Below are 57,671 nucleotides of genomic sequence, written 5' to 3'. Positions count from 1 at the left end.
CTCCGTTCCGGGAGGGCATCTCCCATTAAGGAGGAAAAATGTTTAAAAAAACGGTTTTCGCGTTATTGTCCGCAGCATTCGCCTTGTCCGCGCACGCCCAGGAAGACGAGCTTTCTCTGCAGCTGAACGGCTTTGTGGACTCGTATCATGCGTTGCAGGTGGAACATCCGCACAAGATTATGTCTTCGCGGACGCGCCTCCGTCTTGAAATGCGTGCGAATTACGGCGAGGCTTCGCTTTTCTCGAGTGTCAATCTCGCGTACAACAGCCTCATCAAAGACCAGTCGGGTGCGTTCCTTCGCGAAGCGTATTTCGACTACGCCGGCAAATACCTTGAAGTCAAGGCGGGCCGTCAAATTATCACGTGGGGCGTTGCCGATGGGCTCCGCATTACGGACTTGATTTCGCCCATGGACTACACGGAATTCATGGCGAACGATTACGACGACATTCGCGTGCCTGTGAATGCTATCAACCTCAAGTATCCTGGCGAAAGCTTCTCCGCCGAACTCGTCTTTGTGCCGGTTCCGGAGTATTTTGTGATGCCCTCGGGCGAGGATAATCCGTGGACGATGCCGTTGCCTGCGAATACGAGCATGGACTTGAGCGGTACTCCTGAAAAGCGTCTCAAGAACAGCGAAGTGGGTGGACGTCTGCGTTTCTTCCTGGAGAATCTCGATTTCTCGCTTACGGCGCTGCGCACTTTCAACAAGTCGCCTGTCACGATTGCGAGCTTCAATCCGGAAACGAAATCTGCCGTGATTAAGGGTGTGTACGAGCCGATGAATGTTGTCGGTGGTGATGTCTCTATCCCGGCGGGTGAACTTGTGATTCGTGGCGAGGTGGCGGCGTACTTTGGCGAACCTATTGCCTTGAGCAATTTACGTGATTACTGGTTGCGAAAAACTTTCAATGCTTTGCTAGGTGTTGATTGGTACGCTGGCGATAACTGGACTTTCATGTTCCAGTATATGCACAAGGTAATTATGGATTATCAAAGCATTCTTGGTACAGACCAAAATACGTCCATGATTACAGCGCGTATCTCCAAAGAGGTCTTGAACAATACACTCAAACTTTCTGTTTACGGGATGTTCGATGTCGACAATGTCGGTTTCTATGTGCGCCCGGCGGCAGATTACCTCCTGAATGACCAAATAACGATTTCGTTAGGAGGCGATTGGCTTGGCGGAAGGCGCGGTACGTTTAAAACTTACAAGAAAAATACGCAAATATGGGTAAAAGGTAAGTATTTCTTCTAGAAAAGTCACTTGCCGTTTTAAATAAAATTGCCTAAATTTAGACTGGACTAAGTTAGATTAACCTAATAAAATTGGTTTTGACTAAAATACTTGGTTCGGTCTAATTTTTGAGAGAGTGAGATTATGTTAAAGCCCGTACCCGATAAGAATCTGATTCAAATCCAGAATACAGATTTCTTTTCCCATTATATGTTACAAAATAAAACCGGGACGGGACACCTTCTAACATATAACGTATTGCCTGGGCTGCAAGTCTTCTACTGCAATTTCCATCTCAAGGAATTTACCTTCAATTTTGAGAATCAAGGCAAGAACTTGATTGTGCTCCATTGCCATAACGGCAGCGCAGAATGGCTGAATTCGGAATCCATGCCGAAATCCATGGAAGAGAATGGCCTCGTTTTGCTCGACAAGATGCCGGCAAGCAAGACGTTTAAATTCCCGGTGCATTGCTATCACGGGATTTCTGTTGTGTTTTCTATGGAACGCTGCCAGTGCGATCTCATAAACATGTTCAGGGCGGTTGGTGTCGATTTCGCTGCACTTGTCCAAAAAATCCAGCCGCTGACGCTCCCGTTAAAGCTTCCGTCTAGCGAGCACGTGAGCCACATTTTCTCGGAACTCTACAGGCTCCCGAAAAACATCCGCTTGCCGTATTTCAAAATCAAAGTGCTCGAACTCATCCTCTTCTTGAGCCGCCTTGATTCCGAAGCCAAGTACGAAACGGCGGCGCAAATCCCGAGCGCGTACAAGAGCAAGATGGAACTCCTGCGCGAAATCCTCCGCGAAAATGTCGAAGAGCATTTGACGCTCGAACAGCTCTCCAAGCAAATTGAAATGAGCCCGACGCAAATGAAAAAGTATTTCAAGCTGGCGTACGGCGATGCCATTTATTCGTACCTCAAAACGTACCGCATGAAAAAAGCCACCCAGCTTTTGCTAGATGGCAAATTCAATGTCGCCGAAGTCGCAAGCCGTGTGGGCTATACAAACTCCAGCAAGTTTGCACAAGCGTTCAAGGAATACACCGGCTGCTCGCCCAAGGAATACAAAAACAAGACCTAGTCTGCGACGCTTCTTGCGCATATTTTGCGGCGCATCCCGCGACATCTCGCAACACTCGCGGCGTTTTGTTGGCGCATCTCGTTATGCGTTTTCGTCAGTTGTTCCCGGTTCCTGGGCTTCGTTTGCGGCGTGTTTCTCTTCGTGCATTTCTTCATCGCGGCTAAGCGGTCTGTGTTCTGCGATTTTGATTTCGCGCTTGTTGATGTACATGTTCTTGTCTGCCTTGTTGAACGTGTCTGCGATTGTCGTTGCCTTGGCGTAAGATGCAATTGCAAGACCACATGCAATCGAAATTTGCTTCCACGGGAATGAGGCATTCTTGGTCAAGTCCATGCTTTCTTTAAGCTGGCTCATAAGCTCGTGGTGGTTGTCTAAATCCCTGCCGGTAAGGACGACTAGGAATTCGTCACCGCCAATTCTAAAGACGGGGCTGTGTGTGAAAATTTGGCAAATCAGCTTGCAAGAATTTATAAGGTAGGCATTCCCGTTTTCGTGACCGTACGTATCGTTGATTTCCTTGAGGTTGTTCGTGTCAAGGATGGCGATACCGTACGACTTTATCTCGCCGCTTTCAATGCGACTTTTGAGCTCGGCAATGTAATTGTCGTAAGCCATCTTGTTGCGTACGCCTGTGAGCGAATCCTGGAAGGCTAGCCCCTGCATCTGCTTCATGTGCTGGATGATGTGGAATTTCGCCGCTGCAAAACTCTTGGCGAGCTCTCCGATTTCATCGTTCTGGCGAATGTTGAATTCTGCGTTCATGTCGCCTGTAATCATCTTCTTTGCTTCTGTCGTAAGCTCCTTGAGCGGCTTGGTAATGCTCCTTGAGAAGAATATGGTAATGGCAGTTGTAAAGCCAAGGAGTAATAAAATGAAAATGATACTTTGTCTGATGTGCTTATCGCGTTGGGCGTTGATTTCAAGAATCGGTGCCACCGTAATCAGGTTCATCCCGTTGTAAAGAGAATTTGACAACTCGATCTGGTCTTCCTCCGGCTTGAACGTGAGCCCGTTAGGGAGTGTCGGGTGGTAAACGACTGCGCCTTCCGCGTCTTCTAGGAATGCAAAACCGCTTTGCATGAAGTGTACTTGCGAAAGCTGTTTGGTCAGCTGGTCAAAATCGATATCGATGCCGGCGACGCCAATTTCCTTATTATCTAAGAACATCGGGATGACGTAAGAAATAATGTATGCGTTGATGTTCTTGTTGTAATAAGGCGGAAGCCAGACGGGGCTTCCAGTCATGATCGGTTTGTAATACCATCCCACATGTTCTACATCGGAGGGGCTGTATTGCTTGATGTTTGTCGTCGCATGATTTTCGAACATTCCGTCGGGAGCATTGCGAACGAGGTAAACGCCTTCGTTAGAATGGGTAATGTCGGGATTAAATCTGACAAATACACTTTTGGTGCTTGAAAGATTATAAATGGTGGATTTGAGACGTTCCCTAATGCCGTCTATGTTTCTGGAAAGATTCTTGGGGTCTGTCAAAAATGTCGAATCGTCCTTGATTTGCGAATAAATGCCCGCTGCGGTCGCCATCGTGTATTTTTCGTGGGATTCGAATAGATTGTTCAGCTTGGCAGCTTCGCTGTTCGCCTGGTCTTTCAAGTACTGCATGGAATTGCGCTGGGTCGTTCGGCTGATGAACAATGTGCTGAGAACGCCAAGCGAAAGCGTTCCGATGAGCGTACTTGATAACGAAAGAATCAAAATTTTAGATTGGATCGAAAGTCTCATAATAATTTACTCAATATCGTTTCGGTATTTCAACATGTTTTTCTCAGCAATGGCGAGCTGTTCCGACAAAGAAGACGACTGCGAGTCTTCGCAAATTGCGGTGCCAATAGAAATCTTGACGCAATCCCACGGATTTTCTGCCGAGGCTGTTTTCTTTACGCCTTCTTCCAGTTTTGCTTGCAGACGTTCGCAGTCCTTCAAGTCGTTGTTCATGAGGATGACTATAAATTCGTCTTCGTTGACTCTGAATACGGGGCTGTGATCGAACGTTGTGCAGATAATCTTGCTTGATGCCTGCAGCAAAGAGATTGCCCTCGAATTCCCAAATTTATTTTTGATTTTGAATAAATTGTCTACGCTTGCGACGAGGATTCCGTAAGTTTTTATTTCGCCTGCAGACGCCTTGATACTGAATTCGTTGATGTAGTGGTCGAATGAGTTGCGGTTGCGGACGCTGGTGATCGGGTCCCTGAATGCAAGTCCCTTGATGTGTCCCATGGTCTCTGCAAGTCGAACTTTTGCGTTGACAAAGCTCTTGGCGAGGTCGCCGATTTCGTCGTTCCTGGTAATGTTTAGCGTGGCGCTCATTGTTCCGTCGATGAGCCTGTTGGCGTAGTCCGTGAGTTGCTTGAGCGACTTCGTAATTGAATTTGCAAAAATGAGCGATGCAAAAATGAAGGCTACTAAAATAAGCATCGTGATGAGAATCAGGTTCTTGATAAGGTTGTCCCTGTTTGCCGTAATCGAAGATTTCGGTATGACGAATGTCAAGTCCATGCCGTTCTCAAGCTTGTTGTGTATGAGGAGGCTGTTCTCGGGTAATGTGAACTTGTGTCCATTCGGGATGCTAGGATGAAAAAGAATGTTGCCGCTCTTGTCGGCGAGGTATGCGTAGTCGTTGTCGAAGAGTTTGATGGCGGCTATTTCGCGGGTGAGGTAATCGAAGTCAATGTCGACGCCGATAACGCCAATTTCCGTGTTGAATTTAAACAAAGGAATGACGTACGAAATCATGTAGATGCCGATGTTCTTGTTGAGGTAGGGCATCATCCATGTAGGCTGCTTTGTCCTGATGGGAACGTAATACCAGCCGACATGCTCGATATCATCTGGATTGTATTTTGAAAAATCGGTCGGCTCGAGGAATTTGAGCTCGTGGTCCCGCGATGTCTTTGCCATGAAAATGCCCGAAGTCGGGGGCGTGAACTTGGGGTTGAATCGCAAATAGGCGGCAACGGCTTTATCTGTATTGCCGATGGTCAGGCGGATGAGCTCGCGGCTCTTTTCGGTAAATTCTTCGAGGTGTGTAGAGTCAGTCAGTTGTTCGAGACTGTCGAGCATGCCCATCACAGCGATGTTCAACGTATTGACGTACTGCTCGACGTTTTTTAGCCTGTTGTTGATTTTAATGGTTTCAATGCTCGTCAGATTGTGTAGGTGCTTCTCGGTACTTTCGTGGACGACTTTGTCTGTGGTATGCAGGCAGAGCTTTCCGAATGCAAATGCACAGAGGACAAGTCCCGAAAGTGCAAGTATCAATACTCTTGTCTGTATTGTAGCCCTAAATCGACGTTTCATCTATTTCCCCATTATTTCGATGACCTTTTTGTTGTTTGTCGATCCCATGACAACCGAAACATCTCGTTTGTGGACGTGGAAGTAATCGGCTATCAGCTCGCAAATTGCCTCGTTCGCGGCTCCGTCGACTGGTGGCGCCTTGACCTCAACCTTGTAGCTCCCGTCGGGCTGAGGTGTGACGCTCTCTCGCTTGCTGCGCGCGTGTACCTTGATGTTGATTCTCATGGTGCACTAGGTAAGGGCGATGCCGTCGTTCTGTATCGTAGCTGGCGCCTCGAATTCTCTCTGCTGGTCGTTTTCCATCGCGGAGAGGAGTTCGTCCTGGCTATGGATGAGCGCACGGCAGCGGATGAAGTAATTGGTGCGGAGCTGGCGGAGCTGCTCGATTTCGGTGCGGAGGTTTTCGCTTTCGCGCTTGATGCTTTCGACTTCGCGCATGGCACGTGCCTTTGCTTCGGCGATGATGATTTCCGCCTCCTTCTCTGCGGATGCCTTCACCTCGTTAATCGTACGCTGCATCGTCACAACGGCGTCCTGAATCGTCTTTTCGATTTGGCGGTAGTAGTTCACGCGTTCTTCGGCGACTTTCAGGCGTTCGGTCAGGTTCGTGCGGTCGCGGAACATGTTTTCAAACGCGGTCGCCGTTGTCTCCAGAAAAGCCTTCACCTCTTCCGGATCGTACCCCTTAAAAGATTTCTTATGAAATGTCTGGTTTCTAATATCAAGCGGAGTGAGTTCCATAAAATCCTGCTTTTACGCTATATTCTATTATATAAGTAAAAGATATAAAAGGAATTGTTGGTTGTTGGCTGTTAGTCATTAGTTGTTGGTCAATAGTTGCTGGTTGTTGGTTATTCTGCTAATGGCTAATGGCTATTGACCACTGACCACCCTAAAAAATATCTGTTTATATATTGTTAATACATTGTGCTCTTGCTGAATGCTTTTTGTTTGAGTCCCGTTAAGGGTGAAAAATTACCCTTTAGGTCGGTTGTAACCCCTTGATAAATACCGACATTTTACTAAATTTGAGTCTCAAAAAAATTCTGTTTTCATAGAAAGGTTTTTATCATGAAAAGAACATTCCAGCCTCACAATCGTAAGCGCGTTAACAAGCACGGTTTTATGGCCCGTATGGAAGACCGTTGGGGTCGTGCTGTCTTGAGCCGTCGCCGTGCTAAGGGCCGTAAGGTCCTCACCGTCAGCGACGAAATCTATAAGAAGTAAGTCGGGGCTGGCTTATAGCCACTCTGCGTTCTTATCGGCTGCCCAATCAGCCCGCTTACCGGCAAGTAGCCGTCCAAGGGAAGTTCCTCCGCGCACCTGCTTTTAGCATGCGATGGATTGAAGCTCCGGACGGTTTTTGTCGTTTCTGCTTCTTAGCCAAGAAGAAGAACGGAAATGCCGTGTATCGCAATAAGTGCCGTAGGATCCTACGTCCACTGTTTTATGGTATTGTCCCGAATATCAAAAAGCCCGTCTGGGCAATGATTATCGTGAGCGACAATTCCAAGGAAATGTCCTCTGAACGTTTCCGCGAGTCCGCCCAGAAAATTTTCCACAAGATGGAATGGGACAAGCAACCGGATGTGGCAGAAGCTTAAAAATGCTCTGGTGGCGGCTTTGATTGCCCCCATCCGTCTATACCAACTGGTACACCCCTATTTTTTTCATGGGGTCTGTAGATTCCAGCCTACGTGTTCAAACTACGCAATTGAAGCTTTACGCCTCCACGGGCCCATCAAAGGTTTCTATCTTGCGGTTTTTAGAGTCTTAAGATGCAACCCCTTCTGCAAGGGCGGATATGATCCCGTTCCGCTCCCTAAGGATAAAAAATGAACAAGAATACACTCATTGGTTCCATCCTTATCGCGGTCATCGTGATTTGGTGGATGGCTGTCAATAATGCAAATGCCGAGGCGCAGGCTGCAGCCCGTGCCGCACAGGCTAAGGCTAAAACCGAAAAGCAGGTCGCTGCAGATTCTGCAAAGTCGCTCGTGATTCCGAGCAAGACTCCAGAAATCAAGGCTGCACCGGTCTTGGGCGGTACAGAAAACGCTGCCGCTACGGCTGTGGCAAACGATAGCGCAGCTCCGGTTGCTCCGAAGGCTGAAATTGCAGAACGCTCCGTGACGGTCGAAACCGACAAGTTCATCATGACCCTCACCAACAAGGGTGCTAAGGTCAAGAGTGTTATCGTGAAGGCTCTTCCGGATTCTACCGGCAAGTTCCCGGAACTCATCCAGGATACGACGCTTGGCGCCTTTGACTTGAAGCTCGACAACGCTGACTTGAGCGAAGCGATGTTTGAACTCGGTAACACGCCTGCAAAGATTGTCGTGAACGACAGTGCAAAGGTACAGTTCGCATTCCAGGACGCAAACGGCAACCAGGTCATCCGTTCTTATGGCTTCACCAAGGAAGGTCCGGCAGTCCGTCAAGAAAACAAGTTTATCGGCTTCCAGCCGAATGCCTACGAACTCGCATGGAAGGGCGGTCTCAAGGAAACTGAAGATATTCCGAAGTCCAAAGGCTTCATGGGCATCGGCGGTGGTGGCACCTACTACTTCAGCGAAGTCGTTTTCAATGACCGCTATTCTGTGGAACGCGAAATGCCGCGCGAACAGACTTCTTTCAATGCTACTGAAGGCAAGGTTATTTGGGCCGGTCTTCGCCGCAAGTACGTGGCTATGACGGTCCAGTTCGACGAAGCTGTTCCGGCTGTGCTCAAGACAAAGCCGATGAAGGTTGAAGATAGCGAAGTCGATCCGGGTACGTACAAGCTTACGATTGCCGACGATTTCCGCGGTGCTCAGTCCCTCAGCTACGACTTGATGATTCTCCCGCTCAAGTGGGATGAACTCTCCGCTCTCAACAAGGACTACGAAAAGATTATCGTGAGTGGCTGGAGCTGGTGCGGTGCAGACGTCTGGTTCGTCTGGATTTGCAAGATGCTCCTCAAGCTCTTGAACCTCTTCTACAGCATTATTCCGAACTACGGTATTGCTATTATCCTCGTGACGCTCATCGTTCGCGGTATCACGACTCCGTTCACCGTGAAGCAGATCAAGTCTACGCGTGGCATGGCCGCTCTCAAGCCGCAGCTCGATGAAATCAACGTGAAGTACCGTACCGACCCGCAGAAGAAGCAGGCCGCTATGATGGAACTCTACAGCAAGAACAACATCAACCCGCTCGCAAGCTGCACGGGTGGCTGCCTCCCGATGCTCATCCAGATGCCGATTTTCATGGGCCTCTTCTTTGTGCTTGGCCGTGCAATCGAACTCCGTGGCGCTCCGGCATTCCTCTGGATCTCTGACCTCAGCCGCAGTGACGTTGTCTGGAACGGTATCAGCATTCCTATCATCATGCCGTCTGGCCTTGCCATCCTCCCGTGGCTCATGGTGGCAACGACCTATTTCCAGACCAAGGTGACGATGAGCTCCAACGCCGGCATGGATCCTGCACAGCAGAAGATGATGGTGTGGATGATGCCTGCCATGATGCTCTTGTTCAGCGCCGTGATGCCGTCTGGTCTCGTGCTCTACTGGATTATCGGTAACATCTGGAGCATTGCTCAGTACAAGTACATTTACAGCAAGTTCCCTCCGGTTAACGGCAACAAGCCCGCCGCTTCTTCCAAGCTCAAGGGCAAGAACGTCAAGGACGCTGAAATCGTGAAGTAATTGAAATGCGCGGGCTTTCCCGCCGTGCGATGTCATCCCGGACTTGTTTTCTTTGACCACTTAGCGCTTCAGCGCTTACGTGGTCATGATCCGCGTATGGGGACGGGATCGCCATTTAAAAAAGAAGCCGCACCCGCAGCTTCTTTTTGTATTTCATAGCGTTTTATTCATCATCTGGGTTCGAGTCAGATTCTTCGAAGTCGTAAGGATCGTCTTCAATTTCCTGCTGTTCGAATTCGATGAGCTTTTTACACGTGGCTTTGTCATTGCCTTTGACGATTAAAGCTTTTCGGTCTTCGTCGAGCGTGTAATAGATGTAGGTGAATTTTTCCTTTGCATTTTCGTCATCGCAAGTGTAGAGGACGTTCTTTGTACTACACCCGTCCCCGTATTCAGCCTTGTCTTTTGCTCCATCGATAATGTCTGCGTTTATATCGTCGCACATTTGTTTGATGCTTTTTTCGAATGAAGAGCCTTTTTCGACTTCGACGCAGGATTCGTCGATTTCGTCATTTTCTTCATCGACAACATTGTAGACGTAACAGGATACTAAATCTGTTTTAGTATCAGGGGCATTGCTTGAAGATTCGCTCGAAGAATCGTCTCCGCAAGCATAGAAAACGGACATTGACGCGAATATCAATGCAGTGTATTTGTTTTTGAAATTCATAATCAACTCCTTGTTAGTTTTTTTGTTTTAGTTTTAAAATTCGCTTGACGCTTTCGTCGATGCGCGATTCCTTGATTTCGCCTTTTTCGACCGCCTTGACAACGGCGTCGAAAACCTGCGTAAATTCCCTGGAACATAGCACCACATCGACGCCCGCCTGGATGGACTTGACAGCCGCTTCGGTATTGCTGAATTGCTTGGTGATGGCGCCCATGTCCATGGCGTCAGTCACGATAACGCCATCGAAACCGAGCTCGCCGCGGAGCTTATCCTGCAAAATAACCGATGATAACGTTGCCGGTAAATCGTCGCCAGAAACGTTTGGGGCGGCAATGTGGGCGGTCATAATCATTTGGGCGCCTGCCTTGATGCCCGCCTTGAACGGGATCATTTCGCATTTGAGCATTTCATCCCAGGTCTTGTCCGTTGAAGCGTAGCCGTAATGCGTGTCCGTGCTTACATCGCCATGCCCAGGGAAATGCTTGAGCGTGCCGATGACGCCTGCCGATTCAAGACCATTCAAATAGCTTACCACAAATTTGGCGGCTGTCTCCGGGTCATCCGAGAATGCTCGCGGACCGATAACGATGTTGTCTGGATTCGTGTTCACGTCCGCAACAGGAGCGTAGTCAATATCGAAACCGTATTTCTTGACGTAACTCCCGATAGTGAATGCGGCTTTGTAAGCCTCTTCCGGGTCATCGCTTTCTGCGATGGCGGCCATGCTTTCGTATTTAGGCACATCGAAATTTTCGTTGTTGGCAATGCGCGCCACGCGACCGCCTTCTTCGTCAATCGCAAGGAGCGGCGAGCCTTTCAGTTCTCTAATTTCATCAATGAATTTTTTGAGCTGGATTTCATCGACAATGTTGTGTGCATAAAGAATCATACCGCCGATAGGATAATCTTTATTAACCGCTAACATGGTCTTGTTGACCTGTTCAAGCTTGTAATCGGGGAGCTCAGCGTATTCGTTCCAATGGATGCTTGTGTCCAATGCTTCGGGGCGCACAAAGAACATCTGTCCGACCTTTTCGCGGATGGACATTTTTTGGATGGCGGAATCTTCAGACGATGGCCCGCTCGAAGAATCGTCGCCGCAAGCGGCAAAGAAAAAAGCTGTCGCCGTACATCCAAGCAAGTTTGCAATGACATGCTTTTTGCAAAACATAAAAATACCTCAAAACTTATTCTTCAACATCAAATGACTTGCCCGCCATCATTTTCAGCAATGCTTTGGGGAGCGATTGTGGTGTTGTAAGCTTGTCTGTGTCGACTGTCTTCTTTTCGCCCTTGATGTCAAAGGAAACTGTAGCCCCATCGCTAGTCACTTCCATTTTCACTTTGGAACCCATGATGATTGGAACGTTGATATCGTCGTGCCCGGCAGGGAATCCGCAAATCACGGGGATGTCGTATTCCTTCAAATACTTGGAGAGCATCGCTTCGGTGCTTTCGTAATCGAGGTCTGTTCCGGAGCTTACAAATTCACCAAGGATAACGCCTCTAACGTTCTCCATCACGCCGTGAAGTTCAATGGAATGGAACATGCGGTCGATGTTGCGCAAGTTCTCGCCGATTTCTTCCATAAAGAGGATGATGCCGTCATTCTGGAAAACGTCGATGTCGCTAGCGCCGATGAGTGGCACAAATGTTGCCATGTTGCCGCCTACGAGAATACCCTCGGCTTTGCCTTTCTGGTTGTATTTGTGCTTAGGAACTTTGTACGTCGGGACTTCGCCTTTGAGCAAGTCGCGCAGGAGCGTGCTATTTTCATCCTTGCCCTCGGTCTTTGCAATGCTCGAACTCATGGTACCGTGGATGCTCATGACGCCCGCCTTGGTCTGCATGGCGTGTAACGTGGTCACGTCGCTATAGCCGATAACCCATTTCGGGTTCTTTTTCACAAGTTGCGGGTCAATCAAATCGACAAGCTGGATAGTGCCGTAGCCACCGCGATTGCAAAGGATCGCCTTGATGCTTGTGTCCTTGAGTGCGTTTTCAAAATCTTCGGCGCGTTCTTCGGCGGTGCCTGCTAACTTGCCTGCTTCAACCTTGCCGACGCTCTTACCGATGACGGGCTTGAATCCCCAGTCCTCGAGGACGTCTGCGGTCTTTTGGATTGTGGAATCGGGTGTTGTGTAGGAGGGCGAAAGGAGCGCAATCTTGTCGCCTTTTTTCAAGAATGCGGGCACCGTGCCTTCTGCAATCGGTGCGTTTTTCAAGTTCACAGAAGCGCTAGAAGAATTGTCGTCACCGCAACCACCAAGTATCATAGATAAACATAATACAGCTGTTAATCCTATCGTTTTTTTCGACAGGCTAGAACCCCTGACGTTGCAGGACGACATATTTCCAATATCCATAAAGCTCCCCTCTGGATAATGCTTAAAGACCTTCTGTACGGTTTAATATATATATGTTTTGATGTAAAAGTAAACTTTTTGTATCATTTTAGGAAGGAATGATGTAATTTAAATGGGGAAATAGATAAATATCACATTTTTTAAGGGGAAAAAGGGTATTTTGATGATTTCGATTCGTCATTTGAAAAAGGTGTACCCGAATGCGACTCCGCTTTTGGATGTCAATGCCGAGATTAATTGTGGCGATATTGTGTCGATTATAGGCCCATCGGGAACGGGTAAGTCGACGTTATTGCGTTGTATAAATCTTTTGGAACGTCCGACCTCGGGGGAGGTCTTGATTGACGGAAAGTCGATTACGGCACATGGGGCGAATGTACCTGCGATTCGCCGCAAGATGGGGATGGTTTTCCAGTCGTTTAACCTATTCAACCACCTGACGATTATCGAAAATATCATGGTCGCGCAGATGGATATTTTGCACCGTTCCAAGCAGGATGCCTGCGCAAAGGGAATAGAACTTTTGCGTCGTGTGGGGCTTGCGGACAAGGCCGATAACTTGCCCGAGGAACTTTCGGGCGGCCAAAAACAGCGTGTCGCTATTGCGCGTACGCTAGCGATGGACCCTGAAATTATATTGTTAGATGAACCGACGAGCGCTTTAGACCCGACAATGATTGGGGAGGTCCTTGCGGTGATCAAGGGACTTTCGAATCAGGGGCTCACGATGATGATTGTCACGCACGAGATGAAGTTTGCTCGAGATATCTCGACGCGCGTGTTCTACATGGACGAGGGGGTGATTTACGAAGAGGGGACTCCGAAGCAGATTTTTGAAAATCCGCAGCGCGAAAAGACGAGGTTGTTTATCAAGCATTTGAAAGTGTTTGACGAACATCTTGTCGTTGGAAATATTGATTTTATGGGCGTTATGAACCGATTCCTGTTTTTCGCCGAAAAGAACCAGATGGAGAATCGGACCATTCGAAACGTGAGCTATGTTCTCGACGAAATGGTGATGCTTGGGCTTGTTCCCAAACTGCCGCAAGGTACGGATATCCGTTTAATGGCGGAGTATTCTGAAGACAACAGCCGTGCTGAAATCAGGATTGAATTTGCAGGGCCGAATATAAATCCGTTGGATTTTTGCGACGAAATTTCTAGACAACTGATTGATGTGGCTACAGAACATTATAAACAAAATGTTGTCAATGGCCTGACCGTCATTCATTTCCATGTCAAGTAGGAGGGCGTTATGAAAAAGATTCTCGAATATTTGGCAGCTCTCATTGCTTTGACGGTTTTGTTGACGGGCTGCGATGAAAAAGTACGTAAAATTGAAAGTGCTGCCCAGCTGAATGACCCGCAATATTCGATTGGCTACGAAGAAGGGCGTGATTCTGCATTGAAGGATGTTCCGCCACGATTTAGAAAATTGCACCTCAAGTACAATTCCATTGCGGACATGAACAAAAACGAGAATCTTGTACTTGGAATGCAAACGGGTTTTGTCTTTGTCGATAAAGAAACGCGTCGAATGCTCCCCAAGGCCGAAATCAAGTATTACAAGTCTACTCCGGACATGGCTTACATGGTGGCGAACGGCAAGCTGGATGGCTTTATCAATGACGAACCTGTGATCCGCTATGCCGCACTCGAAAATCCAAACCTTGCCTATATCCATGCCGATTTCGAGCCGATGGATATTGTGATTGTTTTCCCGAAGAATGAAAAGGCTAAAGCTCTCCGAGACGAGATGGATGAGTTTATCGACAAGATGCATCTGTCTGGAATGCTGGATTCGATTGATAACATTTGGCTCGGTGAAGATGAAGAGAAAAAGGTCGTGGAATTCCCGATGGCAAAACCGGGAATGCCCACGTTCAAGATGGCGACGAGTGCTGTGAATCCGCCTTTTGAATACATCAAGAATGGCAAAATTGTCGGTTACGAAATGGATTTGATGGCGCGTTTCTGCAAGGAAAAAGGTTGCGGTCTCGAAGTTCACGACGTGGCTTTCGAATCGGTGATTCTTGGTATCGAAACGGGAATGTATGATTTTGCGGCGGCAACGCTTAGCGCCACTCCCATATTCAAGGAGAAAAATTATCTATCGCATCCTATTTACGTTTCTGAATGCGTGATGGCGGTGCAGATTCTTGATGGTAAAGCTAAGCAACAGGTAGCGAAAAATCCTGAAGACATGATTAAAAGCTTGAATCGCGATGGCGCTAAGATTGGCCTTATGACAGGAGGAGTCTTCGATAAAGTATTGAATGAATTTTTCCCGACAGCGAAGTCCTTGTTTTTCAATACTTATGCTGATATGGTCAAATCGATTGATGCTGGAAAATTGGATGCCATGCTAGTTGATGAGCCTACCGCAAGGCTTTTGGTAGAAGGTCGTAAAGAAGTTGAAATTGTAAATAAGATTTTAGAAAAGGCTAACTATGCCTTTGCTTTCTCAAAAAGTGAAAAAGGTGAAAAGTTGTGTGCACAAATGACAGAATTTATTCAAAATTCTATCAAACAAGGTTTGCAAACTGTTTTGGAATCAGTCTGGTTTGGATCCGATGAATCGCTCAAGAAAATTGATTTGTCAAAGTTGAAAGCGACCAATGGAACACTTCACTTGGCCACGAATGTGGAGGTAGCCCCGTTTGTTTACATTAAGGACAATGCTGTTGTTGGTTATGATATTGATTGGGTTGTCCGTTTTTGTGAGGCTTATGGTTATGGACTTGAAATTGTGAATATGAATTTTGAATCCATATTGCCATCGATCGTGTCTGGCGCAAGTGATTTGGCCGTGGGGGAGATTACCGTTACCGCAGAACGAAAGCGAAGCGTTAATTTTTCTACTCCTGTTTATGATGGTGGAGTCGTTGCCATTGTAAAACGGACTGCAGAAGAAGAGGCTGTTGCCCCTTATGAAGAAACCTTTTGGGGTTCTTTAAAGAAAAGCTTCGAGAGAACATTTATTCGTGAAGACCGCTGGAAGCTTGTGGCGCAGGGTGTCGGCGTGACTATCTTTATCTCTATCCTTTCGGGAATTTTGGGCTCGTTGATTGGCTTTGGCTTTTGCATGTTGCGCCTCTCGAGTCGTCCATACGCGAATGTTTTTGCGCTAGGCTACATTCGCCTTTTGCAAGGGATTCCGTCGGTCGTGCTTTTGATGGTGCTGTTCTACATCGTGTTTGCACGTACGGGGCTTGATGGCGTGTGGGTTGCCATCATTGGCTTTGGCATGAACTTTGGCGCCTATGCGGCAGAAATTATGCGCACGGGAATCTTGGCTGTTGATAAAGGGCAAATGGAAGCGGCGCTTGCGCTTGGCTATACGAAACCTCGCGCGTTCTTCAAGATTGTCTTCCCACAGGCGGCGCACCACTTTTTGCCGGTGTTCCAGGGCGAATTTATCAGCATGGTGAAGATGACATCGGTGGTGGGCTATATCGCTATCTTGGATTTGACAAAGGCGTCGGACATTATCCGCAGCCGCACTTACGAGGCTTTCTTCCCGCTGATTATGACGGCAATTATTTACCTGATTATCATCTGGATTTTGACTCGTGTGCTCACGATGTTACAGCGTAGGCTCGATCCGAAAATCCGTGCGAAGCGCAAGTAATTACATCGTTCCCGATTCAAGTCCCTTGACGGGGACGTAACGGACGGAACCGTCAGCGGAGATAATCATTGCAACGCCCGAGAGGTAATTGACCCAGCGCCATTTTTCGTAATAGCGCACGTTCGCGTGACCGTTGGTGGTGTAGGCGAGGAGCGGCACGACCAGGTAATCGTGCGTGCACATGACGTTTACGCGTTTCATGGCTGGGAGGTTTGCGAGAATGTTGTTTTTCAAGAGTTCTTCGCTGCGAGTCTCTAAATCATAGAATGCGTCTGGGTAGGCGCCTGTAAAACCGTACTTGGAAAATACAACCCAGCCGCCTTCGGCATTGATATAGTTGTTGGCGGTGGCTTCGTCCTTGATATACCACGCTCCGTCCATGTAGGGGAAGATGTTGAGCGTGTAACCGACTTGACCTTTGCCGATGGCGATTTCTTCGCAAGTTTCTTGCGTGCGTGTGTAGCCCGAATAACCGTAGTAAAAATCTTCTTTGGCGATCGTCGCGAGGCGGGTGCCTAAATTGCGGGCATACGTTTTTCCGTTGCTAGTCAAGTGGCCGTTCGGGCCCGTGTCATCGGTGCGTTCGCTGTGGCGGATGATGAAGACTGCTTTTTCGTCGGACTTGAGATTTGCATAAACTTCAACGAGGTCTGTAAATCCGTCGGCTTCCTGCGGGGTGGCGACGCGCCATGCGTTTGTGGCGGTCTCGAAGATGTAATAGTTGTCGTGATTCACGCGGCCTTCGCGGACTTCCTTGTCGTATTCGCCGGGACCAAATCCTGCCGTATCTTTTTCGATGGGCTGTGCAATGCGCCATTCCTTGGAACTCACGTCGCAAATGAATCGGACTCTGGAATGGTCGGCGTGCTCGTAGTCGTTTGCGAATAGTGCGCTTTGACCTTGATTGACGTACGTGACTTGCCCTGCGTTGGCGTCGGTGCAAGGCTCGAATCCGTAAGCGATAGGGATGAACGCGCGCATGTATCGCTCAAAATTCGGAATGTTCATTCCCCACGATGAAACGTTGTTGCGGATATCGTTGTATTTCCAGAGCGTGTCAAGACCTACAACCCAGTCGGCAATTTGAATTTTCCAGTTCTGGTCGTTCCAAGTGCCATCGCCCTTGAGGTCTTCGGCGAGATTGTTCGCGAGATTCATCATGTCGTTCTCGCTACGCTCGCCTTGAATCATGGCGGAGATGGCAAACAGTGCGGCACTGTATTCGCTATTCCCGAACATGTCAAGATCTTCGGCAACGGGCTTGTCTGTGCGTCCGTCGGTGAAGTACGGCTGCGAATAAAGCATGACCGTGTCAATCCCGAATGCGGCAAATGCTTCGCGCTCCGCCTGCGCCTTAGCTTCGGCAAAGTCGATGTGGTTCATCGTGAGCTGTTCAATGCGCGGGATGGTAATGTGCGTGAGAATGTTCACGTTCGCATGTTCGGGCGAGCAAGTCTTTGCAGCAAGCGTAATGGGGTTGTTTGAAACTCTGCCTGTCACTTCGTTGCGGTAAAAACCGGTCGCCCTGATTTTCACGCAGTTGGAATTTGAGTGGACTTCGTTAAAGGTATAGCGTCCGTCATTCGTGAGGATGCAACCTTCTGCTTTTTGGTAAGTCTCGGTGTTGAATTCCTTGTTCGCTTCGGTGACGGTAATGCTTGTGCCAAAGACGAACGGTCCCTTTTGCGCAATGCCAGAAATCGGCGAAATGAAACCTTCGACAAAGACCGTGTCTGCGCTACCGACGATTGTTCCGGTTGGCGAAATTTTGTCAACAGCATGCAAAAATCCGTCGCTGCAGGTGATGCTAAAGTCTGTGGAGTCCGCTGCACTTCGCCAAGAGCCTTTTACGCAAAGTCGCGGCAAGTTCTCGTTCTGCACAAAGAATGCGCGACCTTCACGGCTTGCATCGCAGGCGGGCAAGTTGGCTGCACTCGGAACGGTCAAAGTATCGAGAAGAGAAATAGGCTGGTTCGGGTCGATGTCGCCACCGTTAGAGGGGTTTCCGTCGGAGCCGCAGCCCGCCATCCATAACGATGCCCCAAAAGCAGCAAAACCAATCGCTGTTAAACCAAATTTCTTCATTCCATACCTGCTTTACTGATGTGCTTCTTTTTTGTGGAAAGGGGCTAGATGCAAAAATATATTCAAAATGTCATTATATGTCAGTACGATTTTATAAATTATACCTGTTATTTTGAATAAAAAGAGAGGTATATATGCCACAACAGTCCGAAAACAATACAAATCTGTTCGTTTTACGCGTTTTTCGCTATATGATTAGCAAAAAAGAGAGCTTTAGTATTGATAAGGATGAGCTCGCATTTTACCCCTCTGTTTGCCCTTGTTTCCATTTGATGGAAGGTGAGGTCGGGTACTATCAATCTTTGGCGGATGCCGAAAAGAGTATTCGTAAAATCGTCAAGAAAAAATCAAATGACGCCTATGGCTTTTTTGTGACGGAATTGCCGATAGGTTCTATGATGCATTCTACCGACTATGTTTCGTGCTGGCGTTACCTCGAAGATGGCTCTTTGTGGCTGAAAAGTGAGGGGCCGAGTAATCTCCCGAGACAGTTGAGGGTCTGCAATAAAGAGCCTTATAAAGGTCGTGATCCCAAGACGATTCGTTTTAAGCAAGGCGACATTGTAGAGATTCCGCGGAATGATTACGCTCAGCTTGCTATTGTGTGGAATACTCCATCAACTGCAGAGCAAATCGAAAAAGTCCGTGAGCAACTTCGTAATTCTAAGGATGGAGCGAGCTCGCTTTTAAACGAATTGAGCATGGGTGATTCCTATAAAGTCGTCACTTACTCTGTGTCGGAAAATGGAGCCGTAAATTATTGTGTTTCTGATGAACTTTCCGTGAACGTACTTCCGCCTTCGAGGCCTGTTCCGCGCAAGTTCGCGACTGAACTGCGTAATCAGCTAAAACGCGCCCAAGAGGAAGAATTCGACTTGCCGTTTTAAGGCGAAAAAGTATGTTGTTAAAGTGAAGAGTGGTTGTTTCCATTTTGGAAACAACTGCTTTTTTATTTCTTGATTTTATCGAGTAGGCGTTTAGCGGGGAAGCCGACGAGCTGGAAACCTTTTTCCCAGATAAAATCCTTGATGCGTTCTGCGCGGGTCTCGTTGCATTTCGGGAGCCAACTCTCGTCAAAATCTGCGTCTAGCCCGGCTTCTAGAATGAGGGCGGTGTAGTCCTTGTTGAGCGCATCGTAGGCGTGGTGGCGTACGAAGTGTTTCTTTTCTTCGTAGTTGAAACGGCGTTCCAGAAGCTTGCGCTTCACGAAACCAGCGCCTTGTTGGATGAGCTCGTCGTATGCGAAGAACACGGGACGTTTCGTGTGGTAGAGCGATTCCATGATGACTTCGGCTTCGGTGAATTTTTCGCTCAAGCCGACTTCGAGCTTGCGGGTGACATCGTAGAATTCGGTCTGCTCGGGAGTCTCGAAAATGTGCAAGAAGAACACGCCGAGTGCGGCGGGTTTCATGTACAAGAAGAACGATTGCAGATGCGGCGCAATTTCGTCATTGCTTGTGAGCGAGACAACATCGGCATTGCTTTGTTCGGCGCGTTCAAAGAATTCCTTGAACTTGTTTTGGTAATAGACGATGGAATCGTTGATGAGCAGCAAGCGTTCCACATCACGCGTGATGACGCCGGGAACGTAGTTGCCGGCTGCGTCTGTTCGGTTCGCCTGCAGTTGCAAATAACGCCGCCACATGCCAAAGTCAAATCCGCGATTTTCGGTGACGAAAAGCTCGATGTGGTTTTCCTTTAAAAAATCGTAGGTGTCGCTAGAAAGCGTTCGGCGATTCGTGAGGAGGACGACCTTGAAGTCGGTCTCGGCAAGATGCTTGAGCGCAAAACGGACATAGCCGGGGAGGTCTTCCCCGGTTTGGTAACTGGCATAGAGGGCGACTTTATTGCATGCGTCCATCAACTATCTTCCTCTGCGGCCTCCGCGGCTGCTGCGTCCGCGACCTTTTTCGCTAGATCTGCGGCCACGTCTTGCTTCACGCGGTTCGCTGGCTACATGGAATCCTTCGCCGAAATCGCGGGTTCCGCGCTTTTCAGAACCGTGTTTCCCACGTTTGTCGGAACGGCGACCTTCATCGAATTCGTCACGGCCCTTGCGGAAACCGCCACGTTCACGAGAATCGCGACCGGTGCGTTCAAAGATCGGACCGTCGAAATCACGACGACCACGGCGACCGCGAGAAACGTATTCCGGTTCGTAATCGTCGTCTTCGTCCGGCTGGCTCACATAGCCGAGTGCTTCGGCGGCCGCAGCGCGGTCAGCTCTTTCATTGAAATTGCGAATGTCGCGTTCGGTATCTTCACGGGTACGGCGCTTCTTCGGTTCAGGGCTCAGCTTTTCGGTGATGCTGAAGTCTGCCTGACCGCGCAATGGGTCAACTCTGAGGAGTTGAACCATCACCTTGTCGCCACGGCGGAAGGTGCGGCCACTGCGCTTGCCAAATGCAAGACCCTGGTCCGGATTGAACACGTAAAAGTCATCGCCCGTGATATCGCGGTAGCGCACAAGACCTTCGGCAATCGGATCGTCGATGGAAACGTAGATGCCCCATTCTTCGATGCCCGTAACGCTTGCTTCGAAGCTGTCGCCAATGCGGCTCTTCAAAATCCAGCAACTGCACACCTTGATGGCGATGCGTTCCACCTTCATGTTCTTGATTTCATTTGCCGAAATCAAGTCGCAGACTTCAATCACGCTGTTCACGCGTTCTGCATCGATTTCCTTACCCTTGCGGGCGAGTTCGCGATGGCACCAGAGGTCCGCGTAACGGCGGATCGGCGAAGTGAAGTGGCTATAATCCTGCCAGTTCAAGGCGAAATGCCCGAAGCTGTTGGAATCGTAATGCGCCTTCTGCATACTGCGCAAAATGCGATTTGTGAGCGTCTCGTCACCGGCGGCGCGCTTGACCAAGTGCTCGTAAAGCTTGAAGGCTACCGGGTTTAAGTTCGTGTCGCCACTGCGCGGCTTACCCAAGTCACGCAACATCACCGGAGCGTCCTTGAACAGATCTGGGTACATGTAATAGAGTTCCATGATGTCCTTCGTGTCCGGAGCTTCATGGATACGGTAAATGCCTTGCAGCTTGCGCTGCTTGAGTTCCTTCGCGCAGCAGTTGTTCGCGATTAGCATGCACTCTTCAACCCAAGAATTGGAATCGTCGTGTTCGCGCGGGAAAATCTTGACCGGTTCACCGTTTTCGTCAAACTTGCAGCCGTATTCAGTTGTCTGGAATTCGAGCAAGCCATCCTTGGTGCGGTTTCTCTTGAGGAGCGCTGTCACTTCGGCGAGAGCCTTGATGGAATCGTCGCCTTCTTCCATCATCTTCACTGCCTGCTGGTACGTGATGCCCTTCGTGATGTTCACGACACTGCGGTGGAAATCCCAACCGAGAACGTTTGCTTCCTTGTCCAAGTCGATCATGCAGGTGAATGCGCAACGGTCTACGCCTTCGTGCAAGCTGCAAACGCCGCTCGAAAGCTTTTCCGGGAGCATCGGCACTGCGGTCCACGGCAAGTATTGCGTGTAGCTTCTTTCAAGAGCTTCTTCGTCAAGGTCAGAACCTTCGGGCACGTAGTAGCTCACGTCGGCGATGTGTACGCCGAGCTTGTAACCGCCATTCGGCTTGCGTTCCACGCTGATCGCATCGTCGTGGTCCATGGCGCCTTCGGGGTCAATGCAGAGAATGTCGAGCTTGCGGTAATCCACGCGGCCCTTGAAATCCTTTTCGGTCGGGTCCGTAATGGAGGCCACGTACTTTTCAATAGCGGGGCTAAAGCCTTTCGGAAGATTGCTCTCTTCCATGAACTTTTTCTTGACTTCGTCCCAAGTCACGTTCATGATTTCTGCGGAGCGGTCGACCTTCGCCAAGTAGCTGTGCTTGAGCTTCGGGTGCGGATAAAGCGTGAAGCTGATGGTCTCGCCTTCCTTGCCCGGCGCCTGCCTGCGGTGGCACATCTCGTACACCTTGCCGGTATCGATTTCGGTCACCTGCCAGTCTTCGTCACCGGTCTGGTGCAGAATGCCGCGCTTCACGCGTGTGCCGGAATCCTTTTCGGTCTGACGACGGCTGCGTGCGCCTGGACGGCGATTGTCTTCGACACCCTGCTCTGCAAGCTTCTTGCGGCGCTTCTCGCGCTTATCTTCGAGCGGCTCGCCATCGCCCAATTGATATTCCTTGTGGGCAGAACGCTTGAGAACGCCTCGCTCGATCATGTCGGCGAGGAGCTGCTTAAAAGCCATCTTCTGTTTTTTTGGGAGGCCGAGAGCGCTGCGGAGCTGGCTCCCTACCATAGGTTCGTCACGAAGGATTGCAATAATTTGTTCTTCGCTCGGTAATTCCTTAGCCATAATTAAGCCTCCTTGTTTTCTGCGACCGCTTCTTTTGCTGCGGCAAGTTCCGCCTGCTTGTACGGCATTGCGGATTCAATAAGATCATGAGTTTCGTCGCGGAGGTCGGCCATCGGCTTCTCGGCGTAATCTTCATAGCGGATCAGCGGGTGAACGACCATCTCGACGGTGCCGGAATAGACCGCCCATTTGACCTTTGGGAGAATCTTTCCGGTATTGATAAATGTAACTGGCAAAATGTCAAAGTGCTGTTCTTTTGCCAAACGGAAAATTCCATTTTGGAACTTGAACATGTGCCCGTCTTCGCTGCGGTGGCCTTCGGGGAACACGACAATGTTGTAATTGCTTTCGAGGCGTTTCTTGAGGATTTTGCCGAGGCCTGCGTTTTTGCGCGGGTTCGTGTGGATAGGAATGTTGCCGGAGCGGTTCAGAACCCAGCCGAATACGGGCGCTTTCCAGAGGCTTGCCTTAGCCATGAACGAAGCTCTCGTGATGGAGTGCCAGACGACGTTGATGTCCAAAAAGCTCTGGTGGTTGGCGACGATGACGTAGTTGATGCCTTGCGGGATGTTTTCGGCGCCCTTGACGGAAACCTTGATGCCGAAAAGCTTGAAAATGATTTTTTGGAAGGAGAATGAGCAAATCTTGGTGCAGTCTTCCCAGTGTCCGCGGATACCGCAATAGAGGGTATAGGGAATGCCTGCGACAACCATAATGGTGAAAACGACGATGTAATAAAAGAGTGCAAGAATAGCGCGCATGGTCTCTGCTTGTTAAAAGTGGATATTAGACCTGTTTATTAGGTCCCTATGGGCTTAATGTATATTTTTTGAGTGGGTTGAAACAGTTGTTTTTATTATATTCATCGAGAAAAACATGGAGTTTTAAATTATGGAAATTAAATGGCTTAATCCCGATGCTCAGTTTGACCGTCTCGTTTTGGCGGGTGATATCGGTGGTACGAATACGAATCTTGGTCTTGTGGGCTACAAGGATGGCAAGTTTACGCTCATTCTCGAAACCGTTTGCCCGAGTCAGTGCATTGAAGGACTTGACACCCCGATCCGTGAAACGCTCAAGGCTGCAATCGAAAATCGCGCGGATTTGAAGCCGTCCCACATCTGCATCAGCGCCGCAGGTCCGGTGGCAAACAACAAGTGCGTCATGACGAACCTCCCGTGGTGCGTCGACGGCGATGCCATCACGAATGCAACCGGCATCCCGACTCTCGTGATTAACGACTTTATGGCTATTAGCTATGGCATCCCGACTCTCGACGTCGATGACCCGAAACAGATTCTCAAGTTCAAGCACACCGACGGTAGCGAACCGAAGCCGCAGGCTGCAACGAAGGCCGTGATTGGTCCGGGTACGGGCATGGGCGTTGGTTTCCTCGCATTTGACGGTCAGAAGTACATCCCGGCTTGCTCCGAAGGTGGTCACTCTACGTTTGCTCCGTTCGACAAGGAAACTCAGGACTTCCGCGACTACATGGAAAAGCGCATCGGCACGGTGCCGGGCGTTGAACCGCTCGTCTCTGGCATGGGCCTTGCTCACCTCTATGAATGGTGGCGCGACACGAAGGGCGTACCGCAGAACGATGCCTTCAAGAAGATTGAAGAAACCGATTGGCATGACCGCCCAAAGTACATCAGCCGCGCAAGCGATACCGATCCGGTGGCTGCCGAAATGATGCGCATGTTCGTGAAGATGCTTGCACGCTTCGCTAGCGACGCTTGCACGTTGTTCCTCCCGCTCGGCGGTTTCTACCTCGCCGGTGGCACGGTGCAGAAGGACCTCCGCTGGCTCGAACGCGATAACTTGTTCATGACCTGGTTCGAAAAGAACTACAATCCGAACATCCGTCCGCTCTTGAACAAGATCCCGGTGTACCTCATCAAGGATTACAGCATTAGCTTGTACGGCGCTGCCAACGCAAGCCTCAATTTGCAGAAGTAATTGAGAAATTCAAATTTCGAATTGCTAAAAATTTGAACAGAAAAGCCGGACTTTAAGTCCGGCTTTTTCTATGTCATGCCCGACACCGATCGGACATCTCCCTTTAAAATTTCTCTGTTAGGAAATGTCGCACCTCGCAGTTATTTCTTTTTTAAACTTGCCAATGCAAACGCGAGCGATATCGCAATCCCGACAAGCGACAAGTAAGCGGGGCTTTGGATTTTTGCGGTGGAGGCGAGAATTGCGGGAATGAGTCCGAAGAGCCCGCCGATAATCACGCCTGCGTACCAGAGCGTTTTCTTGACTTTGAATCTTTTATGCGCGATGATGGCGACTGCGAGCGGGGCGACGATGCCCGGCGTGTAAACGGAATAGGCCATTGTCAAAAGCCCGATGATATCTTTACCTTGGAGCGCAAGGTAAGTGGCGATAATGCCGATGACAACGACGGAAATGCGCACGACGGAAATGCGGCGCGTGTTCAGAATGTCGCTCCCGAAAATGGCGGCGGAATTGATGAGGCATGTATCTGCCGACGAAAGGAGCGCTGATAAAAGCCCAACGGAAAGAAGTGCTGCAAGCGGGAGCGGGAGCACGCCGGAGGCGAGGCGGAATAGCGGATTTGTGGTGGAGCCTGCTGTAGCGGGGGCGTAAGTGGCGGCCCACATGCCGAGCAAAACGATGATCACGCTAAAGGCGAGTATGGCAAAACTGCCGGCGACAACGGCCTTGCGTGCCGATGTTGCGTCTTTGGCGACGAGATTTCTGGAAATTACATCGGGGCCAAGAAAATAAGCGCCGCCGATAGTGAATAGCATGATTGCTAAATCGCTAGCGCCAAATTTTTCGTTCAAAAGATTGAAGTTTCCGAAAGTCGCGAGACCTGCGTTACCCGCTGTCGAACTGCTGGCGGTGAGACCTGCGGAATGCGCGGCGTTTTCGATTCCCGAGAATCCGCCAAACAGATAAACGGCAGCTGCAAAAAATCCGAGCGTCAAAATTCCAAATTGCAAAGCATCAGTGCGGACAACAGAAAGTTGCCCGCCCAATAGCGTGTAGACAATGACGATTACGGCGGTAATCAATACGGATTGCGTCCCGGCATCGTGACCAAGCACAAGCCCGATAAATCCTGCGACGGCTGCAAATTGTGCAGCGATAATTCCAATCCACGAAACGGCAATGATTAAAGCGACTAGCTTTCGCCCTGTTTTCCCGACGGTCTTTTCTGCAATTTCGGGGAGCGTGCGCACGTCAAGATCGTGGACAGGCTTGCTCAAAAATGCGGCTTGAAACCAGAACCCAATCGCTCCAACGGCAAGCCACCAGAAGGCGGCGAAGCCGATGCTCTCGGCACGTGCGGCTATGCCCACCGTTGCTGATGCCCCAAGGACGGTTGCCATGAGGCTCATGAATACAAACGGGGAGCTTTGCTTGCGACCTGCAACAACGTAGTCGTCAAAATTCTTGACTTTGAACAAGTCTCGAATGCAGATGAAACCGAGAACAAAGAAGTAAATGAGTAATAGTTTCATGTTATAAAAAGGAGATGCCCGATTAAATCGGGCATGACAGGTTTACGACGTTGTAAAATTAGAAATTTTAGAGATTGCCGTATTCTCCGATGTCGGGGATGAGCGTACCCGATTTCATGTGGTACGTGCGGTTACTGTAGCCAAATGCCGTTCGATCGTGTGTGGCGACAATGACCGCGACTCCTGATTTTGCAAGCCTTCCGAAAAGGCTGAAAACCTTGCGGCTGTTGTCTTCGTCGAGATTGCTTGTCGGTTCATCGGCGATAATCAAATCGGGATTGTTGACAAGAGCACGTGCGATGGCGACTCGGCGCAATTCTCCACCCGATAAGTTGGCGGGGTATTCGTTTGCCAAATGAGCGATGCCGAGCTTTTTGAGGAGGCTCTGTATTTGCTCCTTGTCGATGCGTCGCTTGTAAAGGCTTGCGGCAAGTTCGATGTTCTCGGTCACGGTGAATGCAGGCAAGCAGGCGGCGTTTTGCGGGATGTAGCCGATGCGCTCGTTGCGTAACTTTGAACGGTCTTCGTCATTCAAAGTGTAAAGCGGTTGTCCGTCAATGGCGATGCTCCCAGATGTTGGTGCGCTGATGCCTGCGAGGGCGTTCAAAAGCGTGCTCTTGCCGCTTCCGGATTCTCCGAAGATGACCGTGTAATCGCCTGACCAGGCGAAGAAATCGGCGTTGTTGACGGCAGGGAACTTTTCACCGCGTCGGGTATATTCTTTTGTAATGTTGTTACCATTGAGTATCATTAAGTTTCCTCCTTTAAAGCCGAGTAAACATCTAGACGGCCAACTTGTTTAGCTATTCGATAGGCGGCTCCTGTGCCTGTGATTGTGGGAATGAATATTGCAGCGATGATGATCGCAAAAATAGTTAGTGCGCTCGGAAGCAAGAACGGTACGGATAAACTGTCGATAATGAACACGCGGAACGAGAGCGTTGCAAATACGCTGATGAACGCGCCTACGACAGTGCCGATGATGGTTGCGAGCAATGATTCGCCAAGAACGATGTGTTCCAATCTCTTTTGCGTGAAACCGATGACGCGGAGTGTTGCAAATTCGCGCTTGCGCTCGTTTGCAGAAATTGAGAAGGCTATTGAAACGGCGGCGATGGAGACAATCAAGAAAAATACGGCGATAACCCATACGATAATCTTGAAAGAACCTGCCGTAGCGATGACGTTATCGAATAAATCCTTGCGCGGAATCACGTGGATGTTGTCGAATTTCTCGTGAAGCGTCTGCGATATTTTTTCAAAGTCTGCGCCTTTTTCGAGATTCGCAAGAATCGCGGAAGGTTCGCCTTCGGAAATGAAGTTGATACCTTTTTCTTTCGCTGCTTTCTGCAAGATTTCGATGGTCCCGACATCGGCAAAAATGGCTTGGTCAAGCTTATTACCCATGCGTTCTAGGTGTGCTACGACAGTAAATTCCTGATCGAAGAACTTGATTTTCCCGGATTCATCGACTTGAATGTCGCTACCCGCGATTACAGAACCAATGGGAAAGTCTTTCTTGTATGTTTTGCGAATCCACGGCTTGATGGTAAAATCGGTCTTGGAATCGAAACCGATGATGTTGACTTTTTTATCGCAGCAGCTAGATCCGAGCGTGGAAAAATAAAATTGCGATGTGGCAATTTTGATTCCAGGAGTTTTTCGGGTGAATTCGAGAATTTCTCGGGGGAGCGTGCGATGGCTTAATTCTCCTTGCAAGAGAACTGGTTGGTCTTTTGCTTCGCTGCCGTATGGAACGATGAGCAAGTCTGCGCCCATGCGCGATGAGAGCTGCTCCAGGCCTGCGTCAAGGCTTTCAGAAAAAAGAGCGCTTGATAAAAGTGTTGCCGAAGCGACTGCGGTTAAGATGACAAGTCCAATGCTTCGGAACGGATGACGCCAAAAGTTTGTATAAATAATTCTAAGTATGATTTGATTCATTTAAAGTCTCCTGTCGCGTTATACTGCGATTCAATAAGTAAATGCTGTTGGCAATTCCAACGAGCGCAATGACGATTCCTGTGATTTGCAAAACCGGGGAAGATATGGAATGACAATGCATGTGGGGTGCTGCGCAAACGCCTACAATCACGGCGGGTACAAGGGCTGTGAAAACTCCGCCTGCAATCACTGCTGCCGATAATGCTTTTTGTGCTTTCGGGATCGCGATATAGGCAATGCCAAAAATCGCGATGACAATGCCGATAATTCCGTCAACACTAGAGGTCTTTTGGCAGCGCATGATCATGTCTCCATGACCCGAGCAAAATGGAAGCAGAACAAATGAAAGTAGCGAAACGAGAACGCCAAATGCAATTGCTGTTGCGCCGAATAAAATACCTTGTTTCATAATGACCTCCTAGATGACTTTTTGTTTTTGTTCGAAGCCAAATATAGAAGGCAAATATGAGTTTGTCCAATACTTTATTTTTAGCGTGTTTTATAGGTTTTTGCTATAACAAAAAAACGCCCATCAATGATGGGCGTGGTGCAATGAGTTTGTACGCTTTGATTAGGCGTTCGGATTGTGCTCGGCGGTGTATGCCTTGAGATATTCTTCCATCTCGCGGATGTAGATGCGGCAGATGGTGCTGAGCATAAAGTTCTTTTTGGTGATGTAGCCGATTTCCATTGAACGGTCGTCTTCGCCTTTGGCGTCCTTGAACGGCACGGCGACGTAATCGGAACCGTTGATTTCTTCGCTAATGATGCCGGAACAAAGCGTGTAACCGTTGAGACCCACCATCAAGTTGAGCATTGTGGCGCGGTCGTTTGCCTTAATGGTTTTGTGGTACTCGTTTGTACTCAAGATTTCTTCGGCGAAGTAATAGTTACCGCTTTCGCCCTGTTCAAAAGAAAGGCACGGGTAATCCGAAAGGTCTTCGAGATTCACGTAAGGCTTGTTGGCGAGTGGATTGTTTTTCCACATGTAGGCGTAAGCCTTGCAATCAATCAGCTTTTGGAAAACGAGATCGTGTTCCTTGAGCAAATACGTGATGTACTTGCGGTTGAAATCGCTCAAGTAGATGATGCCGATTTCACTGCGGAGGCTCGTCACGTCATCGATGACTTCTTTGGTCTTTGTTTCGCGGATGGCGAATTCGTAATCATCGATGTTGAACTTTTTGGCCATGTTCACGAAGGACTTGACGGCGAAGGAATAGTGCTGTGTCGAAACGGCGAAACGCTTCTTCTTCTGTTCTTCCTTGCTGTAGCGTTCGAGAACGGACTCGTAATGGTTGTAGAGCTCGTTCGCGCGGGCGATGAATTCTTCGCCTTCGGGCGTGAGCGTGATGCCTCGGCTTGTGCGGTTGAAAACGGTGATGCCGATTTCATCTTCGAGCTCGCGGATGGCTGTCGTGAGAGACGGTTGGGATATGAACAAGGATTCGGCGGCCTTGTTGAAGGAGCCTGCTTTTGCAATCCCGATGGCGTAACGTAATTGTTGTAGTGTCATGTTCTGTTTATATCCCTTTATAGTTACGTGGTAAATATAAGAAATTTAATAGAAGAATCCTATATGTATTGTAGGAATATTAAAAAAAGAAGAACCCCTAGGTGGATTCTAAGCATCCTGGGAGCTTCTCGATGTGCGTAGCCTATGTATTGAACGCAACTTTTAGTCTATCGAGTGCCTCGACCAGGATACTTCGTGGACAAGCAAGGTTAAGCCGCTGGAATCCTTCTCCGTTGTTCCCGAAAAAGATCCCGTTGTTGAGCCACAGTCGCGCCTTGTTGCGGACGCGATCTTGGATTTCGTCTGGCGAAAGTCCTGTCCCGTTGAAGTCTATCCATGCGAGGTAAGTCGCTTCCATTGGCACAAGCTTGACGCCTTTCAGATTTTCTTTAATAAATTTGTCTGTAAATTCAATATTGCCTTTGATGTACTTGAGGAGGGCATCGAGCCAGACTTCACCTTTGCTGTAGGCGGCTTGCGTCGAGACGATTCCCTGGATGCTGACTTGGCTATAACCGGTGGCAAAGATTTGCTTGCGGAACGCGCGACGGATTGATGGATTCTTTATGAAGGCGTGTGCGATTTGGATGCCTGCCAAGTTGAATGTTTTTGTTGGCGCCGTGACGATGATGGATTTGTTGGCCAGTTCTTCGCTTATGGAGGCGAATACGGTGTGCGTACCTTCAAAGACGAAATCGCTGTGGATTTCATCGCTCACGACGATTACATTATGCTTGAGGCAAATCTCTCCGAGGCGTGTAAGTTCTTCGCGAGTCCAGACGCGGCAAACGGGATTGTGCGGGCTGCAAAGCAAAAAGAGCTTGATATTGTTTTCGACGATTTTCTTTTCGAAATCTTCAAAGTCAATGTGATAGCGACCGTCTTCGCCATAAACGAGGTCGTTACTGACAACTTTGCGTTCGTTGTCTTCGATGACGTCAACAAAGTGCATGTAGACCGGCTGCTGGATAAGTACTCCATCGCCAACGTTTGTGAATGCTTTTATTGCCATGCCAAGCGCGAACATCACACCGGGAATCTTGATAATCGATTTGCGGTCTTCTATATCATAGTGGTGTCGGCGGCGGTAGAAATTTTTGACAACTTCGTAGTAGTCTTCTTTGGGTTCGCTGTACCCGAAGATTCCGTATTCGGCAACGCGGGTCAACTCATCTTGAATAAACGAAGATGTCTTGAAATCCATGTCGGCAACCCAAAGCGGGAGAAGACTGTATGGATCTTCACCTGGCTTTACAACACGGCGTTCAATAGCAAAATCGTATTTGATAGAGTTGGTATGGCGACGCTCAATAACGGTATCAAAGTCTAAATTTCGTTCTTTAATTTCTGACATGGCGAGTCTCCCTTGCAAAATTTTGCAGTTGTAGGCTTTTCACGCCGGCACATAATATAGAAGGAATTGATATTTTTGTCCAATATTATATTTCTAGCACCTTTTATAGATTTTGACTATAACTACAAGTAGTATTCCGGTTCCTGAATCTTTCCTGCAAAGTTTAGCAGTTCGAGAATCTTTTTGCGGTATTGGATGAACGTGTCCTGTGTTCGTGCGCGCGGGAACGGGAGTTCGATTTTGATGACCTGCTCGATTTTTGACGGGCGTGCCTTCATAACAACAACGTAATTACTGAGGTAAAGGGCTTCGTCGACATCGTGTGTGACCATCACCATCGTGGTCTTGTACTTTTCCCAAAGGCGGTGGATTTCGTCTTGCATTGCCATGCGCGTGAAAGCGTCCAGTGCACCAAGGGGCTCGTCCAAAAGGAGAATATCCGGGTGGCCGACAAGCGCTCTTGCAAGGCTTGCTCGCTGATTCATGCCGCCGGAAAGTTCGTGCGGGTATGATTTTTCGAATCCCTTGAGCCCGACCGTTTCGATGAATTCGTCAACGTCTTGCTTGTGTTCCTTGTACACGTGGCGGGCCCTGAGCCCAAGCGAAATGTTGTCGCGGATGTTGAGCCATGGGAAAAGTGTTGCTTGCTGGAATGCAAAACCGCGATCGGCACCGGGCTTCGTAATTTTTTTGCCATCGACAAATACGCCGCCCGAAGTGGGTTCGGCAAGTCCTGCGATTTGCCTCAAGAGCGTTGTCTTTCCGCAGCCGGATGGACCGATAAGGCTCACGAAACTGCCTGCGGGAATGTCGAGATTGACTCCATTCAAGGCGGCGACGGTTTCGCCTTCGTTACTGATAAATGTCTTTACAAGATTATCAATGTGGATTGCGCCTTTTACGTTTTCGATATTTTCTGCTACCATTTCAAAGTTCCCTTTTGCCAATTCAAGATTTTATCGCGCAATTTAAAGAGCAGGGTGAGTATGAGCATGCAGTAAACTGCAATGACGATGATTCCTGCGTAAACACCGCTATAGACGAGCATGGCCTTTTGCCAGGAAATGTACCAGCCGATACCGTATTTGACGCCGAACATTTCTGCGGTCATGAGCGCCAAGAATGCACTGATGATGCCGTAGAATACGCCAAGGAAAATGGAGGGCATGGCGGCCGGGATGCCGACTCGGAAAATCTGGAAAGCGCTACTTGCGCCGAGCGTGCGTGAAACTTCAAAATAGGCTTTGGGGACAGCCTGTATTGCAGAACTCGTCATAAGCGCAACCGAGAACCAGACGGAAAGTGCAATGATAAAAACGCTTGCGCCAAAAGTTGTCGGGAAAATTGTCAACGAAATCGGAATCCAGATTGTTGCGGGAATCGGGCCTATTAGCTTGATGTAAGGGTTGATCCAATAATTGAACTTTTTGTTGAATCCAAGGAGAACGCCTGTGATAAAGCCGAATCCGGCACCGTAGAGGAATCCTGTGACTAAAAGTTTTGTCGAGTGCCAAATGCACTTGAGGATGATTTCGTAGCCTTCGAAAAACTGGGCGAGAATGTTGTCGTATTTCGGGAAAAACAAGACGGGGAAGAGGGCGAGCTTTCCGATGACAATGTCAATGATGGCGACGACGATTCCGACGCCTCCCCAAAACGCACCGGAATATTCCAGGCCTTTCTTCAATTTTTTGACAAAGGTGGAGACGATGCCGAGGATGAATGTAGTGGCCAAAAAGAAATACAAAATCCAGGTGTAGTAAGCTTCTTCAGCTTCTGGGTGTTCGTCGCTGTCTTCAATAAGCAAGTGGATGGCAAGTGCGACAATAACACCTAAAAAGGGTAAAAATCTTCTTAATGTGTTTATTAGTTTATTCTTCATTTAAACTCCTTGAATAAAAAAGCTCCTCCCCTTGTGAGGTCACGGGAAGGAGCTTGTACACAATGAGTCTTACTTCTTCAATGCGTACACTTTGGTGGAAAGGTATTTGAAGCCGTTGTCTGCAGTAATGACAACAACGTTCTTACCTTCGTTTTCCGGGCGGGCGGCAACGATGGATGCTGCGTAGATGCCTGCTGCGCCGGATGTTCCGAGGAAGAGGCCTTCATGTTCGGCAAGTTCGTGGGCAACGCCTGTAGCCTGGAGCGTAGAGACTTCAATGTATTCGTCATAGATCGAAGAATCGTTCAGCAGAGGAGGCGGTTCCGGAACGTTTGCGAACGGGGCAACACCATCGATCACGCCATGTTCTTCAGCTTCCGGGGTGAAGAAGCGGGAATCCGGAGTGGCCTGCACACCGACGATTTTCACGTTCGGATTGTGTTCGCGGAAGTACTTGGAAAGACCATTGAGCGTACCGCCCGTGCCTGCCATGGAAACGATAAAGTCTACCTTGCCATCCGTATCGGCAACGATTTCCGGGCCGGTGGTGTAGTAATGGACGAGCGGGTTGTTTTCGTTTTCAATCTGGTTGATGAAGAATGCATTGTGTTCTTCGGCATACTTGCGGACGTCGGAGAGCAGGACGGCAACAGAGAAGGAGCCTTCCTTCAGGAGTTTGCTTACGTTCGGAAGGACGTCGTAACCGAGGAGCGTTGCTCCATAGGTCTTGATCACTTGTACGCGTTCTTCAGAACCACCCGGTTCAAAGAAAACGGTGAGCTTGTAGCCCTTGGCGGCGGCGATAGCGGCAAGGCCGATGCCTGTGTTACCGCTCGTGATTTCAACGATTTCTCCACCCGGCTTGAGCTTGCCTTCGCGTTCGGCTTCTTCAATCATTCTGAGGGCAGCGCGGTCTTTCACGGAGCCGGACGGGTTGAAGTATTCGAGTTTTGCCAGGATATGGCCCTTGGCATTGTGATTCTTTTCAAAATTGTGGAGCTCCAGCAGCGGAGTGTGGCCGACGAGCTCGGTAATGGAATGGTGAATATTGGACATTGTTACCTCTCTTTTTTAAATGTTTTTCACAAGAGATTTCGGTTCTTCGAAATTTTCTGTGAATTTATCGGTGGCCTTATCATAGGAGTAGCCATCCGGAATTTTGATACCCTTTGATTCGAAGTCAGCAAAGTGACTCTTGACGAACTTTTCGATGTTCAATTTTTTCTTCAAGACTCCCGTCTTTTGAAGCTCTGCAGCAACGATATTGAACGTGCGGAGCGCGGCCTTGCGGGACGGAATGTGACCGTAGCTTTCGAGCAACTGGGCGTTGAATTCTTCACTGCCAGAAACGACATCCTTCGAGAGCTGGAGTCTTGCGGCTTCGCGCGGATTGCTGTTCACGAATGCGGATCCGCGAGCGACAGCGCGCGTGTAAGCGGCGGCACCTTCCGGATTTTCCTTCCAAAGCTTGAGTGTCACGAATGCGACGCAGCAGTATTCTACGGCAAATTTCGGATCGATTGCGGTGTCGAGCAACTTGCGCAAGCCATATTCTTTTTCGGCGGTTGCTGCGGTTGGATCATGAAGGGCGATAATGTCAACGGCGCCTTTTTCAAGGGCAATCGGCAAGTCGCTTGCACCATAGACGATGAATTCAACATCCGCTTCCGGGCCGTCTGCGACGATACCTAGATCGCGAAGCTTGCGTCTGAACGACATCACGGAACTATCGGATAAACCGATAACGCCTACCTTGGTTTTACGTCCCTTCAAATCTTCCAACTTTTGAATCGTCGATTTCTTGGTGACGTAATACTTGGTGCAACCCGTATGAACACCGGTGACAAAGACGATAGGGAGCCCGTTTTGAATGGGCTGAAGTTCGGTGGCGAGCAAGTCGTTCCCTGCATCGACCTTGCCTGCGACGATGAGCTCGTTTACAGAATTCTTTCCGGCATCAACAGGAACCATTTCGAATTTCTGACCAATCTTTTTGAATTCCTCGTCAAAGTAACCTTTGAGCCAAGCGACATGAACCGGGGCACTACACAACACACCAGTATAGTGTGCGATTCGGACTGGTTTGAAATCGGCAAAAGCGCTTGTTCCGAGGAGGAGGGCGCTTATGAGCGTAGTCTTAATGATGCTTCGTAAATTCATTTTTAATTCCCTATTTTTGATTGTGAAAAGGTATAAATCACTTTTTCTAAATCAAAGATGTTTTGAAGGTGGAAAAACAAAATAATTCAAAAATACTTTGTTCTAATTTTGTTCGTGTATTGGGCGCTATAGGCTATGTTTATATAAACCTAGTTGCGCTCCTACTTTTTAGTTCTCAACGATATTCTTCGCTAAGGTTTTCGGTTCTTCGGTCGTTTCTGTAAATGTGCCTGTATCCTTATCGTACTTGTAACCGTCAGGAACGTGAATCCCCTTAGACGCAAAATTGGCAAAGTGGCTTGTGATGAACTTTTCGATGTTCAACTTTTTCTTGAGTACGCCCGTTTTTTGGAGTTCCGTGGCGACGGTTCTGAATGTGCGAATCGTTGCTTTGCGGGATGGAATGTGGGTGTAGCTTTCAAGCAGTTTGGTATTGAAATCTTCGCTTCCGGGGACGATGTCCTTTGCAAGCTGGAGTCTTGCTGCTTCACGCGGGTTAGCGTTGACGAATGCGGAACCGCGAGCGACTGCACGTGTGAATGCGGCTGCACCTTCTGGATTTTCTTTCCAAAGTTTGAGGCTCACGAATGCGATGCAGCAGTATTCTACGGCAAATTTCGGATCGGTGGCAGTGTCCAGAAGCTTACGGAAACCGTATTCTTCTTCGGCTGTTGTTGCGGTCGGATCGTGAAGGGCGATAATGTCCACGGCTCCCTTTTGGAGTGCCAATGGCAAGTCGCTTGCGCCATAGACGACGAATTCGATATCCGCTTCGGGGCCATCGGCGACAACACCAAGGTCACGGAGTTTTCGCTTGAATGTCATAATTGAACTGTCGGACAATCCAATGACGCCAATTTTGCTTTTGCGCCCTTTCAGGTCCTTGAGTTTTTTGATGGTCGATTGCTTTGTGACGTAGAACTTGGTGCAGCCTGTGTGTACGCCTGTTACAAAGATAATCGGGAGTCCGTTTTGGATAGGCTGAAGTTCTGTGGCGAGAAGTTCATTACCTGCGTCCGCTTTCCCAGCGACAATCAAGTCGTTGACGGAACCGGAACCTTCGGCAATCGGTACCATTTCGTATTTTTGCCCGATCTTTTTGAATTCTTCGTCGAAAAATCCTTTGAGCCATGCGGTATGAACCGGAGCACTGCACAACACTCCTGTGTAATGTGCGATTCGAACTGTTTTAATTTCGGCGAAAGCGCTTGCTCCGAAAAGCAGAGCGCTTATAAGTGTTGTTTTAATGAGGTGTTTAAAATTCATTATTGTTGCCTCCTTTTTAGAAGCTGAATGTTGTTTGGAAAATGTAGCCGGATTGATAAGCGCCATGAGCAGCGTATTCAATATCGGTGTAAAGCGTCAGATTGACGTTCTTGTTAACGTTGTAAGAAATGCCGGCCCAGAAAGAAATGTTGGAAGCTCCTGTTCCGGATTCGGATTTGTCTTCGTTCTTTGAATCTGTCAACTGGCTTGTAAATGCAAAGCCTGTAAACGGAGAAACACCGGAGCTGAATGCATAATAGAATTCAAAACCATAATCAGCAACGAGACCGCGTTGGACTCCATCATGCTTGAAAGGAACGGTCAAGCCAAATTCATTACCGATACCGAACTGTTCGGAGATGGGCAAGAACCATTGAACACCGCCCTTGATGCTAAATTCCTGGCTGGAAATTTCTTTTTTTCCGGCGGGAATGTTGGCGTCTAAGAAAACGGAGAAGTTGGGATTGAATGCGTATTTTGCACCCACGCTAAAGTCCTTGAATCCGTCACCTTCTTTTGTTTTGTCATTCGGATCGGCAAAAAGCTGGTAGCCGAGACCGGTGAGGCTCAATTCTAATCCTTTGACAACTGTATAGCGGGCGTTCAAGTCAAAAGATGTGGAATGGAAATCTCCATTGTACCAGTAGTTTGCCTTGATTCGTGCTTGTCCCTGATGTTCGTCGAGAACAGTGTAATAATCCCATTCAGCAAATGAACTGACAGTGGCAAGGGCAATAACGGAAATAATTTTTTTTGCATTGATATTCATTGATAAACTCCTTGTTTGTTTTGTTTTTTAATGACAGGTTAAAAGTAAAAAGCGCTTTTTCGCAGTCAAAGAGTTTTGTCAATTGAAAAAACAAAATAATTTGAAAATATTTTATTCTAATTTTGTTTAAGTATTGGGTGCTATCGCTCGCAATTATACGTATTGATTTATGTTATCGGAACTTATAAAAAACTCCTTCCCGCATTAGCGAGAAGGAGTATTAGGAGTTTTATGCGATGAGTCTTACTTGTTCAAAGCATAAACTTTTGTGGAAAGATATTTGAACCCGTTATCGGCTGTAATAACGACAATGTTCTTGTCGTTGTTTTCAGGACGTGCCGCGACAATTGAGGCTGCATAAATGCCCGCTGCACTTGATGTGCCCAGAAAAAGCCCTTCGTGTTCGGCAAGTTCGTGCGCTACAGCTTTTGCCTGTAATGTAGAAACTTCGATGTATTCATCATAAATCGAGGAATCCGTCAAAAACGTAGGAGGTTCTGCGACATTTGCAAATGGTGCGACACCGTCGATAACGCCATTCTTTTCGGCTTCTGGCGTGAAATAGCGGGAGTCCGGAGTCGCTTGCACACCGATAATTTTGACATTCGGATTCTTTTCGCGGAAATATTTTGAAAGTCCGTTCAGTGTTCCGCCTGTGCCTGCCATCGAAACGACATAATCTACTTTGCCATCGGTATCTTCCCATATTTCAGGGCCTGTCGTGTTGTAATGGGCTAGGGGATTGTTTTCGTTTTCGCATTGGTTGATGAAAAATGCGTTGTGCTCTTTGGTGTACTTTGTGATGGCCTCGATAACGATGTTGTCGCAAATTGTGCCGTCTTCAAGAGCTTTTTTCAATTCGGGAATATCTTTGTAATCGAAAAGCTGCGCGCCATAAGTCTTGATAACTTGAATGCGTTCCTTGGAACCGCCGGATTCAAAGAAAATAGTGACTTTGTACCCTTTTGCGGCTGCGATGGCGGCAAGAGCAATGCCTGTGTTTCCACTCGTGAGGTCAACGATTTCTCCACCCGGTTTCAGTTTCCCTTCGCGTTCGGCAGCTTCAATCATGCTGAGGGCGGCGCGATCCTTGACAGAACCTGTAGCGTTGAAATATTCGAGCTTTGCCAAGATATGGCCTTGGGCGTTGTGGTTCTTTTCGAAATTGTGTAGTTCAAGAAGCGGTGTATGCCCAATAAGTTCTGTAATAGAATGGTGGATATGTGACATGTTTACCTCTCTTTGTTAAAACGTCAGTCGCATTTGATTCCAGACAACGTTTCCGTGAGTCGAATCCGCCGAAATTCCTTCATCGACAAAACCAATTTTGGCGTAATAATGTACGAGCTTTTCTTTGCAAGTGAGAACAACGCCACGTCTGCTTTCTGCTTTTGCATTTTGAACGAATAATCTCAATAGCTTTTCCGCACAACCTTGACGGCGGTATTCGGGGATGGTGTTGACTCCGAATATCATTTGCCATGCTCCGTTTGGATTGTGCATACCGGCGTCTTCGTACATTTTGTCGTTCAAATCGGGAATGTCCGTTACAAATCCGTCTACGAATGAAATCAGCTTGTCGCCATCGAACATCAGCAAAAAATAGTCCGCATAGCGTTCCAGACGCTTTTGGAAATCTTCATGTTTTGCAGCTTCTGCTGGCGGAAAGCATGTTGCTTCCACTGCGGCAATCGCATTGCAATCGGATAGCGTCGCTTTTCTTATCGTAAATTTGCTTAGACTCATTTTAGTCGTTGTGATTTGATTTGAATCGTAATGCGCGTTCTGCGATTTTGTTTCTGTAAATGTTGATTTTTGCAATGGCTTCGCTGATGGGGAGCGCGATATCGAATGCGCGTACATTGAAGCGGGCCAATGATTGTATAGCTTGCGGACCAAGCTGTTCGCAAAGCACGTAATCTAAATCGGCTAGATTCTTGGCTGCTGCATACATCGATGAATGCTGAACTTCGCGCTGGCCACAAGTGCCGTCTCCGCAAGAACCGTCGCAATGTTCCGGCTTTAAACGGACTTCGACTTTCTCATATTTTCCGCTTGCTTCGTCAACTTCATAGATGTCAAATGCGGCTGCGTGTCCAAAGTGAACATTGACATTTACTCCGTCATTCGTGGCAACTGCTACTTTGTATTTAGCCATGTAAAAAAGCCTCCTTAACGCAAATGTAAAATGAACCACGAAGATGAATTTTCTACGTGGCTAAACTCCCGGCGTACCGGTTTAGTTTATATAAAAGAACGGTTACCTAGCGTTCTGTATTCTTTTAAATTTTTGCTTCTATTCCGAAGTCCCGCATAATTTAAAAAGCGTAATAGGTAAATGCAATATAAAACCCTGTTTGAACAATAAATAAAGTTCGATTTTCTTGATTGCGATAGAAACAAAATGAATTGGGTAATAAGATGAAACTATAGCAATGTTGTAAATTGGATCTTTTTGAACGGAATGGGCTAAAAAAGTATTGAAAAGGGTAGACGCAAATTCTAAAATTTCGCAAACCTAGCGTTTCTGTAGGTAAATAAACCTAAGGAGACATTTCATTATGGCAAAACGTTTACGTCAGATCGCAATCTACGGTAAGGGTGGCATTGGTAAATCCACTACGACCCAGAATTTGACCGCAGGTCTTGTAGAACAAGGTAAACATGTTCTCGTTGTCGGTTGCGACCCCAAGGCGGACTCTACTCGACTCTTGCTCGGCGGCCTCCACCAGAAAACCGTGCTTGATACCATTCGCGATAACAAGACCGAAATCCAGCTCTCTGACCTCGAAAAGGTCGGCTTCAAGGGCGTGCGCTGCGTGGAATCCGGTGGCCCGGAACCGGGCGTGGGTTGCGCTGGCCGCGGTATCATCACTTCCATCAGCATGCTCGAACAGCTGGGCGCTTACACCGAAGATCTTGATTATGTGTTCTACGACGTGCTCGGTGACGTTGTGTGCGGTGGCTTCGCCATGCCGATTCGTGAAGGCAAGGCGAAGGAAATCTACATCGTGGCTTCTGGCGAAATGATGGCCCTCTACGCTGCAAACAACATCTGTAAGGGTATTGCCAAGTATGCCGAACGCGGCGAAGTTCGCCTCGGCGGTATCATCTGCAACAGCCGTAACGTCGATAACGAACTTGATTTGCTCCGCGCATTCACCAAGGAACTCAACACGCAGCTCATCCAGTACGTGCCGCGCAACAACATCGTGCAGCAGGCAGAAATCCGCAAGAAGACTGTGATTGATTTCGAACCGAACTGCAACCAGGCCAACGTCTACCGCGAACTTGCAAAGAACATCGACGAAAACGAGCTCTTTACCATCCCGACGCCGATGACGCAGGACCGCTTGGAACAAATTCTCATCGACTACGGCATGATGGAAAAGGACTACTCCATTTAGCGAGAACCGGCAGGAGGTAAAAATCTATGGCATCAACTAACATTAATTTAAATATGACCTCGGTCGAAAACCGCGAATATCGACTGGGTACCATTATCGGTTGGGACGGCAAGGCGAGCGACTTGATCAAGGAATCTGCCTACGACGAACGCAGCGCGAAAAAGCACGGTGGCTGCGCAAGCAAGGGGGCCGGCTGTAAGCTTTGCGAATTGCACTCTCCGCTCAACCAAGAAACCATGTGCTCCAACGCTATTGTCCAGTGCCAGGTGGGCAACCTCACGGACTGCGCTTTGATTGACCATTCTCCGATCGGCTGCAGCGGCGAAAACTCCAAATTCAACCTTTCTATGCATGTGGGTCTTAAGCGTCGTGGCAAGCCTTTGCAGAATACTTTGAACATCAGCACCAACCTGAAAGAACAGGACATGGTGTTCGGTGCTTCTGAAAAGCTTCGTCAAACGATTCGTGATGCAAAGGAACGTTTCAATCCCAAGGCTATTTTCATTGGCATGGCTTGCGCTACCGCTATTATCGGTGAAGATATTGACTCCATCGCCGAAGAAATGGAACCTGAAGTTGGCGTGCCTATAATTCCGCTGCACTGCGAAGGTTTCCGTTCCAAGCATTGGTCAACCGGCTTCGACATTGCATTCCATGGCGTTCTCCGTCAAATCGTGAATCGCCATCCGACCAAAAAGCAAAATGACTTGCTCAATATTGTTGCTCTTTGGGGAACGGACTATTTCTCTGAAATGCTTGCTCCGCTTGGGCTCCGCGTCAACTACCTCTTGGATACTGCATCTTTCGATGAAATCCGCCAGGCTTCTGAAGCTGTCGCGACTGCTACCTTCTGCGATACTTTGGGTGGTTACATGGCTACCGCACTTGAAGAATCCTTCGGCGTTCCGCAAATTGATGCTCCGCAGCCATACGGTATCAAGGGCACTGACGAATGGCTCCGCGCTATTGCAAAAGTTGTCGGTAAAGAAAAAGAAGCTGAAGAATATATCGAAAGTGAACACAAGCGTATTGCTCCGAAGCTCGCTGAACTTCGCGAATTTTTCAAGGGCAAGAACGGCATCGTGATGACGGGTTCTGCTTATGCTCACGGCCTTATCAGTGTTCTTTCGGAACTCGGAATAGGCCACGATGCAGCTCTCGTGTTCCATCATGACCCCATTTACGATGGCGCTGGAAAGCATCAAGACACCTTGAAGGAACTTGTGGAAACTTACGGCGACATTCCGCACTATACTGTAAGTAAGACTCGCGCCTTCCAGCTTCCGCAACTTTTGAAGCGTGCCAAGACGGACTTCTTGCTCATTCGCCATCCGGGCCTTGCTTCTGTTGCAGGCCACCTCGGATTCCCGACCCTCACCATGGGCGACGAACATATTCCGGTGGGCTACGAAGGTATCCTCCGCATTGGTGAAATGCTCAAGGGCGTTCTTTCACGTACAAAGTTTAACCAAGTTCTCAAGCGTAATGTGAAACTCCCGTATTCTGATTGGTGGCTTGCTCAGGACGATCCGTTCTATTTGACGCATCACCCAGAAGCACTTAACGACCTTCCTGAACCGAGAAATCTCAAGTTCAGCAAAGGCAAAGAATCTAATTCAGAAAACGCATAAAAAGGGAGATTTCGAAAATGTCAGAAGCACTTAAAACAAAGAAAAAAAGCAATTCTATTTCGGACCCCCGCTATTCTTGTGCAGTCGGTGCGTCCAATACGGTTGTCGGCATCAAGGGTGCAGTTCCTATAGCCAACTGCTCTCCGGGTTGCCAGCTTAAGCAAACCGCATTCCTCACTTTTGAAAACGGTTTCCAGGGCAGCATTTTTGCTGGTGCCGGTAACATGCCGAGTGCAAACTCCACCGAAAACGATATCGTGTTTGGCGGCATCAAGACTTTGGATCAGTTAATCAAATCGACACTCAAAGTTTTCGATGGCGACCTTTATGTTGTTCTCACGGGTTGCGTGGGCGGCCTCATTGGTGATGACGTTCCCAGCTTGGTGAATGAATATCGCGATTTGGGCTACCCGATTGTGGCTGTGGATACCGCAGGCTTCAAGGGCAATAACCTTTTCGGTCACGAAGAAGTGGTAAACGCCATTGTCGATCAGTTTGTGGGCGATTACAAGGGCGAACGCAAGAAGGGTCTTATCAATCTTTGGTTCGAAGTTCCGTATTACAACCAGAACTGGCGCGGTGATTATCAGGAACTTGCCCGTATTCTCCGTGGCGCTGGTTTTGAAGTGAATGTGCTCTTTGGACCTGAAAATAGCGGTGTCAAGGATTGGTTGCGCATTCCGGAAGCTCAGTTTAACCTGGTGGTCTCTCCGTGGGTCGGCGTGAGAAATGCTGAACACCTTGAAAAAAAATATGGTCAGCCGTTCCTCCATATTCCTGAAATTCCAATCGGTGCCGAAGCAACTGCTGCATTTATCCGCAAAGTTGTTGATTTTGCCGGAATCGATAAGGAACAGAGCGAAAAGTTCATTGAACAAGAAAATGGTATTTATTACTACTATTTGGAACACTTCTCTGAATTCTTTGCTGAATACTGGTACGGTATGCCGAGTGAATTTGCAATTACTGCTGATTCCGCTTACACGCTTGCCTACACCAAGTTCCTTGCCGACCAAATCGGCCTTATTCCGCGCAAGGCGATTATCACGGACGATCCTCCGCAGAAATTCCGCAAGACCATCGAAGATGCTTTCCATAACATCAGCGAAGGTGTCGATGTTGAAGTGGAATTCGAAGAAGATGGCTACTTGATTGAAAAAGCTATCAAGGAAGTTGATTTCTCTTCTGGAAAGCCGTTGATTCTTGCTTCTTCTTGGGAAATCAATCTTGCCAATGATAAGGGCGCTTTGTTCTTTGAAATTACGCCTCCGTCCAGCGAAACTTTGATTATCAATCGTAGTTTCGTCGGTTATAAGGGTGCGCTTAATTTGCTTGAAAAAATTTATAGCGCATCCGTTGGCGGAAAATAATAAAAAAAGCCGTAAAAAGTTGACCCCGGCACTGTGGCCGGGGTGACAGAAGAGAACGTCATGCCCGACTTGATCGGGCATTTCCTTTTTTATAATGCTCGTATGATAAACTCCGACGTGAATCTATTGTACATGTATAGGCTACTGCTATCTGAGTTTATTTTGTATAACTATACTTTATATGTAAATAAATTTCTTATATCGTGTGATAAAAATAAAGTATTTTACAAATCATTTTTTCTTTTCTAATTTAAGCGTTGCATTCGAGAACATTGTGTTCCGAAACTTCCACAAATCAACACGAGGATACCTATATGTGTTGTAGCTGTAAAATCTCCAATAACTAAGCCAAAGCCTTTTTGAAGGCTAATCGGCAATTTTAAAAGTGCGCAGAATATTGCTCTGCGTGGTTACTAAACTCATAAAAAATAGGAGTTTCTCCATGAATTTCAATATTAAAAAATCTATAGCTCAAATTGTTCTTTTGTCTTCAATTACTGCAATTGCTGCTGAACCTATTGCTGTTACCACGAAATCTGGCGTAAGTGCTACACTCTATGGTTTTGCGTCTTTGAACGCCGCCTACGAAGATTCCAAGAGCAACAATGGCAACTTTGCAAACTTTGCTGCTCAATCGGATATTGCCAACAAAAACGATGGTGGCTGGCATTTCACGCCGAACCTCACTCGAATCGGTTTGAATCTTTCGAGCGGTAGCGATACTTCGTTCTTCAAGGCGAACGGTAAAATCGAAGTTGATTTCTACGGCGGCGGTTCCGGTAATGCGCCTGTCCCACGTCTCCGTCATGGTTACGGCGAAATTTCTTTTGGCAAGTCCGGCTTCTCCATTTTGGGCGGTCAGACATGGGATTTGATTTCTCCCCTCGTGACTCCAACGCTCAATGCTGGCGTTCTTAACAACTCTGGTGATCCGGGCCTTCGCAGAGCACAACTCCGACTGACCGAAAAAGTTCCTGTTGGTAATGGCTCTTTAGATTTTGCCGTTGCTCTTGTTCGCACTATCGGCGAAACGCAGCCGTACAACACTTCTTCTGCTTCAGAGACCGGTGTCGATGCAGACGTTCCTACCATTCAGGGACGCATCGGTATTGCCATTCCGCTTTGGGTTGAAAACAAAAAGTTCGGTTTAGGTATTTCTGGTCATTATGGCCAAGAAGAAGTTGACTTGGATGCAACTGGTGATACTAAGGATATTCCCTCATGGTCATTTAACGTCGATTTGACTCTCCCCATCACAAGCAACTTTACCTTCCTTGGTGAGTATTTTGTCGGTGCCAATCTCGATACATACGCAGCCGGTATTGGACGCGGACTGGTTTCGAATACTGAAGACCCCGAAAGCGTAAGAAGCATTGGTGCTTACGGTGGATGGATTGCTTTGCAAGCCAAATTTATCCAAAAGTTGGCCTTTAATGTGGGTGCCGGGCTTGACAAGCTAAAACGTGAAGATATTAGAAAAGCCGGTGGCCGTGAACAAAACTTCTCATTCTTTGCCAACACGACCTACAATTTGACAGACGCATTCTCGTTGGGATTCGAATACCTTCACGTTCAAACGGATTACTTGATCGCCAATACGGTAAAAGAAGCGGACCTGAATCGTTATCACCTTTCTGCAACTTACGCCTTCTAATAATGGAGAATTCTACAATGACTCAGAATAAATTACACACTCGAATTGCATCGGCATTCCTGTTCGTTCTCGCCTGCGTGACTTCCACAATCGCCGCAGACAAACTTTCCATCGGCTACCTCTCTTCTACGGGCCAGGGGAAATTCTTCATCGCAAAAGATGCGGGCATTTTCAAGAAGAACGGCCTTGACGTAGAATTGGTGGAATTTTCGAATTCTGGCGATGGCATTGCTGCCGTTCGTGCCGGAAAGCTCGATGCTGGTGCATTTGGCTCTCTTGCTCCGCTTATCCATGTTTCGCAGGGTGCTGATATTCGCGTTATTGGCGGCCTCATGGGTGGCGACCAGGCTGTGATTACTCGCAAGGAAAATGCAGGCTCCGTCAAAAAACTGAGCGATCTCAAGGGAAAGAAAATCGCTACAATCCGTTTGGGAACAGCGGACGCCATTGTTCGCGGAGGCCTCAAAAAAGAAGGTATTGACTGGCGTAAGGATGTTACTATTGTAGAACTCAAGAATCCGCCTGCAGTTATCGAAGCGGTAAAGAACGGCAGTGTGTATGCCGGCGTGACCTGGGGACCGCACGACCTCCGTGCCGAAGAAACCGGCCTCTCCGTAGTGCTCCGCAGCAAGGACATCAATCCCGGTCATATTTGCTGCCGCCTCATTGCATCGCTCCGCAAACTTGAAGGCCGTGACGACATTTACAAGCGCTTGGTCAAGTCGCTGATTGAAGCCGAAGAACTTGTCGCAAACGATCACAAGAAGAGCGTTGAAATTATCGCAAAGTGGATTAAGCTTGATACGGCTCTCGTCAACAAGGCTTTCTACAGCGGTTACGTGACGCAGGATACCGACCCGAACGTGAAAGGCGTTGAATTCTTTTGGGATTTCTTGAAGGATGCGGAGTTCATCAAGTCCGACAAGAAGGTCTCTCAATACGTTCTCACGAACTACTATCGTGACGCTCTTGCAGAACTTCGCAAGCAAAAGCCCAAATCTGAATTCTACGCGCAGGCCGAAAAGATTTTCCTATCTAGAAATTAAGGAACTAAAATGACTCAAATACAAAGTGGTTTCGAAGCGACTAATCTCGTTTTTTCCTATGATGGCAAACCCATCCTGAAAGACATCAACTTGAAAATCAAACCAGGCGAGTTTGTATGTCTATTAGGCGAAAGCGGAAGTGGCAAGACCACTTTGCTGAATCTTCTCGCAGGGCTGACCAAGCCAAATGAGGGCCATGTCTATTGGAACGGGAAGGAAATTGAAAAGCCTTCTTCTGAAAGGAGCGTGGTCTTTCAGGACTACACTCTTTTTCCTTGGCTTACGCTTCTACAGAACGTTTCTCTTGCCATTAAAAAGACGAAAAAGGTCAAGGGGAGTTTTGCAAAACATTTGGCAGAAGAATACCTGAATTTGGTTGGGCTTTCGGGAAGCCTTCATAAATATCCCTTTGAACTTTCGGGCGGTATGCGTCAGCGCGGTGCTATTGCAAGAGCGTTGAGCGTCGGCGCAGATGCTCTTCTTTTGGATGAACCTTTTGGAGCACTTGATCCTGTAAATCGTGCAAGTCTCCAGGATTTGGTTTTGGAGCTTTGCCGAGGCTCTAAAGACCGTGCAATTACGACTTTGTTTGTGACGCACGACATTCGCGAGGCCGTTTATCTCGGAAGTCGAATTATCGTTTTGGGATCGACGCCAGGCCGTATCATCGCAGATATTCCTTTGGATTTTCCAGTGAAAAAGAGCCGTAGCGAATGGTTCCGCAACGAAAAAGTCCAAAAGACAATCGTTGAAATTGAAGAAGCTTACCACAAGGACATCCTTGAAAAACTCGGGCATACCGTACAGGAGGGCGCAAGTATATGAGAATTTTTGTGAAATATCTATCTAAATTTTCAGGATTTTTATTCCTTCTGTTCTTGATTGGAATCTGGACGTTCATCAGTAGTGGCCCGGAATGGAGCAGCCAATACTTGTTCCCATCGCCAAAAGCGGTTTTGACGGCGCTTTTCAATTCTCGCGAGGAGCTTTTGCGCAGTGCGTGGTCGTCGCTTTTGAAACTTGTCCCTGCTTATTTCGCGGCTGCCGTCGTCGGAATCTCTCTCGGAATTGTTTCGGGGTCTGTCCCTTGGGTGGGTACTATGCTAAAGCCCATTTCACGATTCGCAGCTCCGATTCCGCCTAACGTTTACATCCCTTACGCCATTGCGATTTTGCCGACATTTTACTTGTCCTCTACTTTCATTATTTTCATTGCGGCCTTTTGGCCTATCTACTTGAATACCGCTGCAGGTGCTGCGGACATTCCTGAAAAGTACAGGCGAAATGCCGCCATTATTGGAATTGGCAAGTTTGAATACTTGTGGCGAATTGCATTTGTTGCAAGCCTTCCGTCCATATTTTCCGGGCTTTCCGTAGGCATGGGACTTTCGTTCATCATGCTCACCGTTGCTGAACTCTTCGGCGAAAATACAGGCCTTGGACACTTTGTGCAATTCTACGCTGACTATTCCGATTACCCCAACATGGTTGCGGGAATTTTGTGGACTGGCATTGTTGTCCTTGCGATCATGGAATTTTTTGAATTTGTAAAACGCAAGGTGCTATTCTGGACGAAGGCGAATTAAGTCGACGAGTGTTATATAAAGTATGTTAGGTCAGATTTTTCAGTAGAGCCGAGCATGGTCGCGACGCCACCAAGTTCCACGCCGTCAATCAATTCTTCGGCGGTAATTCCCATGAGTTCCATCGACATTTGGCATGCAACGAACTTTACGCCTTTTTGCTTTGCGCTTTCAATCAGTTCTTCGAGCGAAGAAACTCCGTTTTGTTTCATCACGGCGCGAATCATTTTTGCACCGATACCGCCAAAGTTCATGCGTGAAAGTCCGAGCTTTTTGGAACCTCGCGGCAGCATAAAGCTGAACATTTTTCCGATAAGTGATTTTTTGACGCGTACTTTTTCTGGTCTGCGTAAAAGGCTTACACCCCAAAAGGTAAAGAACATTGTAACTGGGCGGCCCATCGCGGCTGCACCATTTGCCATAATGAACGAAGCGATTGCTTTGTCTAAATCCCCGCTGAATACGACAAATGTTTTGCCGTGTTCAAATTCTCGCTTTTCGGCGACGGGGGCGTTGCGCTTTACGACGGTCGCATAAATTATATTGTCTCTTTCTGTGAGCGATTTTAGCTCGTTGCCGGTGCGCTGGCACCAAACTTGTATGTCCGAATAAAAAGCCTTTTCGGTTGCTTCTATTTGCACTTCTTCGCCAGGCGAAACGCTTTTGATTGCCTCGTCTACTTGAACGATAGGGCCGGGGCATTTTGCCCCTTTGGCATCAACGAAGTGGACTTTAGAAAAGGCTTCTAGCCCGCCTTCGAGATTGTAGACTTCGTAATCTCTGTCGGCAAGAATTTCTGCAACTTGTTCGGAGCGGTCACCTGTCGAACAGAACACATAAACGGGTTTGTCTTTGGGAATGGAATCTACTTTTTTTGATAGTTCAAAGAATGGAACTTGAACTGCGCCATTTATAGGTCGGACAATCACTTCGCTTGGTTCGCGAACATCAAGCAAAGTTGAATTTTGTAAATCAATCTTGTAAAAATCTCTAGCAGCAAGTATTTTGACTTCAGACATGACTTTACCTTTCCCGATTTTATTTTAACCAGATAAAAATAGAATCATGTGAAGTCTATTTCTAATACTTTTTTTTAATAGCGAAATATCGACTTTCTCGATAACAAAACAGTCAGTTATCTTGTTAACGATTTGCTTTACAAACCGCAATACATCAGATGAACGCCCTCGAATGCGGACAATCCAGTTGATGCACTGAAAAAGGCATCGTCGATATCTTTGGGAGAGAGATCGTGACAATATTGGATACCCGATTTCCTGGCCAAATTGTCAACTTGAACGGGATCGTATCCGTCAACCATACACTCGCCGCACGATGCTGTTATTTGTTTTAAGCGACTGATTTTGGTTGTGCTGTCCGCACTGTCCCGCTCTTTTTCGTAGTAATCGAATACTATTGCACTATTGGGTGCTGCTATCTTAGAAATTTCCGCAATCGTCTTGAAAAAGATTTCAATAGGAATGTAGTAGGACACGCCGAGAATCGAAAAGACGGAGCGCTTTTTCGGATTAAAACCGGCGTTTGCCAATCTGCTAATGATGCTATCCTTGTTGAAATCGATTTCTACAAAGTGAACTTTGGGACGCCTCTTTGTGAAAAGTTCTCGCGTCCGATCGATTTTGAAAACTTGTGTTTCGTACAGATCCAGTTCAAAGACATCGACATTTTGACTTTTGTTCCTAAGCGCAAAGGAATCTAGGCCTGCACCCAAGAGAACGTATTGCACGTCTCCTGTTTTCTGCTTGGCGTCGACAATGTCTTCTGCAAATCGATTTCGTGGAAGAATGATTGGGAGAAGGTATTGGTCGATAAAATCCTTAGCCGGGTAATCTTTGGGCTTCGACTTTTTTGCAGGAAGGAACTGCCTTGCAAGATTGCGTGCGTGGCGATATTCCTTCAAACCCACAAAATCCTGTGCAAATTCGTCTTCAAAAATTTTTTCACTTTTAGCGTGAGTGTGGACAGCTCGGGCAAGAGCGCATAAAAGCGCAGTTTTGCTAATCATAAACTTGTGCACTCTAATTAAAGATGAATTTTTATGTTATTTGTATAAGCCTTTGCTGAAGTAACGATCGCCACGGTCTGGGGCTACAAAGACAATGTTCCCGCGAGCGCCCGATGCAATCAGTTTCTTGGCTGCTGCGAAAGCGCCGCCCGAAGAAGATCCCGCAAAAATTCCCTCTTTTTGCGCGAGTTCACGGGAACCACCGAAAGCGTCGTCATCGTTAATTTTGATGACGCGGTCCACAAGCGACATGTCCATAGTGTCTGCAATAAAATCGTTTCCGATTCCTTCGATGTTGTAGTCTCCATGTTCGCCACCGCCCATTGTAGAGCCTACAGGGTCAGCGAGTACGCCTTGAATTTTGGGGTTGCGTTCCTTGAGTGCCTTGAGAATGCCGCTAAATGTACCGCCGCTTCCTGCGCCTGCAACAACATAATCGACGTTGCCATCGAGATCATCGTAAATTTCAGGTCCTGTCGTTTCATAATGGGCCCGCGGATTTGCCATGTTGTGGAATTGTCTGAGAGAAATGGAATCCGGAATTTGCTTCAGCAGTTCTTCTGCTTTCTTTTCTGCGCCGAGCATGCCTTCTTCACGCGGGGTGTTGATGAGTTCTGCGCCAAGCGCACGCAAAAGCGTCTGCTTTTCTTGTGAAAATTTTGTCGGTACTACAAAAATGACACGCACTCCGCGGTTCAATGCTGCAAATGCAATTCCAAGCCCGGTATTGCCTGCGGTTGCTTCGATAATCGTTCCGCCAGGTTTGAGCGTCCCTTTGGTGAACGCGTCTTCGACCATATAAAGGCCGGCGCGGTCTTTTACGCTGCCCGAAGGATTCCACAATTCAAGTTTTACGAATAAATTTACGCCTTCGGGAACACCAACATGATTCAATTTTACAAGCGGCGTTTTCCCAATGAGGGATTTCATGGATTCGTAGTAATGCATATCTTGTTCCTTATGCTTTTGCGGCTTCAATGGCTGCGTTAACATCTGCGATGATGTCATCAACTTTTTCAATGCCCACGGATAAGCGAATGAGCCCGTCAGTGATGCCGACTTTTTCGCGAATTTCCTTTGGGATAGATGCATGCGTCATTGTGGCTGGATGGCACACGAGGCTTTCAACACCGCCCAGGCTTTCTGCGAGGGAAACGAGTTTCAGAGCTTTGAAAAATTTCTTGATGTCGTAGTTTTCGCGGAGTTCGAACGAAATCATGGCGCCACCGTTCTTGGCCTGTTTCTTGTTGATTTCGTAGCCTTGTGCTGTCGGGAGTCCCGGATAATAAACGTGCTTTACGGCTTCGTGCTTTTCGAGATACTTTGCGATGGTTTCGGCATTTTCTGTGTGACGATCCAAGCGGACGCCAAGCGTCTTGATGCCGCGAATTAAGAGGAACGAATCAAAAGGTCCGAGTACAGCACCGGTTGCGTTCTGCGTAAAAGCGAGTCTTTCGGCAAGCTCCTTGGAATTGACAACAGCAAGGCCTGCCACCAAGTCGCTGTGACCGCCTAAATACTTTGTCGCAGAATGTACGACGATGTCGGCGCCCAATTCAATCGGACGCTGCAGATACGGCGTCATAAATGTGTTATCGACAATGGTCAAAATGTTGTGCTTCTTGGCAATTGCGGCAACGCCTGCCAAGTCCGTCACCGTCAGGAGCGGATTTGCTGGGCTTTCGACAAAGAATGCTTTCACATCGGGTGTTATTTTGGATTCAAGCGATTTCAAATCGGTCGTGTCTTCGATGGAATAAGTAATTCCGAGATTCTTGAAAACTTTGTCCAAAACGCGGAAAGTGCCGCCATAGACATTGCTCGAAATGATGATGCGGTCTCCTTGCTTAAAAAGCGAAAGGACGGTTGTTGTTGCAGCCATGCCGCTTGCAAATGCAAAGCCTGCGACTCCTCCTTCGAGTTCTGCAATCAGCGCTTCCAACGCTGCGCGCGTCGGGTTACCTGTGCGGGAATATTCCCAACCCGTGTTTTCACCAAGGCCTGCCTGCTTGTAGGTGGAAGTCTGGTAGATAGGGACGTTTACAGCTCCTGTAGTTTTGTCGCCATCAATGCCGCCGTGAATGAGTTTTGTTTCGATATTGTTGAAGTTTGACATAAGATAATAATCTCCTATGACGCTATTAAATGCTAGCGCCTTTGTGGTTTAAATTTTTTTGAATAAAAAAAATCCCGCTACGGAACATAAAACCGAGCGGGAATCTGTTTAAAAGAATAGCCTAAAAACTAGATGCCCGTCCGACATCGACAACAACAAGCGAAATTCAAGCTATTGAACGGGAAATTCATTTTTATATCCTATTTCTTTTGTGGGTTAATTTAGATAAAGCCTTTCGTTTTGGCAAGAGATTTCTTTATACTATTTTTCTGGAACCGGTAATAATGAATTTCTATAGCCGTTTTGTTTCTGCGTTTTTTTAATTTGAAACTCAGCTGAAATTGGTTGCATAGAAAAATCTCCTGCGGAAAAAATTCCCGCAGGAGAAACCATGTCAAAAAAAATTGTTTATCTTGCGCCTTCCGGCTTCAAGAACTTGTCTGTATCTTGTTCGTACCACCACTTGGTATAGGGTAACTTGATTCGAGCGGCAAGACTCTTTTCAAAGCTACGGTTCTTGATGGTATCGAGGATGCTCTTGGCAAAGTTGAGTGTTCCTTCGTAACCGAAAATCATGTATTCATCGGCGACGAAGAGCGCTGCGTAACCCTGCTTGATGGCCCATACGGTTGAGCCTGGATGACGACTAAAGTAAATGTCCGGCTTGTGATAGTTCAATACGCTCATCACTTCGTAGTTTTGTTGGTCAGCCACAGTGAGCTTGAGCCCCTTTGGCGATGTCTTCAGCAAATGTTCGAGTGCTGGCGGAATCTGGCCGTTATCGTACTTGTAGTCATAATGCCAAGCAAGACCGTGAACCACTTCCATGCCGAGTTCCTGCAATACGCGCGAAACTTCGTAGGTGTAGCCTGGGCCCATACCGATTACGGCGCGAAGACCCTTGAGTTCCCTCTTGATTTCTTCGATTTGCGGCAAGTAAATGGCGCGCTGGCGCTCGATGTAACGTTCTACTTCGGCTTCCTTGCCAATCGTTTTGCCGATGGCGCGGAACCAAGTTTCAAAACCGGTAATGCCGTTCGGGTTAATCGTACGCACATACGGTACACCGTAAGTTTCTTCGAGGGCGTTGCCGAGGTAGGTGCCGAGCGTACCGCAAATGCAAACCATTGCTTGGGCTTCGCTCAAGTGCGAAAGTTCTTCGACCGTGGAGTTGCAATAAACGAATTGCGTTTCTGCGCCGATTTCCTTGAAAAGTTCCGTAATCTGCGGGCGAGCGCTTTCAAAGAAGTTCTTGAAGATAATCTTGTTGTTCTTCTTCTCAGGCGGCTTCACGATGCCCTGCAAAACGGCGTGGTCTGCGATATCGAAACCGCTAGCCCAAATGCGGCTCTTGAAACCTTCGCAATGGATTGGAATAATTGGAATATCGTATTCGTCCGCGAGTTCGTCGGCGAGACCGTCAACGTCTTCGCCAATCACGCCCGATACGCAAGAAGACGAGAGGAAAATCGCTTCCGGGTGGAACTTTTCGTACGTGTACTGCGTTGCCTTGCGGAGTGCTTCGATAGCGCCAAAGACTGTATCGTTTTCGTTCAAGTCCGTGCAAACGTAAACGGAATTTGTCTTTTCGTTAATGCGTTCGGCGAGTTGGCGGAATTTGACATCTTCACCTTGTGCAAGTGCAACGCAACCGGCAGGAGCGTGATAGACGACAGCCACATTGCGGATACTGATGAGCTGGTCCAAAGCGCAGCCCGAAAGACAAGAACTGGACTGGCTAAAGCAACGTTCGCGATTCTTGACGGAACCGCACTGTGAGCGGTGTGCGAGCGTTTCCAAGTCGCCCGAAAATCCAGTGATGGATCCAAGACGGTTTTCTCGAACACCGACGTTTGCATTTTTAAAATTAAATGGCATTAGATCCTCCTTAAATTTTCAGCATGGAAAGTGCTGCAGAGTAGATGTCTTCCAACAAGTAAAGACCGCCGGAATAACCAGCCACATGCGAGTTGATGACGATTTTTTCGATCATCGGATAGCTGATGTTCACGAAGTGGCCCTTGAGTTCGTGGGCGAGTTTCTTTTCCCAGTTCGAACCGATGATGAGCGGGGAGCCGCCAAAGTCCATTTTGCGGATTTGATTCTGGAGGTCGAAACCGTCCGTGGTGAACTCGACTTTTGTTTTGATGTCGTAATTCAGCGTGTTTGTTTCTTGCGAGACTTCTTCGCGGAATGCTTCCGGCGTGTCGTCCGTAACGAACAGCTTTTGCGGGAAAAGACCCATGTCGTTCACGAGAAACTTGGTCACGGCAATTACGTACTGGGCTTCGCTCACGACGGTAAAACGCTTGCTCACGATACGGCTTTCGAGAATCGTATCGGCGTAGCGTTCCAGGTAGTAGAAGAACTGCGCTTCGTTCTGCTGGATAACGGATTCCGTGAGTTCTTTGTCTGCGCCCGTGAACTCAGCGACCGTACGGAGGAACTTTGTCGTTTCGGCCGCACCAATTGGCAAAATCGGGTAGTGCAACAGCGGAATGTTGAATTCTTTTTCCAAGTATTTTGCGCTTTCGAGGCCTGCCCACGGCGAAACTAGAATCGTGTATTCTGCCGTCGGAATCTTTTGCAAGTTTTCAAGCCCGCGGCCAAAACCGAAAATCGTATTCGTCTTGAGACCGATGGACTGCAAAAGACGTTCGAGTTCACGCAAGTTGCCAAGCCAATACGGATCCTGCTGTGGCACGCCTGCGAATAAGTTGACGAGTCCCTTTTCCTTCGGGGCTTCGCCCTTGAACTTTCTCACATACTGTTCAAAGATGCTCTTTAAAATCCAGTCGTGACCGATGTAGTTGTTGCCCTTGAATCCCGGCGTCTTTGCCCAGATGACAGGCTTTTCGGCATCTTCGAATTCTTCTGCGACTTCTTGAATGTCGTCACCAATGATTTCACCCGTGCAACCGGAAAGAACCACGAACAGGTCGGCATCGATGATTTTGAGAGCGTTGCTGATGGTTGAACGCAACTTGTCTGCACCGCCAAACACGACTTCTTTTTCGCTGATACTTGTGCAAGGGTAAATGTTGGGGCTGAATCTGCCGCTCGTGCCGTTGTTATCGTTTAGCTTGGATGCGCATCCCGGACCGGAATGCAAAACGGGAATTGCTCCAGGAATGGATTGCACGGTCTGCATTGCTGCCAAAGCGCATTTGTAGCGCGCCTGATCCAATATTTTAGCCATGAGAGAAAGTCTCCTTTACACGGATGCGATCCATGTAGATTTGTGAACCAACGTCATAGACGCCGGGAACGCCAACAGCATCTGCTCTGCAGTGAGCGCAGTGCTTGAAAACATTGATAAATACGCCGGCCTGTTCCTGTGCAATTGCGAGTCCCTTCGGAGTCGGGGCCGGAAGATCCTTGAATCCGTTTTGCGGAATCAGCGGAATGATGTTGTATATAATCGCTCCCGCTTCGCGGACTGTAGCGGCCACATCTTCGATATGGTTGTCGTTGATGCCTGGGCAAAGAACCGTATTCACTTTCACGAGTGTCCCGCTTTTTGCAACCTTGCGAATGCCTTCCAGCTGGTTGTGGATCAAGATTTCAGCGGCTTCGACACCCGTGTAGGTCTTGCCGTGGTAGAAAATTCTCGCATTGATCATTGCTTCGATTTCTGGGTCAACGGCGTTCACCGTGACCGTAAGCGTATCGATGCCCACGTCGATGACTTCGTCTGCCTTGTCGTTCAGCAAAAGTCCGTTTGTGCTCATGCAACGAATCAGGTTTGGAAATTCCTTTTTGACGAGGCGGAAAGTGTCCAGTGCAAAAGGTGTCGCGAGCGTGTCGCCAGGGCCAGCAATACCCACCGTAGTAAGATCCGGTACGAATTCAAGAGCCTTGCGAATATAGCCACATGCTTCTTCCGGTTTGATAACTTTACTTGTATTTCCCGGAATTTGTGCGTCTTCGTTGATGCGACGGTCGCAAAAACGGCATTCGATGTTACAACCCGGAGCGACGGGCAAATGGATACGCCCTTTACGATTCTTGCATGCGCCAAAGCAGGGGTGCTCTCTAAAAACTGTTTCTTGATCGATTGCCATAAAACCTCACAAAGGCAAAAGATTCGTGGTAAACACAAGGCATAAAAGCCTTGCGCTAAACTAGCGGTAAATACCGATTTAGTTTATGTGGAAGATGATGAACGGTTTGCCTAGCGTTCTGTTGTGTGATTAATTCTTTTACTTCCCTGTCGAAGAAGTTCGGGCAAAAATTTAAAAAGCGGTATAGCGAAAGACAATATGAAACAAGGGGTGAAAATTAAAAAAAATGTTTTTTCTGGGCGTGCAATAGATTCCCGCTGAATGGGGTTATAAAAAGTTTTTATAGCAATGCGCAAAAAAGAATAATTGTGACGAAATGGGCTAAAAAAGTATTGAAAAGGGTAGACGCAAATTCTAAACTTGTTCTTGCCTAGCGTTTCTATAGGAAAATCCTAAGGAGACACTTATAATATGTCAAAGAAATTACGTCAAATCGCTATCTATGGTAAGGGCGGCATCGGCAAGTCCACTACAACTCAGAACTTGACCGCAGGCCTTGTGGAACAGGGCAAGCACGTGCTCGTTGTCGGTTGCGACCCGAAGGCTGACTCTACTCGTCTTTTGCTCGGTGGTCTCCATCAGAAGACTGTGCTCGATACCATTCGCGATAACAAGACCGAAATCCAGCTCTCTGACCTTGAAAAGGTTGGCTTCAAGGGCGTTCGCTGCGTGGAATCCGGTGGCCCGGAACCGGGCGTGGGTTGCGCAGGCCGCGGCATCATCACTTCCATCAGCATGCTTGAACAGCTCGGTGCTTACACTGAAGATCTCGACTACGTTTTCTACGACGTGCTCGGTGACGTTGTGTGCGGTGGTTTCGCCATGCCGATTCGTGAAGGCAAGGCGAAGGAAATCTACATCGTTGCTTCCGGCGAAATGATGGCTCTCTACGCTGCAAACAACATTTGTAAGGGTATTGCCAAGTACGCTGAACGCGGTGAAGTGCGACTCGGCGGTATTATCTGCAACAGCCGTAACGTCGATAACGAACTTGACTTGCTCCGTGCATTCACCAAGGAACTCAATACGCAGCTCATCCAGTACGTGCCGCGCAACAACATCGTGCAGCAGGCCGAAATCCGCAAGAAGACCGTGATTGACTTCGAACCGAATTGCAACCAGGCCAACGTCTACCGCGAACTTGCAAAGAACATCGACGAAAACGAACTCTTCACTATCCCGACGCCGATGACGCAGGACCGCTTGGAACAAATTCTCATCGACTACGGCATGATGGAAAAAGACTACTCCATTTAAAAACTTTTATTGCCTACTATCTCTAAAAAAATCCTGCCCAATCGGGTAGGATTTTTGCGTTATTTTTACAAAAAAAAGTGAAATAAATCTCCGAAAAAAGCGTGTTAAGAATATAGGAGGCTCAAAAGCTTCTAAAAAAACGTAACACAATATTGACGGATATAAAATTATATCCTAAATTCAAAGGAGATATAAATGCCGACATTGCTAATCCTCTTCGGTCTTAGATTCTATTTCTATTCTAATGATCATGAGCCATTTCATATTCATGTAGAGAGTTCTGATGGAATAGCGAAATATGGAATCGAAAACGGAGAAGTTTTATTGATTAAAAATGAAGGGCTAAAAATAAAGGACTTAAAATTAGCGGAGTCCATTATCGAAGAGAATAAGGAAATTTTTGAAAAGGAATGGAATCGCTTTTTTGGAAAGGATGCGTAATATGCACAAAAGGGACATTGAAAGCGCTGAACTCGTAAGGGGCGGAATTTTGCTAACAGCAAAGGATGGGCGTACAGCCCTTTTGAAATTCCGTGACTCGGAGCGACTTCGTTCTGCTAGTGCTGAACAGCGTGCCGCTTTCAGATTGTCTTTTGGGGGCTTGCGCTGGGATGAAATAGACGAAGATCTCTCTTACGATAGCATTTTTGAACCGCAAGCACATCCGTTGCGTGGCTCGGCGAAATTTAAATCGCTTAATATGTCCGAGGTGGCAAGACGGCTAGGAATACAACAGTCGT

53 protein-coding genes (1 of these 53 only partly in view) are annotated in these 57,671 nt (G+C 47.9%); 20 read left to right on the top strand and 33 right to left on the bottom strand.

Features of this window, described 5'->3' with window-relative positions; all coding sequences use genetic code 11:
* The first annotated feature begins 38 nt into the window (after positions 1-38).
* Complete coding sequence (locus tag BUC30_RS05035) at positions 39-1,262, top strand: DUF1302 family protein (RefSeq protein ID WP_073423807.1); 1,224 nt, start codon at positions 39-41, stop codon at positions 1,260-1,262.
* A gap of 123 nt (positions 1,263-1,385) precedes the next feature.
* Entirely contained in the window at positions 1,386-2,327 is a 942-nt protein-coding gene (locus tag BUC30_RS05030) for a helix-turn-helix domain-containing protein (RefSeq protein WP_073423806.1), read from the top strand.
* A gap of 81 nt (positions 2,328-2,408) precedes the next feature.
* Here BUC30_RS05030 and BUC30_RS05025 read toward each other — a convergent pair whose 3' ends face one another.
* Genes BUC30_RS05025 through BUC30_RS05010 form a run of 4 tightly spaced genes read right to left on the bottom strand, consistent with a single transcriptional unit; the run spans position 2,409 to position 6,389 of the window.
* A complete protein-coding gene (locus tag BUC30_RS05025) occupies positions 2,409-4,070 on the bottom strand; it encodes a sensor domain-containing diguanylate cyclase (protein WP_073423805.1) in 1,662 nt (553 codons plus the stop codon).
* Positions 4,071-4,076: 6 nt separating this feature from the next.
* Positions 4,077-5,609, bottom strand: a complete 1,533-nt coding sequence (locus tag BUC30_RS05020) for a diguanylate cyclase domain-containing protein (protein WP_244536484.1) — start codon at positions 5,607-5,609, stop codon at positions 4,077-4,079.
* 39 nt (positions 5,610-5,648) lie between these two features.
* Entirely contained in the window at positions 5,649-5,873 is a 225-nt protein-coding gene (locus tag BUC30_RS05015; protein WP_073423803.1) for a DUF167 domain-containing protein, read from the bottom strand.
* Positions 5,874-5,879: 6 nt separating this feature from the next.
* Complete coding sequence (locus BUC30_RS05010; protein WP_014546416.1) at positions 5,880-6,389, bottom strand: DivIVA domain-containing protein; 510 nt, start codon at positions 6,387-6,389, stop codon at positions 5,880-5,882.
* Between the two features lie 330 nt (positions 6,390-6,719).
* On the opposite strand from BUC30_RS05010, the gene rpmH reads away from it, so the two are divergent.
* From rpmH to BUC30_RS04990, 4 genes are read left to right on the top strand one after another with little or no spacing between them, the layout of a single operon-like run.
* Positions 6,720-6,875, top strand: a complete 156-nt coding sequence (gene rpmH, locus BUC30_RS05005) for a 50S ribosomal protein L34 (protein WP_014546417.1) — start codon at positions 6,720-6,722, stop codon at positions 6,873-6,875.
* A gap of 14 nt (positions 6,876-6,889) precedes the next feature.
* Positions 6,890-7,252: a ribonuclease P protein component gene (locus tag BUC30_RS05000; RefSeq protein WP_348536613.1), complete on the top strand. Its 363-nt coding sequence runs from the start codon at positions 6,890-6,892 to the stop codon at positions 7,250-7,252.
* Positions 7,236-7,487 (top strand): membrane protein insertion efficiency factor YidD, encoded by a 252-nt coding sequence (gene yidD / locus BUC30_RS04995; protein ID WP_014546419.1) that lies wholly within the window; start codon positions 7,236-7,238, stop codon positions 7,485-7,487. The genes BUC30_RS05000 and yidD overlap by 17 nt, the downstream gene beginning before the upstream one ends.
* Positions 7,484-9,334 carry a YidC/Oxa1 family insertase periplasmic-domain containing protein gene (locus BUC30_RS04990; RefSeq protein WP_073423801.1) on the top strand — a complete coding sequence of 617 codons (1,851 nt, stop codon included), beginning with the start codon at positions 7,484-7,486 and terminating at the stop codon, positions 9,332-9,334. The genes yidD and BUC30_RS04990 overlap by 4 nt, the downstream gene beginning before the upstream one ends.
* A gap of 163 nt (positions 9,335-9,497) precedes the next feature.
* Here BUC30_RS04990 and BUC30_RS04985 read toward each other — a convergent pair whose 3' ends face one another.
* From BUC30_RS04985 to BUC30_RS04975, 3 genes are read right to left on the bottom strand one after another with little or no spacing between them, the layout of a single operon-like run.
* Positions 9,498-10,004 (bottom strand): hypothetical protein, encoded by a 507-nt coding sequence (locus BUC30_RS04985; RefSeq protein WP_073423800.1) that lies wholly within the window; start codon positions 10,002-10,004, stop codon positions 9,498-9,500.
* A gap of 13 nt (positions 10,005-10,017) precedes the next feature.
* Complete coding sequence (gene nagZ / locus BUC30_RS04980; protein WP_073423799.1) at positions 10,018-11,175, bottom strand: beta-N-acetylhexosaminidase; 1,158 nt, start codon at positions 11,173-11,175, stop codon at positions 10,018-10,020.
* Positions 11,176-11,191: 16 nt separating this feature from the next.
* Positions 11,192-12,280 (bottom strand): S66 peptidase family protein, encoded by a 1,089-nt coding sequence (locus BUC30_RS04975; RefSeq protein WP_244536483.1) that lies wholly within the window; start codon positions 12,278-12,280, stop codon positions 11,192-11,194.
* 253 nt (positions 12,281-12,533) lie between these two features.
* On the opposite strand from BUC30_RS04975, the gene BUC30_RS04970 reads away from it, so the two are divergent.
* On the top strand, positions 12,534-13,616 hold the full coding sequence (locus BUC30_RS04970; protein ID WP_073423798.1) for an amino acid ABC transporter ATP-binding protein: 1,083 nt from the start codon (positions 12,534-12,536) through the stop codon (positions 13,614-13,616).
* A 9-nt stretch (positions 13,617-13,625) separates the two neighbouring features.
* A complete protein-coding gene (locus BUC30_RS04965) occupies positions 13,626-16,001 on the top strand; it encodes an ABC transporter permease subunit (RefSeq protein ID WP_073423797.1) in 2,376 nt (791 codons plus the stop codon).
* Here BUC30_RS04965 and BUC30_RS04960 read toward each other — a convergent pair whose 3' ends face one another.
* Positions 16,002-18,086, bottom strand: a complete 2,085-nt coding sequence (locus BUC30_RS04960) for a histidine phosphatase family protein (protein WP_073423796.1) — start codon at positions 18,084-18,086, stop codon at positions 16,002-16,004.
* Positions 18,087-18,277: 191 nt separating this feature from the next.
* Here BUC30_RS04960 and BUC30_RS04955 point away from each other — a divergent pair, with 191 nt between their 5' ends.
* A complete protein-coding gene (locus tag BUC30_RS04955) occupies positions 18,278-18,973 on the top strand; it encodes a hypothetical protein (RefSeq protein ID WP_244536482.1) in 696 nt (231 codons plus the stop codon).
* Between the two features lie 62 nt (positions 18,974-19,035).
* Here BUC30_RS04955 and BUC30_RS04950 read toward each other — a convergent pair whose 3' ends face one another.
* The 3 genes from BUC30_RS04950 to BUC30_RS04940 are packed head-to-tail and all read right to left on the bottom strand — an operon-like array spanning position 19,036 to position 23,156.
* Positions 19,036-19,947 carry a hypothetical protein gene (locus BUC30_RS04950; protein WP_073423794.1) on the bottom strand — a complete coding sequence of 304 codons (912 nt, stop codon included), beginning with the start codon at positions 19,945-19,947 and terminating at the stop codon, positions 19,036-19,038.
* Positions 19,948-19,950: 3 nt separating this feature from the next.
* On the bottom strand, positions 19,951-22,395 hold the full coding sequence (locus BUC30_RS04945) for a ribonuclease R family protein (RefSeq protein WP_073423793.1): 2,445 nt from the start codon (positions 22,393-22,395) through the stop codon (positions 19,951-19,953).
* A 2-nt stretch (positions 22,396-22,397) separates the two neighbouring features.
* Complete coding sequence (locus tag BUC30_RS04940; protein ID WP_073423792.1) at positions 22,398-23,156, bottom strand: 1-acyl-sn-glycerol-3-phosphate acyltransferase; 759 nt, start codon at positions 23,154-23,156, stop codon at positions 22,398-22,400.
* 130 nt (positions 23,157-23,286) lie between these two features.
* Between BUC30_RS04940 and BUC30_RS04935 the strand changes: the two genes are divergently transcribed.
* Positions 23,287-24,354: a glucokinase gene (locus BUC30_RS04935; RefSeq protein ID WP_073423791.1), complete on the top strand. Its 1,068-nt coding sequence runs from the start codon at positions 23,287-23,289 to the stop codon at positions 24,352-24,354.
* 140 nt (positions 24,355-24,494) lie between these two features.
* Here BUC30_RS04935 and BUC30_RS04930 read toward each other — a convergent pair whose 3' ends face one another.
* From BUC30_RS04930 to BUC30_RS04860, 15 genes are all read right to left on the bottom strand, one after another.
* Positions 24,495-25,889, bottom strand: a complete 1,395-nt coding sequence (locus tag BUC30_RS04930) for a sodium:solute symporter family protein (protein ID WP_073423790.1) — start codon at positions 25,887-25,889, stop codon at positions 24,495-24,497.
* Between the two features lie 67 nt (positions 25,890-25,956).
* Entirely contained in the window at positions 25,957-26,640 is a 684-nt protein-coding gene (locus tag BUC30_RS04925) for an ABC transporter ATP-binding protein (protein WP_073423789.1), read from the bottom strand.
* Positions 26,640-27,830: an ABC transporter permease gene (locus BUC30_RS04920; RefSeq protein ID WP_073423788.1), complete on the bottom strand. Its 1,191-nt coding sequence runs from the start codon at positions 27,828-27,830 to the stop codon at positions 26,640-26,642. The genes BUC30_RS04925 and BUC30_RS04920 overlap by 1 nt, the downstream gene beginning before the upstream one ends.
* A complete protein-coding gene (locus tag BUC30_RS04915) occupies positions 27,811-28,239 on the bottom strand; it encodes a DUF4418 family protein (RefSeq protein ID WP_073423787.1) in 429 nt (142 codons plus the stop codon). The genes BUC30_RS04920 and BUC30_RS04915 overlap by 20 nt, the downstream gene beginning before the upstream one ends.
* 162 nt (positions 28,240-28,401) lie before the next feature.
* Complete coding sequence (locus BUC30_RS04910; RefSeq protein ID WP_014545834.1) at positions 28,402-29,346, bottom strand: LysR family transcriptional regulator; 945 nt, start codon at positions 29,344-29,346, stop codon at positions 28,402-28,404.
* A 142-nt stretch (positions 29,347-29,488) separates the two neighbouring features.
* Positions 29,489-30,700 (bottom strand): MalY/PatB family protein, encoded by a 1,212-nt coding sequence (locus tag BUC30_RS04905; protein ID WP_073423786.1) that lies wholly within the window; start codon positions 30,698-30,700, stop codon positions 29,489-29,491.
* Positions 30,701-30,822: 122 nt separating this feature from the next.
* Positions 30,823-31,626 carry an ABC transporter ATP-binding protein gene (locus tag BUC30_RS04900; protein WP_014545832.1) on the bottom strand — a complete coding sequence of 268 codons (804 nt, stop codon included), beginning with the start codon at positions 31,624-31,626 and terminating at the stop codon, positions 30,823-30,825.
* Entirely contained in the window at positions 31,620-32,582 is a 963-nt protein-coding gene (locus BUC30_RS04895; protein WP_014545831.1) for an ABC transporter permease, read from the bottom strand. Before BUC30_RS04895 ends, BUC30_RS04900 begins: the two co-directional genes overlap by 7 nt.
* Positions 32,583-32,651: 69 nt before the next feature.
* Positions 32,652-33,638: a PLP-dependent cysteine synthase family protein gene (locus BUC30_RS04890; RefSeq protein WP_073423785.1), complete on the bottom strand. Its 987-nt coding sequence runs from the start codon at positions 33,636-33,638 to the stop codon at positions 32,652-32,654.
* 15 nt (positions 33,639-33,653) lie between these two features.
* Entirely contained in the window at positions 33,654-34,742 is a 1,089-nt protein-coding gene (locus BUC30_RS04885) for an ABC transporter substrate-binding protein (RefSeq protein ID WP_014545829.1), read from the bottom strand.
* Positions 34,743-34,910: 168 nt separating this feature from the next.
* A complete protein-coding gene (locus BUC30_RS04880; RefSeq protein ID WP_073423784.1) occupies positions 34,911-36,008 on the bottom strand; it encodes an ABC transporter substrate-binding protein in 1,098 nt (365 codons plus the stop codon).
* Positions 36,009-36,024: 16 nt separating this feature from the next.
* Positions 36,025-36,777 (bottom strand): hypothetical protein, encoded by a 753-nt coding sequence (locus BUC30_RS04875; protein WP_073423783.1) that lies wholly within the window; start codon positions 36,775-36,777, stop codon positions 36,025-36,027.
* A gap of 243 nt (positions 36,778-37,020) precedes the next feature.
* Entirely contained in the window at positions 37,021-38,007 is a 987-nt protein-coding gene (locus BUC30_RS04870) for a PLP-dependent cysteine synthase family protein (RefSeq protein ID WP_073423782.1), read from the bottom strand.
* A 15-nt stretch (positions 38,008-38,022) separates the two neighbouring features.
* Positions 38,023-38,523 carry a GNAT family N-acetyltransferase gene (locus tag BUC30_RS04865; protein ID WP_073423781.1) on the bottom strand — a complete coding sequence of 167 codons (501 nt, stop codon included), beginning with the start codon at positions 38,521-38,523 and terminating at the stop codon, positions 38,023-38,025.
* Between the two features lies 1 nt (position 38,524).
* Positions 38,525-38,935: a NifB/NifX family molybdenum-iron cluster-binding protein gene (locus BUC30_RS04860; protein ID WP_014545824.1), complete on the bottom strand. Its 411-nt coding sequence runs from the start codon at positions 38,933-38,935 to the stop codon at positions 38,525-38,527.
* 403 nt (positions 38,936-39,338) lie between these two features.
* On the opposite strand from BUC30_RS04860, the gene nifH (BUC30_RS04855) reads away from it, so the two are divergent.
* The 7 genes from nifH (BUC30_RS04855) (at position 39,339) to BUC30_RS04825 (ending at position 47,471) form a co-directional block, all read left to right on the top strand.
* Positions 39,339-40,184 (top strand): nitrogenase iron protein, encoded by an 846-nt coding sequence (gene nifH, locus BUC30_RS04855; protein WP_014545823.1) that lies wholly within the window; start codon positions 39,339-39,341, stop codon positions 40,182-40,184.
* A 26-nt stretch (positions 40,185-40,210) separates the two neighbouring features.
* On the top strand, positions 40,211-41,815 hold the full coding sequence (locus tag BUC30_RS04850; RefSeq protein ID WP_073423780.1) for a nitrogenase component 1: 1,605 nt from the start codon (positions 40,211-40,213) through the stop codon (positions 41,813-41,815).
* 17 nt (positions 41,816-41,832) lie between these two features.
* Positions 41,833-43,185, top strand: a complete 1,353-nt coding sequence (locus BUC30_RS04845; protein ID WP_073423779.1) for a nitrogenase component 1 — start codon at positions 41,833-41,835, stop codon at positions 43,183-43,185.
* A gap of 442 nt (positions 43,186-43,627) precedes the next feature.
* Positions 43,628-44,839: a hypothetical protein gene (locus BUC30_RS04840; RefSeq protein WP_073423778.1), complete on the top strand. Its 1,212-nt coding sequence runs from the start codon at positions 43,628-43,630 to the stop codon at positions 44,837-44,839.
* A 17-nt stretch (positions 44,840-44,856) separates the two neighbouring features.
* Positions 44,857-45,885 (top strand): ABC transporter substrate-binding protein, encoded by a 1,029-nt coding sequence (locus tag BUC30_RS04835; RefSeq protein WP_073423777.1) that lies wholly within the window; start codon positions 44,857-44,859, stop codon positions 45,883-45,885.
* Positions 45,886-45,894: 9 nt separating this feature from the next.
* Positions 45,895-46,710 (top strand): ABC transporter ATP-binding protein, encoded by an 816-nt coding sequence (locus BUC30_RS04830; protein ID WP_014545818.1) that lies wholly within the window; start codon positions 45,895-45,897, stop codon positions 46,708-46,710.
* A gap of 8 nt (positions 46,711-46,718) precedes the next feature.
* The gene (locus BUC30_RS04825; RefSeq protein ID WP_244536481.1) at positions 46,719-47,471 is read left to right on the top strand and encodes an ABC transporter permease; all 753 of its coding nucleotides are present in this window, start codon (positions 46,719-46,721) and stop codon (positions 47,469-47,471) included.
* Positions 47,472-47,482: 11 nt separating this feature from the next.
* On the opposite strand, the gene BUC30_RS04820 is transcribed toward BUC30_RS04825, so the two are convergent.
* From BUC30_RS04820 to BUC30_RS04790, 7 genes are all read right to left on the bottom strand, one after another.
* Positions 47,483-48,487 carry a DsrE/DsrF/DrsH-like family protein gene (locus BUC30_RS04820; RefSeq protein WP_073423775.1) on the bottom strand — a complete coding sequence of 335 codons (1,005 nt, stop codon included), beginning with the start codon at positions 48,485-48,487 and terminating at the stop codon, positions 47,483-47,485.
* Between the two features lie 137 nt (positions 48,488-48,624).
* A complete protein-coding gene (locus tag BUC30_RS04815) occupies positions 48,625-49,494 on the bottom strand; it encodes a class I SAM-dependent methyltransferase (RefSeq protein WP_073423774.1) in 870 nt (289 codons plus the stop codon).
* Positions 49,495-49,530: 36 nt separating this feature from the next.
* Positions 49,531-50,442 carry a PLP-dependent cysteine synthase family protein gene (locus BUC30_RS04810; protein ID WP_073423773.1) on the bottom strand — a complete coding sequence of 304 codons (912 nt, stop codon included), beginning with the start codon at positions 50,440-50,442 and terminating at the stop codon, positions 49,531-49,533.
* Positions 50,443-50,452: 10 nt separating this feature from the next.
* Entirely contained in the window at positions 50,453-51,610 is a 1,158-nt protein-coding gene (locus BUC30_RS04805) for a trans-sulfuration enzyme family protein (RefSeq protein WP_073423772.1), read from the bottom strand.
* Between the two features lie 408 nt (positions 51,611-52,018).
* Positions 52,019-53,488: a nitrogenase component 1 gene (locus tag BUC30_RS04800; protein ID WP_073423771.1), complete on the bottom strand. Its 1,470-nt coding sequence runs from the start codon at positions 53,486-53,488 to the stop codon at positions 52,019-52,021.
* A 10-nt stretch (positions 53,489-53,498) separates the two neighbouring features.
* A complete protein-coding gene (locus BUC30_RS04795; RefSeq protein ID WP_073423770.1) occupies positions 53,499-54,809 on the bottom strand; it encodes a nitrogenase component 1 in 1,311 nt (436 codons plus the stop codon).
* Positions 54,802-55,674 carry a radical SAM protein gene (locus tag BUC30_RS04790; protein WP_073423769.1) on the bottom strand — a complete coding sequence of 291 codons (873 nt, stop codon included), beginning with the start codon at positions 55,672-55,674 and terminating at the stop codon, positions 54,802-54,804. Before BUC30_RS04790 ends, BUC30_RS04795 begins: the two co-directional genes overlap by 8 nt.
* A 411-nt stretch (positions 55,675-56,085) precedes the next feature.
* Between BUC30_RS04790 and nifH (BUC30_RS04785) the strand changes: the two genes are divergently transcribed.
* From nifH (BUC30_RS04785) to BUC30_RS04775, 3 genes are all read left to right on the top strand, one after another.
* Complete coding sequence (nifH, locus tag BUC30_RS04785; RefSeq protein WP_014545810.1) at positions 56,086-56,931, top strand: nitrogenase iron protein; 846 nt, start codon at positions 56,086-56,088, stop codon at positions 56,929-56,931.
* A 195-nt stretch (positions 56,932-57,126) separates the two neighbouring features.
* Positions 57,127-57,372 (top strand): DUF4160 domain-containing protein, encoded by a 246-nt coding sequence (locus BUC30_RS04780; RefSeq protein ID WP_073423768.1) that lies wholly within the window; start codon positions 57,127-57,129, stop codon positions 57,370-57,372.
* Position 57,373: 1 nt separating this feature from the next.
* Positions 57,374-57,671, top strand: the 5' portion of a protein-coding gene (locus BUC30_RS04775) for a DUF2442 domain-containing protein (protein WP_170861502.1). 104 nt of this gene lie beyond the right edge of the window; 298 of the gene's 402 nt are visible here — the first part of the coding sequence; the start codon lies at positions 57,374-57,376; the stop codon falls past the right edge of the window.

The organism is Fibrobacter sp. UWB7, from assembly GCF_900142945.1.
Classification (GTDB): Bacteria; Fibrobacterota; Fibrobacteria; order Fibrobacterales; family Fibrobacteraceae; genus Fibrobacter.
This window is presented reverse-complemented; position numbering and strand designations above follow the sequence as displayed.

Excerpts from the sequence above, each read along its gene's own strand:
- BUC30_RS05035 (WP_073423807.1), top strand. The coding sequence starts at position 39 with ATGTTTAAAAAAACGGTTTTCGCGTTATTGTCCGCAGCATTCGCCTTG.
- BUC30_RS05030 (WP_073423806.1), top strand. The coding sequence starts at position 1,386 with ATGTTAAAGCCCGTACCCGATAAGAATCTGATTCAAATCCAGAATACA.
- BUC30_RS05025 (WP_073423805.1), bottom strand. The coding sequence starts at position 4,070 with ATGAGACTTTCGATCCAATCTAAAATTTTGATTCTTTCGTTATCAAGT.
- BUC30_RS05015 (WP_073423803.1), bottom strand. The coding sequence starts at position 5,873 with ATGAGAATCAACATCAAGGTACACGCGCGCAGCAAGCGAGAGAGCGTC.
- BUC30_RS05010 (WP_014546416.1), bottom strand. The coding sequence starts at position 6,389 with ATGGAACTCACTCCGCTTGATATTAGAAACCAGACATTTCATAAGAAA.
- rpmH (WP_014546417.1), top strand. The coding sequence starts at position 6,720 with ATGAAAAGAACATTCCAGCCTCACAATCGTAAGCGCGTTAACAAGCAC.
- yidD (WP_014546419.1), top strand. The coding sequence starts at position 7,236 with ATGTGGCAGAAGCTTAAAAATGCTCTGGTGGCGGCTTTGATTGCCCCC.
- BUC30_RS04990 (WP_073423801.1), top strand. The coding sequence starts at position 7,484 with ATGAACAAGAATACACTCATTGGTTCCATCCTTATCGCGGTCATCGTG.
- BUC30_RS04985 (WP_073423800.1), bottom strand. The coding sequence starts at position 10,004 with ATGAATTTCAAAAACAAATACACTGCATTGATATTCGCGTCAATGTCC.
- nagZ (WP_073423799.1), bottom strand. The coding sequence starts at position 11,175 with ATGTTTTGCAAAAAGCATGTCATTGCAAACTTGCTTGGATGTACGGCG.
- BUC30_RS04975 (WP_244536483.1), bottom strand. The coding sequence starts at position 12,280 with ATGATACTTGGTGGTTGCGGTGACGACAATTCTTCTAGCGCTTCTGTG.
- BUC30_RS04970 (WP_073423798.1), top strand. The coding sequence starts at position 12,534 with ATGATTTCGATTCGTCATTTGAAAAAGGTGTACCCGAATGCGACTCCG.
- BUC30_RS04965 (WP_073423797.1), top strand. The coding sequence starts at position 13,626 with ATGAAAAAGATTCTCGAATATTTGGCAGCTCTCATTGCTTTGACGGTT.
- BUC30_RS04960 (WP_073423796.1), bottom strand. The coding sequence starts at position 18,086 with ATGAAGAAATTTGGTTTAACAGCGATTGGTTTTGCTGCTTTTGGGGCA.
- BUC30_RS04955 (WP_244536482.1), top strand. The coding sequence starts at position 18,278 with ATGATTAGCAAAAAAGAGAGCTTTAGTATTGATAAGGATGAGCTCGCA.
- BUC30_RS04950 (WP_073423794.1), bottom strand. The coding sequence starts at position 19,947 with ATGGACGCATGCAATAAAGTCGCCCTCTATGCCAGTTACCAAACCGGG.
- BUC30_RS04945 (WP_073423793.1), bottom strand. The coding sequence starts at position 22,395 with ATGGCTAAGGAATTACCGAGCGAAGAACAAATTATTGCAATCCTTCGT.
- BUC30_RS04940 (WP_073423792.1), bottom strand. The coding sequence starts at position 23,156 with ATGCGCGCTATTCTTGCACTCTTTTATTACATCGTCGTTTTCACCATT.
- BUC30_RS04935 (WP_073423791.1), top strand. The coding sequence starts at position 23,287 with ATGGAAATTAAATGGCTTAATCCCGATGCTCAGTTTGACCGTCTCGTT.
- BUC30_RS04930 (WP_073423790.1), bottom strand. The coding sequence starts at position 25,889 with ATGAAACTATTACTCATTTACTTCTTTGTTCTCGGTTTCATCTGCATT.
- BUC30_RS04925 (WP_073423789.1), bottom strand. The coding sequence starts at position 26,640 with ATGATACTCAATGGTAACAACATTACAAAAGAATATACCCGACGCGGT.
- BUC30_RS04920 (WP_073423788.1), bottom strand. The coding sequence starts at position 27,830 with ATGAATCAAATCATACTTAGAATTATTTATACAAACTTTTGGCGTCAT.
- BUC30_RS04915 (WP_073423787.1), bottom strand. The coding sequence starts at position 28,239 with ATGAAACAAGGTATTTTATTCGGCGCAACAGCAATTGCATTTGGCGTT.
- BUC30_RS04910 (WP_014545834.1), bottom strand. The coding sequence starts at position 29,346 with ATGACACTACAACAATTACGTTACGCCATCGGGATTGCAAAAGCAGGC.
- BUC30_RS04905 (WP_073423786.1), bottom strand. The coding sequence starts at position 30,700 with ATGTCAGAAATTAAAGAACGAAATTTAGACTTTGATACCGTTATTGAG.
- BUC30_RS04900 (WP_014545832.1), bottom strand. The coding sequence starts at position 31,626 with ATGGTAGCAGAAAATATCGAAAACGTAAAAGGCGCAATCCACATTGAT.
- BUC30_RS04895 (WP_014545831.1), bottom strand. The coding sequence starts at position 32,582 with ATGAAGAATAAACTAATAAACACATTAAGAAGATTTTTACCCTTTTTA.
- BUC30_RS04890 (WP_073423785.1), bottom strand. The coding sequence starts at position 33,638 with ATGTCCAATATTCACCATTCCATTACCGAGCTCGTCGGCCACACTCCG.
- BUC30_RS04885 (WP_014545829.1), bottom strand. The coding sequence starts at position 34,742 with ATGAATTTACGAAGCATCATTAAGACTACGCTCATAAGCGCCCTCCTC.
- BUC30_RS04880 (WP_073423784.1), bottom strand. The coding sequence starts at position 36,008 with ATGAATTTTAAACACCTCATTAAAACAACACTTATAAGCGCTCTGCTT.
- BUC30_RS04875 (WP_073423783.1), bottom strand. The coding sequence starts at position 36,777 with ATGAATATCAATGCAAAAAAAATTATTTCCGTTATTGCCCTTGCCACT.
- BUC30_RS04870 (WP_073423782.1), bottom strand. The coding sequence starts at position 38,007 with ATGTCACATATCCACCATTCTATTACAGAACTTATTGGGCATACACCG.
- BUC30_RS04865 (WP_073423781.1), bottom strand. The coding sequence starts at position 38,523 with ATGAGTCTAAGCAAATTTACGATAAGAAAAGCGACGCTATCCGATTGC.
- BUC30_RS04860 (WP_014545824.1), bottom strand. The coding sequence starts at position 38,935 with ATGGCTAAATACAAAGTAGCAGTTGCCACGAATGACGGAGTAAATGTC.
- nifH (WP_014545823.1), top strand. The coding sequence starts at position 39,339 with ATGGCAAAACGTTTACGTCAGATCGCAATCTACGGTAAGGGTGGCATT.
- BUC30_RS04850 (WP_073423780.1), top strand. The coding sequence starts at position 40,211 with ATGGCATCAACTAACATTAATTTAAATATGACCTCGGTCGAAAACCGC.
- BUC30_RS04845 (WP_073423779.1), top strand. The coding sequence starts at position 41,833 with ATGTCAGAAGCACTTAAAACAAAGAAAAAAAGCAATTCTATTTCGGAC.
- BUC30_RS04840 (WP_073423778.1), top strand. The coding sequence starts at position 43,628 with ATGAATTTCAATATTAAAAAATCTATAGCTCAAATTGTTCTTTTGTCT.
- BUC30_RS04835 (WP_073423777.1), top strand. The coding sequence starts at position 44,857 with ATGACTCAGAATAAATTACACACTCGAATTGCATCGGCATTCCTGTTC.
- BUC30_RS04830 (WP_014545818.1), top strand. The coding sequence starts at position 45,895 with ATGACTCAAATACAAAGTGGTTTCGAAGCGACTAATCTCGTTTTTTCC.
- BUC30_RS04820 (WP_073423775.1), bottom strand. The coding sequence starts at position 48,487 with ATGTCTGAAGTCAAAATACTTGCTGCTAGAGATTTTTACAAGATTGAT.
- BUC30_RS04815 (WP_073423774.1), bottom strand. The coding sequence starts at position 49,494 with ATGATTAGCAAAACTGCGCTTTTATGCGCTCTTGCCCGAGCTGTCCAC.
- BUC30_RS04810 (WP_073423773.1), bottom strand. The coding sequence starts at position 50,442 with ATGCATTACTACGAATCCATGAAATCCCTCATTGGGAAAACGCCGCTT.
- BUC30_RS04805 (WP_073423772.1), bottom strand. The coding sequence starts at position 51,610 with ATGTCAAACTTCAACAATATCGAAACAAAACTCATTCACGGCGGCATT.
- BUC30_RS04800 (WP_073423771.1), bottom strand. The coding sequence starts at position 53,488 with ATGCCATTTAATTTTAAAAATGCAAACGTCGGTGTTCGAGAAAACCGT.
- BUC30_RS04795 (WP_073423770.1), bottom strand. The coding sequence starts at position 54,809 with ATGGCTAAAATATTGGATCAGGCGCGCTACAAATGCGCTTTGGCAGCA.
- BUC30_RS04790 (WP_073423769.1), bottom strand. The coding sequence starts at position 55,674 with ATGGCAATCGATCAAGAAACAGTTTTTAGAGAGCACCCCTGCTTTGGC.
- nifH (WP_014545810.1), top strand. The coding sequence starts at position 56,086 with ATGTCAAAGAAATTACGTCAAATCGCTATCTATGGTAAGGGCGGCATC.
- BUC30_RS04780 (WP_073423768.1), top strand. The coding sequence starts at position 57,127 with ATGCCGACATTGCTAATCCTCTTCGGTCTTAGATTCTATTTCTATTCT.